General features: G+C 35.6%; 63 protein-coding genes, 1 riboswitch and 2 other annotated features (2 of these 66 cut by a window edge). Of the genes, 32 read left to right on the forward strand and 31 right to left on the reverse strand.

Annotated elements, in window-relative coordinates; genetic code table 11:
- Positions 1-306, reverse strand: partial view of an MGMT family protein gene (locus AN959_RS12045; protein WP_056831037.1) — the 5' portion only. The gene continues 30 nt to the left of window position 1, outside the view; only the first 306 of its 336 coding nucleotides appear in the window; it begins with the start codon at positions 304-306; its stop codon lies beyond the left edge, outside the window.
- A 155-nt stretch (positions 307-461) separates the two neighbouring features.
- On the opposite strand from AN959_RS12045, the gene AN959_RS12050 reads away from it, so the two are divergent.
- The 3 genes from AN959_RS12050 (at position 462) to AN959_RS12060 (ending at position 2,521) form a co-directional block, all read left to right on the forward strand.
- On the forward strand, positions 462-785 hold the full coding sequence (locus AN959_RS12050) for a PadR family transcriptional regulator (protein WP_053591550.1): 324 nt from the start codon (positions 462-464) through the stop codon (positions 783-785).
- Positions 778-1,815, forward strand: a complete 1,038-nt coding sequence (locus AN959_RS12055; protein ID WP_056831040.1) for a DUF4097 family beta strand repeat-containing protein — start codon at positions 778-780, stop codon at positions 1,813-1,815. The genes AN959_RS12050 and AN959_RS12055 overlap by 8 nt, the downstream gene beginning before the upstream one ends.
- A gap of 325 nt (positions 1,816-2,140) precedes the next feature.
- On the forward strand, positions 2,141-2,521 hold the full coding sequence (locus AN959_RS12060) for a YmaF family protein (RefSeq protein ID WP_053591548.1): 381 nt from the start codon (positions 2,141-2,143) through the stop codon (positions 2,519-2,521).
- 152 nt (positions 2,522-2,673) lie between these two features.
- Here AN959_RS12060 and AN959_RS12065 read toward each other — a convergent pair whose 3' ends face one another.
- From AN959_RS12065 to AN959_RS12075, 4 genes are all read right to left on the reverse strand, one after another.
- Positions 2,674-3,291 carry a trimeric intracellular cation channel family protein gene (locus AN959_RS12065; RefSeq protein WP_056831042.1) on the reverse strand — a complete coding sequence of 206 codons (618 nt, stop codon included), beginning with the start codon at positions 3,289-3,291 and terminating at the stop codon, positions 2,674-2,676.
- A gap of 81 nt (positions 3,292-3,372) precedes the next feature.
- Positions 3,373-4,554: an amidohydrolase gene (locus tag AN959_RS12070; RefSeq protein ID WP_056831044.1), complete on the reverse strand. Its 1,182-nt coding sequence runs from the start codon at positions 4,552-4,554 to the stop codon at positions 3,373-3,375.
- 15 nt (positions 4,555-4,569) lie between these two features.
- Positions 4,570-4,704 carry a hypothetical protein gene (locus tag AN959_RS21885; RefSeq protein WP_256363925.1) on the reverse strand — a complete coding sequence of 45 codons (135 nt, stop codon included), beginning with the start codon at positions 4,702-4,704 and terminating at the stop codon, positions 4,570-4,572.
- Between the two features lie 337 nt (positions 4,705-5,041).
- Positions 5,042-5,524 (reverse strand): hypothetical protein, encoded by a 483-nt coding sequence (locus tag AN959_RS12075; RefSeq protein WP_056831046.1) that lies wholly within the window; start codon positions 5,522-5,524, stop codon positions 5,042-5,044.
- Between the two features lie 195 nt (positions 5,525-5,719).
- Here AN959_RS12075 and AN959_RS12080 point away from each other — a divergent pair, with 195 nt between their 5' ends.
- The 4 genes from AN959_RS12080 (at position 5,720) to AN959_RS12095 (ending at position 7,966) form a co-directional block, all read left to right on the forward strand.
- Positions 5,720-5,980: a hypothetical protein gene (locus AN959_RS12080; RefSeq protein ID WP_156350782.1), complete on the forward strand. Its 261-nt coding sequence runs from the start codon at positions 5,720-5,722 to the stop codon at positions 5,978-5,980.
- 64 nt (positions 5,981-6,044) lie between these two features.
- A complete protein-coding gene (locus AN959_RS12085; protein ID WP_056831050.1) occupies positions 6,045-6,833 on the forward strand; it encodes a GNAT family N-acetyltransferase in 789 nt (262 codons plus the stop codon).
- 114 nt (positions 6,834-6,947) lie between these two features.
- Complete coding sequence (locus AN959_RS12090) at positions 6,948-7,511, forward strand: GNAT family N-acetyltransferase (RefSeq protein ID WP_053591543.1); 564 nt, start codon at positions 6,948-6,950, stop codon at positions 7,509-7,511.
- A gap of 2 nt (positions 7,512-7,513) precedes the next feature.
- The gene (locus AN959_RS12095) at positions 7,514-7,966 is read left to right on the forward strand and encodes a MarR family winged helix-turn-helix transcriptional regulator (protein ID WP_056831053.1); all 453 of its coding nucleotides are present in this window, start codon (positions 7,514-7,516) and stop codon (positions 7,964-7,966) included.
- A gap of 264 nt (positions 7,967-8,230) precedes the next feature.
- Here AN959_RS12095 and dnaN read toward each other — a convergent pair whose 3' ends face one another.
- The 4 genes from dnaN to AN959_RS12115 all read right to left on the reverse strand — a co-directional run bounded on the left by dnaN (position 8,231) and on the right by AN959_RS12115 (position 11,913).
- Positions 8,231-9,367, reverse strand: a complete 1,137-nt coding sequence (dnaN, locus tag AN959_RS12100; protein ID WP_056831155.1) for a DNA polymerase III subunit beta — start codon at positions 9,365-9,367, stop codon at positions 8,231-8,233.
- A gap of 135 nt (positions 9,368-9,502) precedes the next feature.
- Positions 9,503-9,979 carry a DinB family protein gene (locus AN959_RS12105; protein ID WP_056831055.1) on the reverse strand — a complete coding sequence of 159 codons (477 nt, stop codon included), beginning with the start codon at positions 9,977-9,979 and terminating at the stop codon, positions 9,503-9,505.
- A 40-nt stretch (positions 9,980-10,019) separates the two neighbouring features.
- The gene (locus AN959_RS12110) at positions 10,020-11,039 is read right to left on the reverse strand and encodes an STAS domain-containing protein (protein ID WP_056831057.1); all 1,020 of its coding nucleotides are present in this window, start codon (positions 11,037-11,039) and stop codon (positions 10,020-10,022) included.
- A gap of 25 nt (positions 11,040-11,064) precedes the next feature.
- Entirely contained in the window at positions 11,065-11,913 is an 849-nt protein-coding gene (locus tag AN959_RS12115) for a GNAT family N-acetyltransferase (protein WP_056831058.1), read from the reverse strand.
- 67 nt (positions 11,914-11,980) lie between these two features.
- On the opposite strand from AN959_RS12115, the gene aroD reads away from it, so the two are divergent.
- Complete coding sequence (aroD, locus tag AN959_RS12120; RefSeq protein ID WP_056831060.1) at positions 11,981-12,733, forward strand: type I 3-dehydroquinate dehydratase; 753 nt, start codon at positions 11,981-11,983, stop codon at positions 12,731-12,733.
- A gap of 32 nt (positions 12,734-12,765) precedes the next feature.
- Here aroD and AN959_RS12125 read toward each other — a convergent pair whose 3' ends face one another.
- Genes AN959_RS12125 through AN959_RS12135 form a run of 3 tightly spaced genes read right to left on the reverse strand, consistent with a single transcriptional unit; the run spans position 12,766 to position 14,263 of the window.
- Positions 12,766-13,212, reverse strand: coding sequence for an N-acetyltransferase (locus AN959_RS12125; RefSeq protein ID WP_056831062.1), 447 nt, complete (start codon positions 13,210-13,212; stop codon positions 12,766-12,768).
- On the reverse strand, positions 13,213-13,719 hold the full coding sequence (locus tag AN959_RS12130) for a methylated-DNA--[protein]-cysteine S-methyltransferase (protein ID WP_056831064.1): 507 nt from the start codon (positions 13,717-13,719) through the stop codon (positions 13,213-13,215). It abuts the gene before it with no gap.
- Positions 13,712-14,263 (reverse strand): bifunctional transcriptional activator/DNA repair enzyme AdaA, encoded by a 552-nt coding sequence (locus AN959_RS12135; RefSeq protein ID WP_056831066.1) that lies wholly within the window; start codon positions 14,261-14,263, stop codon positions 13,712-13,714. The genes AN959_RS12130 and AN959_RS12135 overlap by 8 nt, the downstream gene beginning before the upstream one ends.
- 124 nt (positions 14,264-14,387) lie before the next feature.
- On the opposite strand from AN959_RS12135, the gene AN959_RS12140 reads away from it, so the two are divergent.
- Entirely contained in the window at positions 14,388-15,302 is a 915-nt protein-coding gene (locus tag AN959_RS12140) for a DNA-3-methyladenine glycosylase (protein ID WP_056831068.1), read from the forward strand.
- A gap of 22 nt (positions 15,303-15,324) precedes the next feature.
- Here AN959_RS12140 and AN959_RS12145 read toward each other — a convergent pair whose 3' ends face one another.
- A complete protein-coding gene (locus AN959_RS12145) occupies positions 15,325-16,242 on the reverse strand; it encodes a stalk domain-containing protein (RefSeq protein ID WP_056831070.1) in 918 nt (305 codons plus the stop codon).
- 135 nt (positions 16,243-16,377) lie between these two features.
- Here AN959_RS12145 and AN959_RS12150 point away from each other — a divergent pair, with 135 nt between their 5' ends.
- From AN959_RS12150 to asnB, 3 genes are all read left to right on the forward strand, one after another.
- Positions 16,378-17,277 carry an ABC transporter ATP-binding protein gene (locus AN959_RS12150; protein ID WP_056831072.1) on the forward strand — a complete coding sequence of 300 codons (900 nt, stop codon included), beginning with the start codon at positions 16,378-16,380 and terminating at the stop codon, positions 17,275-17,277.
- Positions 17,270-18,505, forward strand: coding sequence for an ABC transporter permease (locus AN959_RS12155; protein WP_056831074.1), 1,236 nt, complete (start codon positions 17,270-17,272; stop codon positions 18,503-18,505). Before AN959_RS12150 ends, AN959_RS12155 begins: the two co-directional genes overlap by 8 nt.
- Positions 18,506-18,610: 105 nt before the next feature.
- Positions 18,611-20,455 (forward strand): asparagine synthase (glutamine-hydrolyzing), encoded by a 1,845-nt coding sequence (asnB, locus tag AN959_RS12160; protein ID WP_056831076.1) that lies wholly within the window; start codon positions 18,611-18,613, stop codon positions 20,453-20,455.
- A gap of 69 nt (positions 20,456-20,524) precedes the next feature.
- Here the strand turns inward: asnB and AN959_RS12165 are convergent, their stop codons facing one another.
- From AN959_RS12165 to dapD, 3 genes are all read right to left on the reverse strand, one after another.
- Positions 20,525-20,947, reverse strand: a complete 423-nt coding sequence (locus AN959_RS12165; protein WP_056831079.1) for a hypothetical protein — start codon at positions 20,945-20,947, stop codon at positions 20,525-20,527.
- A gap of 379 nt (positions 20,948-21,326) precedes the next feature.
- Positions 21,327-22,451, reverse strand: a complete 1,125-nt coding sequence (locus tag AN959_RS12170; protein ID WP_056831081.1) for an N-acetyldiaminopimelate deacetylase — start codon at positions 22,449-22,451, stop codon at positions 21,327-21,329.
- 11 nt (positions 22,452-22,462) lie between these two features.
- Positions 22,463-23,176 carry a 2,3,4,5-tetrahydropyridine-2,6-dicarboxylate N-acetyltransferase gene (gene dapD, locus AN959_RS12175; protein ID WP_056831083.1) on the reverse strand — a complete coding sequence of 238 codons (714 nt, stop codon included), beginning with the start codon at positions 23,174-23,176 and terminating at the stop codon, positions 22,463-22,465.
- A gap of 229 nt (positions 23,177-23,405) precedes the next feature.
- Between dapD and AN959_RS12180 the strand changes: the two genes are divergently transcribed.
- The 4 genes from AN959_RS12180 to AN959_RS12195 all read left to right on the forward strand — a co-directional run bounded on the left by AN959_RS12180 (position 23,406) and on the right by AN959_RS12195 (position 27,471).
- Complete coding sequence (locus AN959_RS12180; RefSeq protein ID WP_156350783.1) at positions 23,406-24,218, forward strand: ATP-binding cassette domain-containing protein; 813 nt, start codon at positions 23,406-23,408, stop codon at positions 24,216-24,218.
- Positions 24,219-24,220: 2 nt separating this feature from the next.
- Positions 24,221-24,922: a hypothetical protein gene (locus tag AN959_RS12185; RefSeq protein WP_056831087.1), complete on the forward strand. Its 702-nt coding sequence runs from the start codon at positions 24,221-24,223 to the stop codon at positions 24,920-24,922.
- 312 nt (positions 24,923-25,234) lie between these two features.
- Positions 25,235-26,890, forward strand: coding sequence for a ribosomal protection-like ABC-F family protein (gene abc-f, locus AN959_RS12190; protein ID WP_056831089.1), 1,656 nt, complete (start codon positions 25,235-25,237; stop codon positions 26,888-26,890).
- Between the two features lie 158 nt (positions 26,891-27,048).
- Positions 27,049-27,471, forward strand: a complete 423-nt coding sequence (locus AN959_RS12195; RefSeq protein WP_056831091.1) for a DUF4395 domain-containing protein — start codon at positions 27,049-27,051, stop codon at positions 27,469-27,471.
- 36 nt (positions 27,472-27,507) lie between these two features.
- Here AN959_RS12195 and AN959_RS12200 read toward each other — a convergent pair whose 3' ends face one another.
- The 7 genes from AN959_RS12200 to AN959_RS12225 form a co-directional block, all read right to left on the reverse strand.
- Positions 27,508-28,230, reverse strand: coding sequence for a hypothetical protein (locus AN959_RS12200; protein WP_056831093.1), 723 nt, complete (start codon positions 28,228-28,230; stop codon positions 27,508-27,510).
- Between the two features lie 21 nt (positions 28,231-28,251).
- Positions 28,252-28,716: an NUDIX hydrolase gene (locus AN959_RS12205; protein ID WP_056831095.1), complete on the reverse strand. Its 465-nt coding sequence runs from the start codon at positions 28,714-28,716 to the stop codon at positions 28,252-28,254.
- 180 nt (positions 28,717-28,896) lie between these two features.
- Entirely contained in the window at positions 28,897-29,043 is a 147-nt protein-coding gene (locus AN959_RS21055; RefSeq protein ID WP_156350784.1) for a hypothetical protein, read from the reverse strand.
- A gap of 248 nt (positions 29,044-29,291) precedes the next feature.
- The gene (locus AN959_RS12210; RefSeq protein ID WP_053591518.1) at positions 29,292-30,011 is read right to left on the reverse strand and encodes a YebC/PmpR family DNA-binding transcriptional regulator; all 720 of its coding nucleotides are present in this window, start codon (positions 30,009-30,011) and stop codon (positions 29,292-29,294) included.
- Positions 30,012-30,109: 98 nt separating this feature from the next.
- Entirely contained in the window at positions 30,110-30,538 is a 429-nt protein-coding gene (locus AN959_RS12215) for a DUF1801 domain-containing protein (RefSeq protein ID WP_056831097.1), read from the reverse strand.
- 173 nt (positions 30,539-30,711) lie between these two features.
- Positions 30,712-31,230 (reverse strand): DUF2179 domain-containing protein, encoded by a 519-nt coding sequence (locus AN959_RS12220; protein WP_156350785.1) that lies wholly within the window; start codon positions 31,228-31,230, stop codon positions 30,712-30,714.
- Positions 31,231-31,544: 314 nt separating this feature from the next.
- On the reverse strand, positions 31,545-33,257 hold the full coding sequence (locus AN959_RS12225; RefSeq protein ID WP_056831098.1) for a methyl-accepting chemotaxis protein: 1,713 nt from the start codon (positions 33,255-33,257) through the stop codon (positions 31,545-31,547).
- Positions 33,258-33,517: 260 nt separating this feature from the next.
- Between AN959_RS12225 and AN959_RS12230 the strand changes: the two genes are divergently transcribed.
- The 3 genes from AN959_RS12230 to AN959_RS12240 all read left to right on the forward strand — a co-directional run bounded on the left by AN959_RS12230 (position 33,518) and on the right by AN959_RS12240 (position 35,524).
- Positions 33,518-33,898: an NUDIX domain-containing protein gene (locus AN959_RS12230; protein ID WP_056831100.1), complete on the forward strand. Its 381-nt coding sequence runs from the start codon at positions 33,518-33,520 to the stop codon at positions 33,896-33,898.
- Between the two features lie 84 nt (positions 33,899-33,982).
- Positions 33,983-34,846, forward strand: coding sequence for an AraC family transcriptional regulator (locus AN959_RS12235; RefSeq protein ID WP_056831102.1), 864 nt, complete (start codon positions 33,983-33,985; stop codon positions 34,844-34,846).
- A gap of 207 nt (positions 34,847-35,053) precedes the next feature.
- Positions 35,054-35,524, forward strand: a complete 471-nt coding sequence (locus AN959_RS12240) for a VanZ family protein (protein ID WP_056831104.1) — start codon at positions 35,054-35,056, stop codon at positions 35,522-35,524.
- 112 nt (positions 35,525-35,636) lie between these two features.
- On the opposite strand, the gene AN959_RS12245 is transcribed toward AN959_RS12240, so the two are convergent.
- From AN959_RS12245 to metG, 5 genes are all read right to left on the reverse strand, one after another.
- Positions 35,637-36,164: a GNAT family N-acetyltransferase gene (locus AN959_RS12245; protein WP_056831106.1), complete on the reverse strand. Its 528-nt coding sequence runs from the start codon at positions 36,162-36,164 to the stop codon at positions 35,637-35,639.
- Positions 36,165-36,167: 3 nt separating this feature from the next.
- Positions 36,168-36,974, reverse strand: a complete 807-nt coding sequence (locus AN959_RS12250; protein ID WP_172794365.1) for a nucleotidyltransferase domain-containing protein — start codon at positions 36,972-36,974, stop codon at positions 36,168-36,170.
- Between the two features lie 74 nt (positions 36,975-37,048).
- Positions 37,049-38,242: a threonine--tRNA ligase gene (thrS, locus tag AN959_RS12255; protein WP_056831110.1), complete on the reverse strand. Its 1,194-nt coding sequence runs from the start codon at positions 38,240-38,242 to the stop codon at positions 37,049-37,051.
- A 140-nt stretch (positions 38,243-38,382) separates the two neighbouring features.
- Positions 38,383-38,596 (reverse strand) — a binding site (T-box leader).
- Between the two features lie 337 nt (positions 38,597-38,933).
- A complete protein-coding gene (locus tag AN959_RS12265; RefSeq protein WP_056831114.1) occupies positions 38,934-40,268 on the reverse strand; it encodes a CoA-disulfide reductase in 1,335 nt (444 codons plus the stop codon).
- 693 nt (positions 40,269-40,961) lie between these two features.
- Entirely contained in the window at positions 40,962-42,614 is a 1,653-nt protein-coding gene (gene metG, locus AN959_RS12270; protein ID WP_056831115.1) for a methionine--tRNA ligase, read from the reverse strand.
- Between the two features lie 48 nt (positions 42,615-42,662).
- Positions 42,663-42,923 (reverse strand) — a binding site (T-box leader).
- Between the two features lie 105 nt (positions 42,924-43,028).
- On the opposite strand from metG, the gene AN959_RS12275 reads away from it, so the two are divergent.
- Positions 43,029-43,568, forward strand: coding sequence for a hypothetical protein (locus AN959_RS12275; RefSeq protein WP_056831118.1), 540 nt, complete (start codon positions 43,029-43,031; stop codon positions 43,566-43,568).
- Between the two features lie 91 nt (positions 43,569-43,659).
- On the opposite strand, the gene AN959_RS12280 is transcribed toward AN959_RS12275, so the two are convergent.
- Positions 43,660-45,696, reverse strand: a complete 2,037-nt coding sequence (locus AN959_RS12280) for a catalase (protein WP_056831119.1) — start codon at positions 45,694-45,696, stop codon at positions 43,660-43,662.
- A 181-nt stretch (positions 45,697-45,877) separates the two neighbouring features.
- Positions 45,878-45,979: riboswitch (SAM riboswitch) on the forward strand.
- A 109-nt stretch (positions 45,980-46,088) separates the two neighbouring features.
- On the opposite strand from AN959_RS12280, the gene AN959_RS12285 reads away from it, so the two are divergent.
- From AN959_RS12285 to AN959_RS12305, 5 genes are all read left to right on the forward strand, one after another.
- Positions 46,089-47,255, forward strand: coding sequence for an acyl-CoA dehydrogenase family protein (locus AN959_RS12285; RefSeq protein ID WP_056831121.1), 1,167 nt, complete (start codon positions 46,089-46,091; stop codon positions 47,253-47,255).
- A 22-nt stretch (positions 47,256-47,277) separates the two neighbouring features.
- The gene (locus AN959_RS12290; RefSeq protein WP_056831123.1) at positions 47,278-48,147 is read left to right on the forward strand and encodes a transporter substrate-binding domain-containing protein; all 870 of its coding nucleotides are present in this window, start codon (positions 47,278-47,280) and stop codon (positions 48,145-48,147) included.
- A gap of 81 nt (positions 48,148-48,228) precedes the next feature.
- On the forward strand, positions 48,229-48,936 hold the full coding sequence (locus AN959_RS12295) for an amino acid ABC transporter permease (protein ID WP_056831125.1): 708 nt from the start codon (positions 48,229-48,231) through the stop codon (positions 48,934-48,936).
- A gap of 12 nt (positions 48,937-48,948) precedes the next feature.
- A complete protein-coding gene (locus tag AN959_RS12300; protein ID WP_056831126.1) occupies positions 48,949-49,662 on the forward strand; it encodes an amino acid ABC transporter permease in 714 nt (237 codons plus the stop codon).
- 15 nt (positions 49,663-49,677) lie between these two features.
- Complete coding sequence (locus tag AN959_RS12305) at positions 49,678-50,433, forward strand: amino acid ABC transporter ATP-binding protein (protein ID WP_053591494.1); 756 nt, start codon at positions 49,678-49,680, stop codon at positions 50,431-50,433.
- 113 nt (positions 50,434-50,546) lie between these two features.
- On the opposite strand, the gene AN959_RS12310 is transcribed toward AN959_RS12305, so the two are convergent.
- Together AN959_RS12310 and fabI are read right to left on the reverse strand one after the other, a co-directional pair.
- Positions 50,547-50,750, reverse strand: coding sequence for a DNA-directed RNA polymerase subunit alpha C-terminal domain-containing protein (locus AN959_RS12310; protein ID WP_056831128.1), 204 nt, complete (start codon positions 50,748-50,750; stop codon positions 50,547-50,549).
- Between the two features lie 24 nt (positions 50,751-50,774).
- A complete protein-coding gene (gene fabI / locus AN959_RS12315) occupies positions 50,775-51,554 on the reverse strand; it encodes an enoyl-ACP reductase FabI (RefSeq protein ID WP_053591492.1) in 780 nt (259 codons plus the stop codon).
- Positions 51,555-51,912: 358 nt separating this feature from the next.
- Here fabI and AN959_RS12320 point away from each other — a divergent pair, with 358 nt between their 5' ends.
- The 7 genes from AN959_RS12320 to rbsK form a co-directional block, all read left to right on the forward strand.
- Entirely contained in the window at positions 51,913-52,917 is a 1,005-nt protein-coding gene (locus AN959_RS12320; protein ID WP_056831129.1) for a LacI family DNA-binding transcriptional regulator, read from the forward strand.
- 11 nt (positions 52,918-52,928) lie between these two features.
- On the forward strand, positions 52,929-53,885 hold the full coding sequence (locus tag AN959_RS12325; protein WP_056831131.1) for a nucleoside hydrolase: 957 nt from the start codon (positions 52,929-52,931) through the stop codon (positions 53,883-53,885).
- 27 nt (positions 53,886-53,912) lie between these two features.
- The gene (locus AN959_RS12330; RefSeq protein ID WP_053591489.1) at positions 53,913-54,515 is read left to right on the forward strand and encodes an ECF transporter S component; all 603 of its coding nucleotides are present in this window, start codon (positions 53,913-53,915) and stop codon (positions 54,513-54,515) included.
- 78 nt (positions 54,516-54,593) lie between these two features.
- Positions 54,594-55,337 carry an energy-coupling factor transporter transmembrane component T gene (locus tag AN959_RS12335; protein WP_253278915.1) on the forward strand — a complete coding sequence of 248 codons (744 nt, stop codon included), beginning with the start codon at positions 54,594-54,596 and terminating at the stop codon, positions 55,335-55,337.
- Positions 55,334-56,209, forward strand: coding sequence for an energy-coupling factor ABC transporter ATP-binding protein (locus AN959_RS12340; protein WP_156350787.1), 876 nt, complete (start codon positions 55,334-55,336; stop codon positions 56,207-56,209). The genes AN959_RS12335 and AN959_RS12340 overlap by 4 nt, the downstream gene beginning before the upstream one ends.
- Positions 56,187-56,993, forward strand: a complete 807-nt coding sequence (locus AN959_RS12345) for an energy-coupling factor ABC transporter ATP-binding protein (protein WP_056831133.1) — start codon at positions 56,187-56,189, stop codon at positions 56,991-56,993. Before AN959_RS12340 ends, AN959_RS12345 begins: the two co-directional genes overlap by 23 nt.
- Positions 56,994-57,012: 19 nt before the next feature.
- Positions 57,013-57,402: the 5' end (the start) of a ribokinase gene (gene rbsK / locus AN959_RS12350; RefSeq protein ID WP_056831135.1), read on the forward strand. It continues 507 nt past the right edge of the window; the window shows 390 of its 897 coding nt (coding positions 1-390); the start codon lies at positions 57,013-57,015; the stop codon falls past the right edge of the window.

Here is a 57,402-nt window from a genome sequence, read left to right on the forward strand (position 1 = left end):
CTCAGATGCAAATCTGGACTTTTCTAAATCCACAAGACCATTTTGTCGAAAGCAAACTCCCTCATCTTCTAACATAGTCCTTTGTGAATAAGCAGACTCTTCATCCGGAATGGCAATTTCTCCTTTTGCATTAACCACACGGTGCCAAGGTAAACTGTGCTTGGCACTCATTGAATGCAGAATGCGCACTACTTGTCTTGCTCCCCTAGGACTCCCTGCAATCTTAGCAATTTGCCCATATGTCATGACCTTCCCTGCGGGAATCGACTTTATTATTTTAATAACTCTTTCGGTAAAAGGGTTCATCACGTATCAATCCTTTCATTAATTCCGATTATAACTGATTCCTAACAAATATTTTATACTATTTTACTTAGTACCTTGCATAGAATAATACTAAATGATATATTACTATCAAAGGTACTGTTTATTGAATAGTAGTGAAGGGAGTGAAAGAAAAAATGAATATCCAGTTTAAAAAAGGCGTATTGAACCTTTGTGTGCTAGTTCTATTAGATAAACAAGATCGTTATGGATATGAGCTTGTCCAAAAAATATCAGATCAAATCTCTATATCGGAGGGCTCTGTTTATCCATTACTACGTCGATTGACAAAGGAAGGTTACTTCACAACTTATTTACAAGAATCCACAGAAGGTCCACCACGAAAGTATTACAAGCTGACAGAGTTAGGAAGAACTTATTTACATGAACAGTTAAATGAATGGAAAACCTTTACAAATGGTGTAAACAATCTAATCGAAGAAGGTGTAAAAAATGACTGAACAACAATTTCTAAGGGAACTGGAGCTTGCTTTAACGAAACTACCTACGGAAGAACGAAATGATATTCTATCAGACATAAAAGAATATTTTAGAAACGGTCGTGAAGATGGAAAAACGGAAAGCGACATCGCCGTTTCTCTAGGCTCTCCAAAAGAAATAGCACAGGAGATCCTAGAAAGCCATGTACCAGAAAAAATAGAAACAACCAATAAAATGATACACGTTCCTCACTCTAATTTTTCTAACGTGATGATGGATATAGATTATGGCTCTCTTAATGTATTTCCTTCTGAAACAGATGAAACGTTTATTGAATTAATAGGTGAAAATGAAAAATTAGAACTAACAGCGGATGTAGTAAATGATACATTGTCGATTCAATTAAAAACAAAGAAATTCAATTTTTTTAGCTTTTTGTTCCTGATTAAAGAAATGAAAGTGAACGTAGCACTGCCGAAGAAACTATATTCGTCCATCGTCATGAAAACGGATAACGGTCGTATTCGAGCAGAAAAAATTCTTGGGAAAACAATAAAGGTTACTTCTGACAACGGAAGTATTGGTTTAAAAGAATTTGCCTCTACTGTTTTAGATGTAGAAACAGACAATGGTCGAATTGATTTGGAAAAAATTCAAGTCGATAAGCTTTCTACTCAAACGGATAATGGACGTATTGAACTCCGAAATATAGATGCTATACAAATTCGAGCAAAAACGGATAACGGACGAATTATGATGGAATATGTAAACGGTAATATCACTGGGAAAACAGATAACGGCAGAATCTCCCTGCTGACTACTACCTTGAATCGTATGATTGATCTTGAGACAGATAACGGTAGTATTCTTGTAGAAGCTGAAAATGAACCTACAAATGTAACGATTCAGGCCAAGACAGATTTTGGAGGAATTAATATTTTGGGTGAAAAAAACTCACGTACAGTGATTGGTCTAGGAACAAATAAAGTTAAGCTTTCTTCTGATAATGGTAAAATTACAGTAATTACGAAAAGTCGAGCAATGAATTAATTATAAAAGAGCGTTTGTATAAGCCCAATTATACGACGCTCTTTATTAGTTTTAATAACGAAAGAAAGTGTAACCTTTGAAAAAAGATTGATTAAATTCATACAGAATCATCAAAATCTAAGTATAAACAAACCTCGTAATTCAACTTTTATAAAACATTTCATTGTTCAACAAAAAACCGTCACTCCTTCTTGAATCAACGCCATCGTACTTGTGATCATATCCTAAAAGGAGATTGTACTACTAAATCATTTCTAATACAGTTTGTATCCTTATTTATCTCAATTACATAAGTTATTGAAAATAGCAAAAAGGAGTTGTACATTTGGAAATCCCTGTTTCTGGATTCATGTACCATTCAGACGATTCGGATCCTCAGCATTCCCACCAACTTTTTATCACTTCATGGGATGGCAGACCCGTCCCTGCCCATGTCCACGAATTTAGAGGAGTTACTTCTTTTGATGCGGGACATAATCACAGATACGCTGGAATTACTGAACCAGCACCAAGTGGAGTCCAACACACTCATCGATACTTTACCTTTACATCTGTGGACGATCAACATCAACACGAAATTCGTGGAGTTACTGGTCCAGCTATTCCTCTTCCTAATGGCGGTCATTATCATGAGTTTAGTGGGGTTACTACTATAGACGGAATGAATCCTCATAGGCACAATTATAGCGGGAGAACTAGTTTATAAGCATTTGGGGTTTATACAAGTATGGGCAAAAACAATACAACTTAAAGATACGAATAGTTTTTGAAATTTTCTTGGTTGATGTTATAAAAAGTTTTAATATTACGCCAACCTTCCCAAAGTATTGTTTTGAAGGACAGCAATATCTTGTTTTTTTATTTGCCCATACTTCTTTTATTTTCAATGTTGCGTGGTAAATTCCAGTTAAAATAGACGGATAATAGCCTTAATATAACAATTACGATTAAGAGGGAATATGTGGCATAGGGCCCGCGTATCCAATTTAAACCAATGGCAAGACCTGCTAATACTGCCCATAAGGCATAAATTTCTGAACGAAAAATCATCGGTTTTCGACCTGCAAACACATCTCTTATAATCCCACCACCTGCTCCTGTCATGGAAGCAGCTATAATTACTGCAATTAATGGAGCATCAATAGATACAGCATAATTTGCACCTTGAATGGCGAATGCTGCTAAACCAATGGCATCAAAAAACACTACCCAATTTTTCCAATTACTTATCCTTTCATTCGGCAGTATATAAACTATAGTAATAGTCACAAATGCTATTTCAAATAAATAACCTTGTAACCATATATTCTCAATTGGTATTCCAATTAATAAATTTCTAACAAGACCGCCTCCGAATGCGGTTGTAAATCCTAAAAAGTAAATACCTAATATATCATAATCCTCTTCTATTGCGACAAGGACACCACTTATCGCAAAAGCAATGGTACCAATGATGTTAAGAATATCCCAAGTCAAAGCGTCGATTCCTCCTTTCTATATGTCCCGGTTTAATCGCAAAAGAGTCGTTCAAAATGAAATTTGAACGACACTACTTTTTTATTCTTGCATACTACAAACAACTTGTCCGACCGCTTTTGCTGCAACTAAAAGAGAATCTTCGTCGATATCAAATTTGGGATTATGGTTGAAATATGGCTTATCAACGCCTTTTGGTGTACACCCGATATAAAAGAAACAAGCAGGGAACTTTTCTGCATAGTAAGCAAAATCTTCGGAAGGTGCCATTGGCGGAACTTCTTTTACTTCTGTGATTTCTTTTATATTCGCATTTTTAAGTGCTACTGCCACTTTTTCTGTAAGTTCAGGATTATTGTACAATGGCGGGTAGTCTGGCGTATACGTAAGTTTACAACTTACACCGAACTCTTCCTCCAGCCCTTTGACAAGTCGTTTCACTTCACGTTCAATCGTTTCTTTCGTTTCAACAGTCATGTAACGGATATCACCTTCAAGCTCTACGCTATCTTTAATCACATTAAAGGTACCAGCTCCATCAAACGATCCAATTGTAATTACTCCTATGTCAAATGGACTTAATCGGCGACTTATGATGGTTTGAACTGCGATTACAAAATGAGCACCCGCAACAATTGCATCATTTGCTAAATGTGGCGAAGAACCATGCCCACCTTGGCCTTGTATTTTCAATTTCATGTAGGCCCTTCCATTAAAAGCATAGCCCTTATTGTAACCAACCATTCCAACAGGAGCAATTGGAAGTAAGTGAATTCCATACACTTCATCTAAATCATCCAACAATCCAGATTCTACTATACTTTTCGCTCCACCTGGTGGAACCTCTTCAGCATGCTGATGAATTATTTTAATAGTTCCGGATAGTTCTGATTTCAATTGAATTAAACAATCTGCTAGAACTAACAAGTAAGCTGTATGACCATCATGTCCGCATGCATGCATGACACCCTCATTTTTCGACTTGAAAGGAACGGGCGTTTCTTCTACAATTGGAAGCGCATCAAAATCTGCCCGTAATCCAATTGTTTTTCCTGGTTTTCCTCCTACTATTGTTACAATAATTCCGTAACCATTTCCGACGTTTGTTTGAATATCGACGTTTTTTCCTTTGTAAAAGTCCACAATATATTGAGCCGTTTTTTCTTCTTTAAATGATAATTCAGGATGTTCATGTAAAAAACGGCGAATTTGAATCATTTCATCTTTACGTTCATCCAACATTTTCATTAATTTTTCTCTCATATCTGACAAACTCCTTTATGAAGCTTCATTTTTGCCTGCATTATTTGGAACCTTGAAGATAATTGTTAACAATGCGGTGACTGCGAAAATTACATTTGCAATACTTCCTCCAGTTGCAACTGCATCTACTCCACTTTTGTCTGCAATCATAACATAAACTGTCGCTGAGATCGCAAATCCAAAGCTGAACCAAGGAAGCTCGCCATTTTAGTATTTCCCTTATTATATCTCTTATAATTGCAATCCAGGGGTATACATCGAAATAACATAGGGAACTCAAAGCTAGAAACGAGCATTAATTAGGGGAATTTAAAGTTTGATCACTTGTATAAACCCCGATCAAAACACATCTTGAATCAGTACTTTACGATAAATACAAAGAATGGATTCTTAATCCAAATTCTGCGTTTCTGCCTTTCAAATCTTTTTTCATATTTCTTCTTTAACTATCCTGCCTTGTTAGTTGAAGAACATATACGAATATTAGTCACAAGGAAAAAATGAAGTCACCTAAATTATTTGGTTTATTTTTCGTAATTCTTGCTTCTATTAAAGGTCCCGTTTTTATAAAAAGATAAGAATCTTCAAATTCAAATACAAGTGTGGTTAAGACTTCGATATTCTCATCTTTATATCCGTATCCGCTTACTTTATTAATCAAATTATCTTTAAAATAAAATAGTGAGCCAATTATGATATGTTGATGTGGCGAAATGTCTGGTTCTTCCACATAGTCTAACGGTTCAGGGGTTTCCTGTTCGTTCATGATGAGGTGATCATCACCATCCTCGTCTTCAAACCAATTTATATTCCAATACCAAAATTCTAAAGTATCTGGGTTATTAATCTTTAAAACATATTCTGAAGAAAAAAGAACCAAATCATCTCCTCTAACATGAAGTTGAGTTGCATATATACCTTTCAATAAACATCCCTGCACCTGCTTAAGACTTTGCCATTCTATTTTCATTTTTTCATCCTCTTTTCCTTACTGTGTACTTCAACTAAACTGATGGGTTAATAACAAAAATTATGAAAAACGAAACATTCCAATATATGGTACGTATTATAAATGAGATAGTGATTTCAGTATAAAAAACATTGGCAAATGAGGTGTACCTTGCTTGATACTAATTTTAGTAAGCAGAATGGAGAGGAAAATAATATGATAAGACCAAATAGTAAATACGCAGCATATTCACTAATGTTAAGTATTATAGCTTTTGTTTTAATGCTTTCTCATTTCTTTTCGTCTTCTATTAAAGATTTACCATTCATTTTTGATATTGCTTTTATTTTATTAGGAATATCGTTTCTTCTATCTTCTAATACCGAAATAAATAGCAGGAAATCTTTTTATATCTACTTGATATGTGGAACTGTAATTATTGTTATTTCTTTACTTAATATTTATAAACAACTTTAATTTAAAATTGTTTGGCTTTTCNTATAAATAGTTTATACACATAAAGTATTTAAGGAGTTTATTTATGAGCGTTTCTTATACGGAGGAGAAAGACTATAAAAATAACAAAAAATTAAGAGAAAGCTTCAATGATTTAGCCAGTTCTATATTCGGTATCCATTTTGAATCTTGGTTTGAACATGGCTATTGGTCGCACAAATATATACCTTATTCTTTTACTAATGAAAATAAGGTGATAGCAAATGCTTCGGTTAATCTTATCGACGTAGTAATTGAAAATGAAATCAAGAAAGCAGTACAAATCGGAACTGTTATGACTGATCCTACTTATCGTAAACAAGGTCTTGCCAGAAAGCTGATGGAGATAATTTTAGAAGATTATAAGGATGTCGATTTCTTCTATTTGTTTGCTAATTCTAACGTTCTAGATTTTTATCCAAAATTCGGTTTTGACGTGTATGAGGAGACACAATATTCCATGAAATTTAATGGAAGTAGCAACTATAATAATGGCTTAAAAAAATTATCTGGACATGACAAAGAAGATTTAACGTTCATCTTTGACCACTCTTCAAAAGGTAAATTTGTATCTGACTTTTTCGCAACAAGGAATACGAATGAACTCTTAATGTTTTATTGTATGTACGTATTTCCAGAGAATATCTTTTATATTCCACAAGAAGATGTGATTGTCCTATGTAAAAATGAAGGTAACACTTTACATATTTTTGATGTGTTATGCGAGCATTCATATAATATAACTGAGTTAGCTAAGTATTTAGCTAATGAAGATACGAGCGACATTTTGCTTCATTTTACTCCCATAGGCGACACAACCATGTTTACAACTTAACCTTTTAAAGACAGTAAAACATTGTTTGTAAAATATAATCATCCACACACAAGATTACCTAAACATTTTAAACACCCTATTACATCACAGGCTTAAGAAAGGAAGATGTTACTTATGATTAACGATACATTTCCAATAATTGAAACAGAGCGTTTAATACTTACAGAAATAAAAAAAGAACATGCAGAAGATATGTTCCAATACTTATCAGATCCAGAAGTTATGAAATATTATGGGATAAGCCCTTTTACTACGATTCAGGATGCTTTGGACGAAATGGATTGGTACAATCAAATTCGTCTAGCGAAGAAAGGGATTCGATGGGGAGTATCTCTGAAAGAAAGTCATCAAATTATCGGAAGCTGCGGTTTCCTAAATTGGGAGCAAAAACATTTCCGCGCAGATATCGGGGCAGAATTGTCTAGAGAGCATTGGGGAAAAGGCATCATGTCGGAGGTTTTCCAGGCTATACTTAGTTACGGATTTCAAAGGATGAATTTAGAACGCATTCAGGCAATTATTGAACCTTTAAACATTGCATCACAAAAGCTAGCAGAAAAAAATGGATTTGTTAATGAAGGATTACTTAGAAAGTATGAATATGGAGATGGGAAATTCGATGATTTATTTATGTATTCTATCTTACGGGAAGAGTTCCAGATAAAGAAGGGCTTATAGAAATGGAAGACATAAAAGAAATCAGTGTGTATGTGAAGGAAGCTTTTGCTTTATTAGAAAAAGTAAATTCACAAGTTGCAAAAGAATTTGCCGCATTATTAGAGAACGAATTAACGCCAAAGCAACTCCTTATCCTACGTACTGTTCGGGATGAGGAAAGCATAACAGCAAATGAATTATCGGAGAGGTTATCATTATCACCCAGCTCTGTCAGTCAACTATTAAATAGATTGGAAGCAGGAAAATACCTCAAAAGAGAAATCAATGTAAACAATCGCCGAGAAGTTATCGTGATATTGGGTGACGAAGGTAAGTCGCTTTTTAAAGAATATGAAAAAATCGATGAATCCATTATTGAAAAATATTATTCGGAGTTTACAATTGATGAGGTCAAGACTTTCAGAAATCTTGTGCTAAAATTATATAACACCATTGAGTCGAAGAAGAGGTCGTAAATAATATCGGAACATTTTTCTCTAAGGTAATTAAAAATTATAATACTATATCCAGTTAAAGAAGAGCCCGTATTGTTAGATAACGGGACTCTTCTTTTATTTTAAAAACAGCTATTTGGTTTCAGACATTGCCCCCTTCCAAGAGGAAAAACAGATGGGCTCGGTCTGAATATAATCATTATTATTATCTGGACAGGAAAGTTTTTATCTGGTCACATTTCTGTTTATTCGGTCAGAAATTTATTTATCCGTTCATATCTAATATCAATATGTACGAACTGGGACAATTAATTGTAATAGAGTATCATCTTGAGCTGAGTTAATAATAAATGGACGCATGGCACCAGTTAGTTGGATGACTATATCTTGTCCATCAAAAGCTTTTAAAGCATCCATCATGTATTTTGCACTAAATGAAATTTTTATTCCTTCCCCTTCCATTGTTGATAATTCAATTTCCTCTTCGACGTTTCCAATCTCTGGAGAACTAGAGGATACTTCTACTTTTTTTCCTTCCAATGAAGATAAGCGAACAATGTTATTCCGTTCTTCACGTGCCAATAAAGATGCTCGGTCTATCGATTGATATAAAGCCTTGCTATTTAAGGTAAGAATCGTTTTGTACTCTATCGGAATTAATCGAGAGGTATCTGGATAGTTTCCTTCTAGTAAACGGGAGTAGAATAAAACATCTTTCGTTTTAAATAATACTTGTTGGCTCGTCATTACGATATAAACAGGTTGAGCGGAGTCTCCAATAATTTTGCTTAACTCATTTAGGCTTTTCCCCGGAATTACTACATTAAATTCTCCTTCTGGCGGCTGCTCTAAAATGAGTTTACGGCGAGCTAGACGATGACTATCTGTAGCTACACAAGTAAGTTCTCCATCTTTAATTTGCCAGTGGACCCCTGTTAATACAGGACGACTTTCAGATGCGGATACTGCAAATACCGTTTCACGCACAAGAGATTTTAATAAATCAGATCCAATTTCAAACTGTGAATCATCCTGAATCTCTGGGAGCAATGGATAGTCAGATGGGTCTAATCCAATTATATGAAACTCGGACTTACCAGAACTGATATACGTATGATTATTTTCTTTCACTTCTATTTCTACATCACTAGTTGGTAGCTTCCTTACAATTTCATTGAACATTCGTGCTTGCAAAACAATGGAACCTTCTTCTATAACGCGAATTACTTGGTCCCCATCTTCTTCCGACTTTATAAAGGTTTGAATTGTAACATCTGAATCACTACCTGTTAGGTGTAATCCTTCTTCGGTGAGTTCCAATTTTATCCCCGTTAAAATTGGAATGGTTGTTTTAGAACTAACGGCTTTCATTACATCATTCAATCCATCTAATAAACGGTGTCTCATCATTTCAAATTTCATCATTTTACCCCACTTTGTTTTTTCGATTCTTACAAACTATTCAATTAAAATGTAACATTATGAAAATTTATTTGCATCCGTTTTTATAAATATAAAAAGCCCTATCACAAAAATTGTGATAGGACATTAAATTTTCTATTTAGAAGCAAGACCTTTACCGATCAAATTAGCTGAAATAGGCTTTTTCCCAATTTCTCGAGCCCACACAGATAATTGTCCAATATGATGAATTTCATGAGCGATTATATGTCGCATGACTTCGCCCCATGTATCCGTCTCAACCCTACCATCAGGCATTGTATCGTAAAAAAGCTGATTTTCCATATTTTCATTCCACGCAAGAACAAATGGCTCTACCTCTGATTTGAATAATGCATCTAACTCTTTCACTTTTTCCAACGTATTGTAATCATCAAATCTCTCTTGAAAGTCTGGTTTTCCTTGCAGTATACGAATCCAGCTCCACTCGACATCCACAATGTGAAAAAGCGTATGCAATATCCCCCCTACTCCGCCCGTTCTCACTAAGAGAAGTTCTTCATCGCTAACTTCTTTACACCATCGATACCACTCTTCCCTAACCATCCAATTGTAACGAAACATCATTTGCAAGAAAATCTCCCCCGATTCCCATACTGTAACTAATAATTACTTAAATAATTCTTCTTCCCATTTGTCCTAAAGCATAGTGAATGCCATGTTGAAGGGTTTGAAAGCAATCGTATTTCGATAGATGTACATCTGATTGTGTAATGACCATACTTAATGCAGGAGAAATGCCTACTAAGACAGTCTTAACTCCAATCAAAGAAGTAGCGGATGCAATATTTTCAATTAACCGAGCTGTGTACTTGCTAATATTTTCATCTAAACCAGTTAAATCAAGTATTAAGTAGTTTGCTTTATAGTTCGGTATATTATTTAATGTTTTTTCGACTAACTCCAATGAACGCTCTTCATCATATTTACCAATAAGCGGTACAACAACGATACCTTCCAACACGGGTATAATTGGCGAAGATAGCTCTTTTACAAGTTCAGAAAGGTCTCTTGTTTTATCTTCTACAAGTGCTTCTAATTGCATAATTTGTTCCATTTGTGTTCTTTTAGCTAATTCACTTATATTATTATTTACTGTTATATCTGAAGGGAAATACTTTACTTCGGTATGCTCGTAACCTTCTAATTGATAATGAACAACCTCGTACCAAATATTAATTCCTAATATTCCAGTCAATATTCCGGCATAGTGAGCTGGAATATATTTTCCACCTACAGACCTTCCTTGTGCTTCATTTATTTTATGTTCCCAACTATTTTTAAATTTGGCTTTAAAGGTATTAGCTTCTAAATCTAATTCTTCAATAACCGTAAGTCCCCAACCTGCAGAAGCATAAGTGGCCGTAATTAGCTTTGCAGCTTCTTCAACACCAACAGACTTCATGTTTTGAAAGTATTCTCCTACAACGAGCCCTTGTCTAAATCCTGTTGTTTCGAAGACCAATTGAGAAGCTTCCTCTCCTGTGATTTCCTCAATTGTTTCTAAGAATGATCGCATAGCTGAAGAAATCCAAAAAAGCATGGCATCTTGTTGTTCAAACATGAGTTTCCCTGTTTCCAAGTCCCAACTAAAATCGATACCATTTACTTTTATATTTGCTTGTTTCTCCATCTTTTATAATCTCCTTTTCTTGCTATTACCTTATAAATTTTAAATGAACTGAATCCATTAGCTTTTGATAACCAATTTCCTGATAGATTTTATTAGAAGTAGGATTTAGCATATCTGTGTAAAGTACACAAAACTGAAATTCCTTCAAAAGCTCTTTACTTCCCGCAGCTACCATTGTGCGTGCATATCCTTTTTTGCGCTGCTCTTTTGGTGTAAATACTAGTGAAACAGTCACACCATTCTCAGTAGGTCTTGCTTTTTTCATCATAGATACTATCTTTCCTTCATTTTCCCATAAAAATACTTCATTTGCATCTAACATCACTTTTACTTTCTTTTTTATTTCTTGCGGCCCCGTTTTTGGAAGTCCTGTATCCCCTTCAAAAAGGCTATACCATTTTTCTATAAGAGGTGCATCTTCTAAAGTTGCATAGCGCCATGTACCAGGACTCATTTCCAACGATTCAACCACCTGATCTAAACGATACACCCCTTGATCCATTGCGATTGAATAGCCTTGTCCTGTTTTCTCCCGCCATTTTTCTGCAAATTTGTATGCCCATTCTTTTACACTAATGATAGATTCTATTTTGATTGATTGTGCCATTAACTCTTGGATACACAAATCGATATAGGCTTCCATTCGAATTTCATCCACAAAAATAATATTAAATGGATGTGGAGGTGTCATTTGAAAAAGTGCTAACAACTCTCCATTTTCTTCAATCGTCGCCATGTAAGGATTATCATATTTCCCCTCTTTTATTCCTTGTAGTACGCCTAAAAACAAGCTAAACCTATCCTCATTTTTAAGTAAGAAAGGTGTAGCCATTTGAGCAAACTCCTCCGCATTTTCATACTGTCTAAAAATCATATTAACATCCCCCTTTGTATCTTTGTATGTTACTATAACTTAAAATACTGCTAGAGGGGAGTAAATGATGAAAGTTATTTCAATACGCAATATACATATTGGAGAAGGTATGCCTAAGATTATCGTTCCACTCATGGGGAAAAACTTAGAGCAGCTTCTTGTGGAGATTAAAACAATACAACAAGCCAGTCCAGATATTGTTGAATGGCGTGCGGATGCACTCGATGAAGTTGAAAGCTTAGAAGTGGTGTTAAAGACACTTTCTACAATTCGTGAAGCATTGTACCCTACTCCCTTACTGTTTACATTTAGAAGTCACCGTGAGGGTGGAAATAAAAAAATTGAGGACATTTATTACAAGCAATTACTTTGTAAAGTAGTGCAATCAAGACAAATTGATTTGATAGATGTAGAGTTATTTGATCCAAATGTAAGTGAAATAGTGGAAGTTGCTAAAATCAATAACGTCTACGTTGTCATGTCCAATCATGACTTTGAAAAAACTCCTGTGAAAGAAGAAATTATATTTAGGTTACAAAGAATGCAGGAATTAGGCGCAGATATCCCCAAAATAGCTGTAATGCCTAAACTTCCAACGGATGTTCTAACGCTTTTGGATGCTACCTATACGATGAATTCACTCTATGCAGATCGGCCAATTATAACAATGTCTATGGCTTCTACTGGCGCTATTAGTCGGATAGCTGGACAAGTTTTTGGGTCAGCAGCAACATTTGGTGCTGGAATAGAAGCCTCTGCTCCTGGTCAAATACCAGCAATTAAACTTCGAAGAATATTAGAAGTCCTACATACAAATTAGAAAAAGAAGCTGTCCTATTAGGACAGCTTCTTTTATAGTTGCTTAGCTAGACGAATCATATCTACACAAGCAATTCCATTTTCAATAATCTCCTCTTCATAATGAAGAATGAAAAAGTCTTTATCTACACCTGTTATACGAAATCCACATTTTTGATAGAGAGCTAGCTGCCCAATACTGGAGTTTCCAGTCCCAATTTCCATTATTTTATACCCTTGTTGCTTTGCTCTCTCTATTGCATCTAGGACAAGTAACTTTCCAATACCCCTTCCCTGTTGCTGCTCCGCTACTGCTACATTCACAAGCTCTACTGTTTCAGGTCTTGTTGGAAGCAATACATATACCCCTATTGTATTCCCATTTTGCTCCGTTATATAGCATTCTCCACGTTCCACATACTGTTTCACCAATTTTTCAGATGGATCTGCAAGTAATAGTAAATCTATTGGATATGCTTCTTTTATTCGCTTTGTTTGCATTTATGCTTCACCGGTTTCTAGTTTTAATAGTTTTTCTTTCATTTCTAATCCACCTCTGTAGCCCGTTAATGTCCCATTCTTTCCTATTACTCGGTGGCAAGGAATAGTAATAAGGACTGGATTAGCACCAATTGCTGTACCAACTGCTCGAATAGCGGTAGGATTATTGATCAATTCAGCGATTTGTGAATACGATTTCTTTTCTCCATAAGGAATTTTTCTTAAAGCATCCCAAGTAGCTAGTTGAAATGTAGTACCCTTTAGATCCGTTGGGAATGTAAATTCACGTCTTAGTCCATCTAAATACTCTTTAATTTCATTCGTATATGAGGTTAAAGCCTCATCACTCTCTACAAATTCATATTTTGGGAAGCGCTTCTTCACCCAAACTTCCATTTCTTCATATGACTTGTCTGGTGAACCTACATAACATAACCCTGATTCTGTTGCAGCAATATAAAATTTCCATTCGTTATGGATGAAATACATCCAATATAGTTTACTCATCTGAGCAGTTCCCCTTTTTTCTAAATTGAATTGGTGTATATCCTGTGACTCTCTTAAATAGTGTAATGAAATAGGGAATATTGGACATCCCTATCTCGTCGCCTATTTTACTAAGTGATTTATTAGTAGTCGTTAGCAATTTTTTTGCTTTCGCAATTCTAACTTGTTGCAAATATTCTAAAGGGGATATTCCCAATACTTTCTTAAATGTTTTTTGTAAATGAAAGGGACTTCCATGACCTATATCTGCAAGAAGAGCCAACGTGACCCGTTCATGAAAGTGTTGATCTATATATCCCGTAATTTGTTCAATCCATTCCTCATCAGGCAGTCGCAAACCAGTTGGCTTACAACGTTTACACGGGCGATAACCATCCTCAATTGCTTCATTAGCTTCTGTATAGATTCGTACATTTTCTTTTTTCGGAATTCGAGATTTGCAAGATGGTCTACAAAATATCCCTGTCGATTTGACTGCGTATAAGAAAACATCATCATATGCTGAATTATTTTGAGTAATTGCCTCCCAATGCTCGTCAATCATGAAATCACCTCTACTTTTAGTATACTTTTATTTTCTTAAAAAAGCTGATTGTTACGTCGTAATAGCAAGATAACGAAACTTTTTACGTATATAATAAAATAAAAGTCAGGGAGGTGGTAATCATATGTTTTGGAATGAAGAAGATGAGCAAATCATTATAAATACACCATCAAATTTTTCTTTTAAGCAGAACCTTCACTATTTATCTAGGTCTACGAATGAGTGCTTGTTTCTTATTAAAGAGGATAAGGTTAGAAAAGCTATTACTTTAGGTGAATATACAACTCTAATAGAAATTAAAGAACGAGATGACCACTCACTAGTTGTAGATTTTTTAGGAGATACAAGACCTCTAAGTATTAAAGCTCGTGAACAAGTAGCAGCATATATTATCGAATGGTTTGATTTGAAAACAGATATGAGTACCTTTTATGAGCTCTCTATTAAGGACCCCATTCTTCAAAAAGCTGTTACTAAATTTAATGGGCTACGTATTATGGGGATTCCAGATTTATTTGAAGCAATGGTTTGGGGTATATTAGGCCAACAAATCAATTTAACCTATGCTTATACATTAAAGAGACGATTAGTCGAACAGTATGGTCGATCAGTTATGTTCGAAGGTAAACAGTATTGGGTGTTCCCTTCGCCTCGGGACATATCGCAACTTTCAATTAAAGATTTAGCAGACTTAAAAATGACGGTAAAAAAATGTGAATACTTAATAGATGTAGCAAATCTAATAGATTTGGGATTACTTTCAAAAGAAATGCTTTTAGAAACAAAAGAGATAAAAAAAGCAGAAAAATTACTTACTAGCATACGTGGTATTGGTCCATGGACTGCTAACTATGTTCTAATGCGCTGCCTGCGATTCCCTTCTGCATTTCCTATTGACGATGTGGGGCTTCATAATGCTCTCAAACATATAACAGGTTCTCAGCAGAAACCTTCAAAAGATGAGATTTTACAGCTTGCACAAGCTTGGAAGGGCTGGGAAGCTTATGCAACCTTCTATTTATGGAGATTTTTATACTAGAATATAAAAAAGCCCATCCTCCTCATTTAGAGTTGGATGGGTTGTCGAGAATAAGTATTTCCAATATGTCTTCAGAAACGTATGTTTCATTGTCTTTAACAACTGACTTTTCTTTAAATTTTCGAAGACTTCGATTGTAGCCATACATCTCTTCTCCACGCTTAATAGTAATTGAACTGTTTCCTAATTTTAAATAAACGATATTACGCTTTGGATGGTAATTCACTTTGTATCCTAGCTGCTCCGCTACTTTTCGAAGAGGAATCATTTTCGTGCCATTTTGCATAAAATGATCTTTCTCTATGATTTTTTGAACTTCTTTCATTTCAGGAGACTGATAGTTGATCGCTACTATTTTACTAGGTACAGTTTGTGCTGGAATACTTTTGGTTTCTATCGTATAAAATACGATGAGTTCTTTTCCTCTTAAATCCTTTTGCGTTACTTTTTCTCCACGTTCATTTACTAAAACTGTTTCTTTGTCTATCTTAAGTTTCAATTTTTTATCTAAACTTAAGAATTGCTCATCAAACTTCCCAACTTTTACTGAGCTTGAATTTTTAGCGTCATGCACGATTACTAGCTCTGGAGAAATTTGAGCTGGATATATCATAAGCATCGGCTTATTTTTGTCATAATACGCGTCTATTCGTTGCCCTTTTTGGAAAAATTCCTTTTTCACTTCTTTTGTTGTTCCGCTATTAAACAAAAGAGTGTCATTCGAAACTTTAAAATTGGTAATAATAGGTTCTTTGTCTTCACTTTCAACAGTAAGGGTCACTAAGTCATCCGTTTTTACGATATCTTTTATTACTCCAGATGATTTTATAAAGTTCGTTGTATCCTGGTTGACTTCTTCCATGTCTGCATTAACGACCGGGTAATTAAATAAAAAGGTGGTTAATAGGATTACTCCAGCAAATATGCTTAGTTTTTTCATTAAATCTCTCCTTTTACTCCATATTATAGAATTTGACGTAGCTTTTACAAAAACGTTACAAAAAAATTGAAACATTATCCAAATGTAGTACGTATACATGAAAGGATACAAAAAATTAGAGAATGGAGTCTGTATATGACACTATCTATCAATCAAGTAACGAAAAGATATCAAGACTTTGTGGCCGTTGATAATCTCTCTTTTGAAATTGAAAAAGGAGAGATATTTGGATTAATTGGCCAAAATGGTGCAGGTAAAACAACTACGTTTCGTATGATTTTAGACCTTCAAGAAACAACCGAAGGCTCTATTACTTGGGATGGAAAAAATATTAATGCCATCGATCGAAATGTTCTAGGATATTTGCCTGAAGAACGTGGTATATTCCCTACTATGAAAGTAGAAGAACAACTGTATTTCTTCGGTGAATTAAGAGGGAAACATCGAAAAGACCTACATAAAGAGGTAGATTACTGGATCAAGCGTTTTGAACTAGAAGATAAAAGAAAAGCAAAAGCAGAGACTTTGTCCAAAGGGAATCAACAGAAGGTCCAACTGATTGCAAGCTTTATCCATCAACCAGAATTTCTTATTTTGGATGAACCGTTTAGTGGTCTAGACCCTGTTAATAAGGATTTATTGAAAGGTGCCATTTTGGAATTAAAGGACAAAGGGACAACGATTTTGTTCTCTAGCCACCAGATGGAAAATGTGGAGGAGCTTTGTGATCATCTTTGTCTATTAAAACGTGGTGTCTCTTTGTTTGCTGGTAGTTTGTTAGATTTGAAAAAACAATACGGAAAGACAAAGCTGATGGTTCGGTCTGATATTCCAAAAGAAGCACTGGCTAATTTGAATGGTGTTAAAGATGTTCAAGTTGGAAAAGAGCAGTATACCCTTACTTTAGAAGACGAATCGTATGCTCAATCCATTTTTGACTTTGTTTCAAATGGGAAGTATATAGAGAAGTTCAGTTTAGATTATTTATCCTTAGATGAAATTTTCAAAGATAAGGTTGGTGGAACACATGTCTAAGTTTTGGCTTCTCGTCAAGCAGTTATATACACAAAAAATCAAAGCAAAATCATTTATCATCTCAATTATTATATATGTCGGTGTTATTAGTGTGTTCATGTTTTGGTCTGATATTAAGGAAGCATTTTTCCAAGATGAGCCGTTGCAAGTTGCTTTATTGAATGAAACCGAAGCGGACATCGAGGCTCTATTCCAATCAAGTAATGATATTGAATTTACTTTCCCTACCGAAGAGATAGAAGAAGTAGAAAAACAAGTAGTGGACGGTGATTTTGATGCAGCTATTTTTATAAAAGATCAAGATCAATCATTAGCTGCAGAAATCGCAACTTTCGAGCCTCTCACATTTAACGACCAGCAAAGCATATCTGCTCAACTACAGTACGCAGGGAAGCTTTATGAAGTTCAACAGCTTAACTTAACAGCGGAGCAAGCGGAAAAAATTCTTCAGTCGGAAACGGTTATTTCGATGAAAAGTTTAGATGAATCTGCAACAGGAAAAAGTGAAGATGAAAAAGCAGCTGGTATTGGTGCTTCCATGCTTGTTGGATTTATAATTTATTCCTTTGTTATGAGCTTTTTATCGATGATCACAACGGATGTTGCATCAGAAAAAGGATCACGTGTACTAGAAGTATTACTTGCAAGCGTTAAGCCATCCACACACTTTATGGCGAAGCTAACGGGGACATTTTTATTGGCACTCACACAAATTGGCGCACTCTTACTTGTCCAGGGTCTTTTGTTTATGGTCATTGATGGGGGTTCAAAATGGGATACCGTTATAGAGATTGTTAATGAATTATCGTATTCATTTATCGGGTATGCGGTTCTGTTTTTATTGTTAACGATATTGTTATTTTTAATCATTGGAGCTTTGCTTGGTTCACTCGTATCGAAGGTAGAAGAATCTAGCCAAGCGATGATGCCAGCAATGATGCTTGGAGTTATCGGATTTTATGTACTGCTATCCGGAATGTATAGCCCGGATACATTGATCATTAAAATATTCTCTTATATCCCCTTTACTGCGGGGATGGTAATGCCACTTCGAATAGGAGCTACAGATATATCCTCATTCGAGCCAATGCTCTCTATGCTTATTTTAATAGGTACAGTTATTTTGATGTTCTTACTTAGCCTGTCCTTCTACAAGCGAAGTGTGCTAACATATAGCTCTGGTGGAATCATTCAAAAAATTAAAACAGTACTTAAAGTCACAACTTGACATTTCCTCAATAATCGTAAAAGTTTTTACTTTTACGATTATTTTTTTTGGCTCAATTGAGCAATTGCTGCATAAAATAATTCATGAAAGAAGGGATGCGAATAAATGTGTGGAATCACTGGTTGGATTCATTTTAATAAAGACTTACGAAACGAGCTGCCTATTGTAAAAAAAATGACGGAAACTCTAAGTAGACGAGGACCAGATGACAATAATATATGGTTTGGTCCCCATACGTTACTAGGTCATCGGCGATTAACTGTAGTCGATCCTGTTGGAGGAAAACAACCCATGGTCAAAACGTATGAACATAACCAATATACACTTACGTACAATGGAGAATTGTATAATACAGAAGACCTTCGAAAGGAACTGTTGAAACGTGGCCATACTTTTTCTGGTCATTCAGATACGGAGGTTTTATTGACTTCTTATATTGAATGGAAAGAAAAATGTGTTGATTATTTTAATGGTATTTTTGCTTTTGCAATATGGGATGAAACAGAACAAAAGGCTTTTATCGCAAGAGATCGACTTGGAGTTAAGCCACTATTTTACGCAGAAAGAAATGGCGGATTACTATTCGCCTCCGAATTAAAAGCACTTCTTGCCCATCCAGATATTCCAACGAAAATCACTCGAGTTGGCATGGCAGAAATAATTGGTTTAGGACCATCACGTACTCCTGGATCAGGTGTATATGATGGAATTAATGAATTACGTCCCGCACATGCCATGACCTTTTCAAAAAATGGACATCGTATTTGGCGCTATTGGAATGTAGAAAGCAAAGAACATACGGATTCCTTAGATGAAACGATAGAAAATGTGCGTTTCCTCGTAACTGATGCCGTAGAGCGACAACTAGTATCAGATGTACCTCTTTGTACGTTTCTTTCAGGTGGCATAGACTCTAGTATTATTACTGCAATTGCAGCCAATGCATATAAACATGATAACAAGGCCCCTCTCCACACCTACTCAATTGATTATGAAAACAATCAACAACACTTCCAAGGAAATGCATTTCAACCAAGCGACGACCGGCCATGGATCCAAAAAGTCTCCAATAGTCTCGGTTCACTTCACCACTACTCCATCATTAGTCAAAACCAACTCGTTGAATATTTGACAGACGCTGTACACGTTCGAGATCTTCCAGGAATGGCGGATATTGATTCTTCTTTACTCTGGTTTTGTAAAGAAATTAAACAAAATTTTACAGTTGGTCTATCTGGCGAATGTGCGGACGAAATCTTTGGTGGGTATCCTTGGTTTCATCAAGTAGCCAATTCCGATAGTGTCTTCCCTTGGATACGTTCAAAAAATGAACGGAATTCTCTACTTAATGATAGCTGGCACAAAAAACTAAATATAGATGACTATGTAGAAAATGCATATAATACGACACTCATAGAAACTCCATTATTGGATGGTGAAACAGAAATTGAAGCTAAACGAAGACAATTATTCTATCTGAATATGACTTGGTTTATGACGACTTTACTTGACCGAAAAGATCGAATGAGCATGGGCGCAAGCTTGGAGGTACGTGTTCCTTTTGCGGATCATCGTTTAGTGGAATATGCATGGAATATTCCATGGGATTATAAAATGGTAGGTAATCAAGAAAAAGGAATTCTAAGAAAAGCATTTCAAGGTATTCTTCCTACCGAAGTACTTTACAGAAAGAAGAGCCCTTATCCGAAAACCCATAATCCTGTTTACTCGGAGAAAGTTCAAAGCTTACTAAAGGAACAGTTATTAGATAAAAACTCCATACTGCATGAACTTTTTCATGCACATCGACTAAGTGATTTAATAAATTCGAATGGAGATGCCTTTAAAGTCCCTTGGTTCGGCCAGTTAATGTCTGGTCCGCAATTATTAGCTTATTTGGCTCAATTGCATATTTGGTTTAGGGATTATAATGTAGAACTTGTGGATTAATACCGAGAACAAATGAATTTAAAACAAAACGGTTTCCATAAGGACCGTTTTGTTTTCTTGTTGAATTATTTAACGTTTTTTACTACTAAACGCAATGAAAAACACAACTATTATTAATAGTAGCAAAAGAAATGGTAAAACTTTTTCCAGCCAGTAAGAAGGCTTTTTGTGTATAAACTCTGCTTTTACCCATTGTTTTTCTCCTGCTTCAACTGCAATTGCTTTATCTGATTGTATTCCCTTTATCTCATAATATTTTGTTCCTATTGGATAGTAGTTAGATGCATTACCAACGTGTTTGCCAGTTCTATTATTAGCTTTGGTTTCTACGTATCCTATAGCCTTGCCTATTTCACTTTCACCTACTTCTTCCTCTTTCACTTCGTAAACATTTCCATCCCATACAACAAAAAAATAAGCCCACTCTAAAGCATGAACAGTTGGAGTAATAGAAAATAGAATTAATATAAAAAACATTGCTACTCTTTTCATTAATATCCACACCCCACATTAATCATTTTTTTTTTGGCTCTGTTATCATTTCCTTATGTACTCATTGTTACCAGGAAGTTTTTTAATCTCATTCCAAGCAGCGATCTCATCTTTTCTCTTTTTCCCTTTGTTCTTAGGATCTGCAAAGTAACACGTGAAAATTGATTACATTCAAATGTTGTTAAGTATGATGAGTCCTTCTTTTTTTCCTCTAACCAGTAGAAATTCCTAAAATCATTTTCATTTAAATCTTTAGATACAAACTGGTCGCATCGCTGTCGCCGCTATGTCTATTGATACGTTCTTTATGTAAATCGGTTTCATAACCTATTCAAAGAAAAAGGAGCGACCCATTAAGTTGGGTAGCTCCTTATTTTTATTAGCATGAAATTTTACGAATATAGGCATCTACAAATGGAACAAGATAATCAATGACCGCTTCATTTGGATTTAATTTTGCATGGTGCAATCCAAAAGAAGAATCTACCCCTGCCCAGAATAACATACCAGGAATTTCTTGTAGGAAGTACCCGAAATCCTCTCCAGTCATTGCAGCATCACATAAGATAGCGGTAGTTTTTTTGTCTTGCTCAGCAAACGCTAAAAACTCATTAGTTATAGCTACTTCATTTTTAACTTGATAATAAGAAGAACCATAATCGATATGAATATCACAATCAAACGCCATTTCAGTTGCTCGACAAAACGACTCAATTTTTTCTTTTATTGTCGACATTGTTTGGGCATCCATTGTTCTAATAGTGCCTTCTAAACGTGCTTGACCAGAAATTATGTTTTGAACTGTCCCGGAAGTCATTTTTCCTATTGTAACAACCGCTGGATCCATAGGGTTTATTGATCTACTAACAATTGTTTGCAGTTGTAGTAAGAGAGTCGCTGCTGCAATTGACATATCTCTTGCCTGATGTGGAAATGCAGCATGGCCTTCCTTCCCTACTAAATCAATAAATAGTTCGGATGTGTTTGCAAACAGCAGTCCTGGTCTAGTTGCAACAGTTCCTACTGGATACTCAGGTGCAATATGAAAGGCAAATATTTGATCAGGTACAAGCTCCGGCTGCTCCAATTTCAACCATTCTCTCATTGGTAATGCTCCACCAGGACCTTCTTCTGCAGGCTGAAATAGAATAACGACATGATCATTAACAGGATTCTCCACAAGGGACTTTAACAGCCCAAGCGCTACCGTCATATGCAAATCGTGTCCACAAGCATGCATCTTATCTGCATGCTCGGATTTGAATGGAAGATCCGTAGCTTCAGAAATAGGCAAACCATCAATATCCGTACGCCAACCTATCGTTTTTGTCGCATTTGTGCCCTCTACTCTAACTACTATTCCTGTTTTCCATGTAACAATTTTCAATCTTTCCTGGGGAAGCGAATGAATCTGCTCCAATAAATAAGCATTTGTTTTTACCTCTTGGAAGCCCAGTTCAGGAATACGGTGCAAATCCCGTCGAATTTCAAGTAAAGACTTCATAGGACACCTTCTTATAATTGACGTAGTTCTTGCATGATTTCCGTTTTAGATCTTGTTTTATCATCAATTTCTTTAATGACTTTAGCAGGTGTTCCAGCAACTACTGTATACGGTGGAACATCCTTCGTCACAACAGCTCCAGCAGCAACTACTGCACCTTTTCCTATTCTACATCCCTCTAACACAACTGCATTTGCACCGATTAGTACATCATCTTCCACAATAACCGGAGTTGCACTAGGCGGCTCAATTACTCCAGCAAGCACTGCTCCTGCGCCAATATGACAGTTATTACCTACCGTTGCACGCCCACCAAGAATTGCTCCCATATCGATCATTGTACCTTCACCAATAACGGCACCAATATTAATAACAGCACCTAACATAATAATAGCGTTATCGCCAATGCTCACTTGGTCACGTATAATCGCACCTGGCTCGATACGCGCATTAATTCCCTTTAAATCTAAAAGTGGAATAGCAGAATTTCTACTTTCATTTTCTACAACTACATCTTCAATTTGATCTTTGTTTTCATTTAAAACTGGCTCAATTTCAGACCATTCTCCAAATAGCACAAGAGAATTACCTTCTCCAAATACTTTTGTTTGTTCACCAAAAGAAATTTGATTGATGTCCTTCCCTTTTATGTATACCTTTACCTGTGTTGATTTTTTTGCATGTTGAATATAAGAAATAATTTCATACGCGTCTAGTTGCTTCATCCTCTGTTACCTCCTAAAATTATGTGTCAATTGTACAGGAATTTTTATAAAAAATCACGAATTTAAATACATTTCTCGAAATTTAATTGAAAATAAAGTTTTTTTGCATTTTATTACAAGTAGATTACTGGTGCCAGGCACCAGTAATCTACTTGTAATAGTGGTTTGGATAAATTTTCAAAATGGATTGTTATATGCTAGAATAATAGAAAAACGGGCAGTGGTGCTGATGAAGAAGATAATTTTTGAGGCCTCAAATGTAATGAAAGAAATAAATGGACATGTAGTCTTACAAAATGTTTCCTTTAAGCTTCATGAAAATGAATCTGTTGCTATACGTGGTCAAAATGGGTCAGGCAAAAGTACTTTATTAAAACTTTTAGCCGGAATTTATGAGCCCTCTAGCGGAAAAATCTTAAGAAATGGAAACAGAATTGGGTATGTACCGGAGCATTTCCCTGAAAACCTACGATTTAAGCTAAAGGAATATTTACTATTAACAGCATCCTTTCATGGCATATCATCGACTCAAGCGGAAAAAGAGTTGTTAGAGTATGTCCATCTGTTTGAAATAGAGTCTTTTATGGACGTTCCTCTTAAGCGATGTTCAAAAGGTACGAAACAAAAAGTAGGTATCCTTCAAGCAATTCTAACTAAACCAGACATCCTTCTTTTGGATGAACCATTAACTGGATTGGATGCTACCTCTCAACAAAGTCTAATTGCAATTCTTGAAAAACTAAAAAAACAAATGACGATTATTTTTACCACTCACGAGGACCTGTTAGTAGACACTTTAGCCAATCAAATTGTATATGTTAAAGATGGTAGTACCTTAGTTCAAAAAGAAACTACTAGTATACACAGAAAGGTAAAAGTAAAATTCCCTAACAAGGCAATTTTTAATGAACTTGATATGATCGAAATTCACTTTGAAGAAGATACGGCATTAATAACGGTGGAGCTAGAAAAAAGTGATTTACTTTTATTGTATTTGTTAAATAAAAATTGTTCAGTACTTGAGGTCAAGGAAAGGAAGTAACTGTGCCAGGATTTATTAGATACCAATTGATAAGTTATATACGCTCATTCAAAATTATCCCTCCAGCAGCATCCTTTTTAATATGGGTTTTTATTTTATATAGTTACAGCGGCGTGGAAATATTAAGTAGTTACGCAGTAACAAGCATCGCCATCTATATAGTCATGACCTGGGTATCGATGAGTATTTTTTCTATTGAAGAGGAAGCTGAGAAAAATATATTATTTGTCCACCTTAGCAAAAAGAACTATCTATGGGGGAAATGGATAATCTGTATCTTGATCTCCATTATTTTTATTTTGTTTGCAATTTTCTATCCCATACTAATGAACAGTTTCAAAGAAGCAATGACAACAAATCATTTTGGCCTCTCTATTTTTATACATTTATTGTTGGCCATATTTGGTATTTTTGTTGGATCGCTTTCTTCTATTTCATCATTTGTACCAAAGAAATATACATGGCTTTTTGCAGTTTTCGTCATCGTTTTAACAATTTCTTATGAAGGAATTGTAGAGAAACTGTCTTTATTAAAATGGCTATTTATCATATTTCCTCCAGTTGTAAATGTTATTAATTTTTTTGAGCCTGACAGTTTAGATCAGTTTGGAAAAGAATTTTGGACGGTTTCAGCTTTTGCGATTATGTATGCCATTATTGGTTTTATCGTTTTAACTAAATTATTTTTAAAAGAGGAAAGTTGAGTTTAAAACGAAAGTATGAATATGATATAATGAAGACATCAAATTTTGAAGGGACGATGGGTGGCCGATGAAGTTTTAATCTTATTTCTCAGTAGAAGTTTTTCTGCGATATATTTGCGCAGTAACAAAATAAAACTTTACGAAACCGGAAATAGGATTAGTCTGCCCATTTTTCAAAATTACTGCAAATAATTCTCTACAATACGCTAACGCTTTGTAGTGGTTTTTTGCATATTCATTTAATGGTCAGTATGTAATCCTACCGTTTAATATCGGAGGGATTTTTTTATTCCTCCAAAAGGAGAGGATTTTATGACACTACATGGCAAATTAAACGATATAGGTATTATTTTTGGCGATAAGATAGTTTTACAAAATGTGAAGGCGGATATTATTTCCGGGTCTGTGATTGGTATTGTAGGTGGAAATGGAGAAGGTAAGTCTTCTCTACTCTCTTTACTTTCAAAAGAGTCTGCCCCAACAAAAGGACAAATCGAGTGGTTTGGAGCCCCACCAACTATCAGTTACTTTAAACAGGAAGATGAACAATTTAACAAAAAGGATTACGCTGATGATGAATGGATATACTTCAGTAAATGGTCTGTTCCTAAAGGTCGTAGTTACACCCATTTGAGTGGTGGAGAAAAAATGAAGAGAAGATTAGCACGCGTATTTGCTGAGAAGTCTCAAGTCCTATTACTAGATGAACCTACTAATCATTTAGATCAAGATAGCTTGTCTTTCCTGAAAAAGCAGATAAACGCTTACCAAGGAACAATTATTTTTGTATCGCACGACCGATACTTTTTGGATGAGGTAGCTGATTGTATTTGGGAAGTTGAAAATAAAAAATTGACGGTCTATACAGGGAACTACTCTTCTTATCGACAAAAGAAGGAAGAAAACAGATTAACCCAACAAAGACTTTATGATGCTCAGCAATCTAAAATACAGCAAGTAGAGAAACAAATATCAGAGTTAAAAAACTGGTCTTCCAAAGCACATGAAGAATCAACAAAACATGAATTTAATAAAGAATATTACCGTGTCAAAGCTAAGAAAATGGATGTTCAAATTCGTTCTAAAAAGAAACGGTTAGAACTAGAACTTTCTAAAAACACTATAGATAAACCAGAAGAAGAGAAAGAAGTGCTCTTCTCTATTGAAGGGAACAAGAAAAAAGGGAAACGTGTTGTAGAAGCCAAAAATATAACAAAGAGTTTCGAGGACAATCTTTTATTTCAAAATGCTTCTTTTACTATACAATCTCAAGAGCGGATTGGTATTCTTGGTCCTAACGGAAGTGGAAAATCGACATTTTTCCGCATGTTACTGGGGGAAGAATTGAGTGAAGGAGAACTATGGAAATCAGAAGCGATGAATATAGGCTATTTACGTCAAACCGTATTTGATCTACCAGAGGAAAAAACACCTTTCGAATTTTTTGGTCCTACAGATTATGAGATTAGAGGTAAAATACAAACACTTATGATGAACCTCGGATTTTCAAAGGATCACTGGTCTCGCCCTATTTCAACAATGAGTATGGGTGAGCGAGTAAAATTAAAACTCATGGAATTCATACTAAACCAAAAGGATGTTTTACTATTAGATGAGCCAACCAACCATTTAGATCTTCCATCTAGAGAGCAATTAGAAAAAACGCTTTCCACCTATCCCGGTACCATTTTATTAGTTACACACGATCGTTATTTTTTAGATAAACTATCAAACAAACTGCTTATTTTTGAAAATAAAACAATAAAAAAAATAGACATGAGTTACAATGAATGGATAAATAAAAACAATGAATCCAATCTTGAAAAAGAATTATTAAAACTTGAAACAGAACGGCAGGCAGTGTTGGGAGCACTTAGTTATATACAAAAAAGCGATCCAAAATACAACGAGTTAGACCAAAAGTTTTTAGAACTAACAAAGCAAATTAACGAATTAAAAGGAAAATAAATTTCAGAGGCTATTCCTTAAAAGGATTGCCTCTTTTTTTGTTGAAGCCACTCAAGATTTGTCAATTTCCCGGGAAATATGTAAGAATTAAATTATTTACAATTTCATCAAATCATCTTATAATAAATATAAATCCAATAAGAAAAGTAGGTTTTAAAATGAAAACAATCCCAAAACCTCTTGTCATGGCAAATCAATGGACAATTGTTGTGTCTGTTATTATAGCTCTTATTACACAATCTGCGTGGATTTTATTTATTCCACTAATCGCAAATCTTTCTAGCTTATTAACTGGTTTTCATCCAATATTGGTCATAGTTAAACGTTTTTTATCGAAGCCTGCAAATCAATATATTCAAGAGGATTATGCTCAGTTAAGATTTAACCAATGGCTAGCAGTCGGCTTCTTATTCGTTGCAAGTATAAGTTTTCTATTAAATTGGGTAGTATTATTTAATATTACGACAATAATGGTTGGTCTCGCTGCTTTAATAGCAATCCTCGGATTTTGTATTGGGTGTTTCGTTCGTTTCCAATACCAACAATGGCAATATCGCAGAAAAAATTCAGCAGCTCACTAAAACCACAGCCTTTCCAGAAACGGGGGAGGCTGTTTTCTATTTACCAACCTTCATTGCTGTTTCACTTATAATATATCCAAGCCTTAAACGACTAAACCATTTTTCTGAATCACTAATCGTTCTATTTAAACCATTAATCTCTTCCTCAAATTCCAAACCTTCAACTGCTCGGTAATCAACTTGTCGTTTGACGATCCTATGTACAATCATCGCCCATTCCGCATCTGTCATCTTTTCTTTCGAATACGTAGTAATGTATTCAGCACTTTCTCTAGAAAATCCACAAGATCCCGCGGTTATATCTACTTCTTTTCCAAGTTCCAGTGAAACTATATGATTGGTGATTTTTTCTGTTTCTATCCATTCAATAGGATGTGTCTTCATTGCTCGTTCTATCCTGCCAAGTATTAAATAATCATGATTTGGTATGTCTCCAACCAGTACTTTTAATTCGTTTAAATGGTTTTTACCCCACGTTAAAACTCTATCAAAGTCACAGTAATGAAAGTGTCGCCCCTTCCCTGTCAGTGCATGCTTCAATGCTTCCCTTCTGGCATTTGCCGCTCCTGTCTTGGGGATAATTTTAAAGTTAAAACTGCTATTTTCAATCGTTTTTATTAATTCCGATGAAGATTCTTCACTAATGGTAATAAAAAGTTCTCCATATATTTCTTCCAAGCTTAGTTGCAATCTTTTAAAGTTTTCTATGTTCTTTCCTTCCGGGTCATGCGTTACAGTGACTAATGATGTTTGCAGCAAAATATAACTAGCCTCCCTTCTCTATTCCAATCTACCGAGCATATTGTAAGAATCTACATCCCATGTTTCATAAGGAATGAAATGAACAGCTCTCATTGCGTCTAATGTTCTAGATCTCATATGCGGTCGTGTAATATAGTCGGCAATATTATCTTCCGTTAGCCTAATAAACTGTGCTTCTTTTATTTCTTCCGGTTGGATTTTCATTTCCCCACTAATATAAGCTGCTTTAAAAACGACGGACAGTATATGCTTTGTTATATTGTAATAGACTCCAGTTACGCCTAATGGACGCACTATAATACCAGTCTCTTCAAAGATTTCTCTACTCAGTGCAACATCTAATGGTTCTCCCACTTCTACCTGCCCTCCAGGAGCTTCCCAAGTATCTGAACGCAAATGTGTTTTAACTAATAATGCTTCTCCTTTTTCATTTGTAACATACGCAGACACTGCAATAATATGCTTCGGATATTCGTTAGCCAATTTATTTTCTCCTTTTACTAATATAAATACCAAGAATAGTAATTATAACAAGTCATTTTTATCACCTGCGTACTCACCATCCCTTGTTACTATTATATAGCTTCCATTATTTTTAACGGCAAAAGCTTCATCGGTGCTTACCCCAACAATTGAATAATAATTAGTACCTTTTGGATAGGTTTATGAAAAGTTCCCAGAATAAGTTCCCTCCATGTCTGAATACTTCTCAAACGAGTTGGTCCAATCTGCTTGTGATTTACTTGGGAAAAAAATCGACATAACTAGCGTAAGAATGATTGCTGAAGAGAATAAATACTTCTTGCTCATCCTATGCCCCCCTTAACAGTATTGGACGTATTATATTATTTTCCGTTTCGTCCATTTTTGCACTGAGAATTAAATTCCAACTAAAACACTTATAATTCCAACTAAGTGCTTCATTTTTACAGCTAAACTTACTTAGTTTCCAACTAAAGCATCATTTTTTCAAACTAAACATCTTCAGAAGCAAAAATAAATAAAAAAAGCTGCCTCCACGTAGTTAAACTACGTATGAGACAACCTTTTAAACTATATTATTCTCCTAAGTCTACGTTATGGTAAACTTGCTGCACGTCTTCTAGATCTTCCAAAGCATCAATCATTTTTTCGAATTGAGCTTGTGCATCAGCATCTAAGGAGATGTCGTTTTGAGCAAGCATTGTTAACTCCGCTACCGTAAATTCCGATACGCCAGCTTCTCTTAATGCTTCTTGTACAGCATGGAATTGATCTGGTTCTGCATAAACAATGACAGAATCCTCTTCTTCGATAATGTCGCGGGCATCTACGTCCGCTTCCATTAATAATTCTAGTACTTCATCAGCTGTTTTTCCTTCTAAACCGATAACTGCAGTTGCATCAAACATATAAGCAACCGAACCACTCACACCCATATTACCGCCATTTTTCCCAAATGCAGCACGTACATCAGATGCAGTACGATTCACGTTATTTGTTAGAGCGTCAACGATAACCATTGAACCACTTGGACCAAAGCCTTCATAACGAAGCTCGTCATAGCTCTCTTCAGATCCACCTTTTGCTTTTTCAATTGCTTTATCAATAATATGCTTAGGCACACTGTATGTTTTTGCACGTTCTAAAACTACTTTTAATGCTTGGTTAGAAGTAGGATCTGGTTCACCTTGTCTTGCAGCTACATATATTTCACGACCAAATTTAGCATAAATACGACTAGTATTAGCATCTTTGGAAGCTTTCTTTTCTTTAATATTGTTCCACTTACGACCCATAAAGTCCCACTCTCTTTCGCTTCATTAAATTTATACTGTAACATTATACATGAAATTCGCACTAAGTAGCAAAATAAATACATTAACTTCCATTAATATTAATTGTTCGGATACAAATTTTGTAAAAACTTAATAGATTGAGTAATCATCTCTTTTAAAACATCTACCTCAATATCTTCTACTTTATTAATGTACACACAGGATTTTCCTGCAGTATACTTTCCAAACCGCTTTAATGTTTCCTCACGTTCTGTGTCACCCGTAGCAAAATACAAACTAATTTTCGCCTTTCTCGGAGAGAAACCGACAAGCGGAGCATCTCCCTCATGTCCAGAAGAATACTTATAGTGATAGGACCCAAAGCCAATAATACTTGGACCCCACATTTTAGCCTCATAGCCGGAAGTTTCCTCAAAAATCTCTAAAAGTTTATATGCGTCCTCTCTTTTCTTCGGACTATCTACCTTTTCGATAAATTCCACCACATCATGTTCTGTTTCTTTTGTCTTTTGCTCATATTTAGACATTTATATATCTCCTTTATTAACTATTTTAAATCACTACTATTAACTTTCTAACAAAATAACATAATTCCCTTTATTTTAATCACTAATAGATGCATCTTTTTAAGGTATCCCAAGAACATCATATAAAAAGAAAAAGAGCCTATTCACCTATTGGAATAAAGACTCTTTCTCACTTATTCTGTTAACTTAACTAAGAACCCACCATTGAATCTAGTGGGTTCATATGAAATGATAAATGCCTTTGGAGATAAAGACACAATATAGTTTTTTAGCTTCTGCTCGTTTTTACGCTTCGCTAGGACTTTCATACATAGTCGTTTTCCATCTTTTCCATCCGCAACCCAGGATGTGACGCCATATCCTTTTGTACGAATTTGAGCTGGCAATTCGATTTCTAACGAATCAACAATTACTTCAAAAACGATATACCCAAGTGCTAATCGATTTTCAATAATACTACCTAAATAAACCCCGAGTCCCCATCCAATACAATACGCTAATATATTTAAAGGTTTATCTAAATTATCTAATACCATCGTCAAACCCATTAAATACACAAACACTTCAGCCATGGATAAAAATGACGCTACACCTCTGTAGCCTTTAATTACTAAAATTAATCGTAAGGTTGTTAGTGTCATGTAGGTTACATTAATAATAACAATTAGCAATATTATTGAATCCACATCTATTCCAGCTTTCTTTATAAGTAATCTCTATACAAAATCTCGGTCAACCTCAAAAGTTTTCAATTTATCATACACCATTTTTTCGCCTCCAAAAGCTTTCAGATAATTCTGTTATATAAAACTTTGTTTCATCCGATTTCATGGTACTCGTTAGGGTATGTTCTCCAACTTACTAAATAATCGAGCTTCCTATTCTCTTCAAGAAGCACATGAACGTACGATGAAATATGTAAAAAAAATAATTAATATGATGGTAGAGAAATAGAAAAAAGACATTCTGAATCGGAATGCCCTTTTTGCGTGTGTAATACAAGTATTTAAATTTTAAATTTGGTTACTAATTCATTCAGATCTTCAGCCATTTTAGCTAACACTTTAGAAGAACTACTGATTTCTTCCATTGAGGCCAATTGCTGTTCTGTAGAAGCTGCCACTTCTTCAGAGCTTGAAGCATTTTCCTGAGCAAATGCTGCTAGTTCTTCTGCTGTATCAGAAACAGATTGTGTACTTCTTGAAATCTCTTGGACAGTAGACGTCATTTCTTCAATTTGAGGAGTGATATTTCTTGTTTTTTCTAGTATTTGCATAAACTTCTCTGCTGTTTCAGTAGTGATTTGCATTCCTTCTTCAGCATTGTCCATTACTTCTCCCATAAATTGTACGGATTCGTTTGAATTATATTGAATGCTAGTAATAATTTCAGCTATAAGCTTGGTTGATGACATAGATTGTTCAGCAAGCTTTCTTACTTCATCTGCAACAACTGCGAAACCTTTACCATGTTCACCCGCACGTGCAGCTTCAATCGCTGCATTGAGAGCAAGTAAATTAGTCTGAGCTGCAATATCATTTATAACATCAAGAATCTTGCCCACTTCATTTGATTGGTGGGATAAAGAAGATATTACCTCATGTGATTTCTGAACAGAAGATTGAATATTACTCATTTGTTGTAAATTGTTTGCTACAATCATATTTCCTTCTTCTGCTTCTTTCGATGTATCTTTAGCTAGGTCAGAAATTTTATTTGATCCTTCTACTATTACATTAATTCCATTTAATACATCTTGTAATTCACTTGAATTGTGTTCAAGTTTACTAGTTGAGTGTTCAGCACCTGTAGCAATCTCCTCAATAGCATTAGCAACGTGATGTGTAGCAGCTGAAGTCTGCTCTGCACTAGCAGTAAGCTGCTCGGAAGCCGCAGCAACTTGTTGAGAGGTTTCAGCAACAGTCTGAATAATTCCTCTTACCCCACTAATCATTTGATTAAAGGAATTTGTTAATACTCCAAGCTCATCTTTAGATCGATAACTACCATGAACAGTAAAGTCTCCAGCCTCAGCTTTAGAAAGAAGTTCTTTTAGTTCGTTTGTCGGTCTTACAATCATCTTCATAATAATTAGTCCTACAAAAACTGAAATAACCATACTTGCAACTAATATTACACATAACATGATTATCGCTTGTTTGATTTCATTCTGATTTTGTTTATTAATTTCCTCGGCATATTCAAGATTATATTGTTGAAGAGTCAGCAATGTTTGATCGATAGATTCTCTCTTTTCACTTACTTTACTTTTATATATCTCATATGCTTTTGTGTTTTCATTTTTCATTGCAAAATTAATCATTTCATCCCTTGATTCAGTTAAATCTGCTACATCTTGATCATATTGATTTATAGATTCTATTTCTCGTTCTGTTTGAGCAATTTCTTTAAATTTGTTCATTTGTGATATGACGTTTTCAATTGATTTATCCATACTAGCTTTCAACTGAGCATTATCTTTAGGATCATCTGTTAATGTGATGCTCAGTAAATTACTATCAATTCTAGCATTTTCATATCTCACTTCGCCAAGCCATTGAGTAGGTTTTAATAATTGGTTATAAACTTCTTCTGATTTTTGTGCCATCTCTTTAACGTAATTAAATCCTGTTAAGCCAATACACAAAGATGCTAGTGCTCCAATTCCTATTAACACTAATAACTTCTGAGTAACCTTTAAATTCCTTAAAATACCCATCTTTTTTTCTCCCGTTCAATATAAGAATTTTTTTAAATGCGGAATATTGGCTAACGGGACAAAACCTGTGTTATTATCAGTGTTCACACCACATTATCAGTATTCATTCTCATATTAAAACACAGCTTTAGGCTAAAATAAATATATTTTTATTGTAAAAANTAAATGTAAAGATATATTTACATTCATTATTGTCACCTATTTCAATCAATTATTGTTATAATTTTACTACTAAATAAAAAGAAACAAGGGGTATTCACATGAGAAACCGAGGAGCAACTGTCATTATTGAAAATGATCGTGTTGCATTAATTAAAAGGACTAAACCACATATCACTTATTATGTGTTTCCAGGTGGAGGCATTGAAAGCGGTGAAACTCCTGAAGAAGCTGCAATAAGAGAAACGTTCGAAGAATTAGGCGTACACGTTCAAATTAAACGTCCACTAAAAGTATTAGAGCAAAACGGAAGACAATATTATTATTTAGCCGATATTATTGGCGGCACTTTTGGGGCAGGAACTGGTGAAGAATACACACAAACTTCGGTCCAACGTGGAACTTACGAACCGATTTGGGTCAACATAGAGGACCTTCCTACACTAGATGTTCGTCCAAAAGAAATAGTTGAAATACTTTAAGCTAAAAAAACAGTCCAAAGTAAGCACAAAATGACAGGATGGGTTACTAGTTATTGCTTATGATGAATACAAGGAGTGAGTGCAATGGGTTGGGTAGAGTCGATTCAAAAAGCAATTAATTACATGGAGGAAAACTTACTAGAGGAGTTATCAATGGAGAAAATTGCAAAAGAAGCAAATTCCTCCGTGTTTCATTTCCAGCGAACCTTTTCTATTTTAACAGATATGTCTATCTCGGATTATATCAGACGGAGAAGACTAACATTAGCCGCGCAGGAATTAATGAACACGGATAATAAAATTATCGATCTCTCCTACAAATATTGCTACGACACTCCTGAAGCTTTCACAAAAGCCTTTCGTAAGCAACACAACTTGACGCCGAGTGAAGCACGTAAGATGCAAGGAAAATTACAATCATACAATCGCCTGATAATCCAGGTAAGCTTGAAAGGAGCAGAACCAATGAAGTATAAAATCGTGGAGAGAGACAGTTTCCAAGTGGTTGGATTGAAAAGAACGTACAATTGCAAAAATGGTGAGAACACACAAGGTATCCCTTTATTTTGGGATGAAGTGAACGGAGACGGAACGGATGATTTACTATTCCAGTTAAACAATGGTGCAATCGATGGTGTACTAGGGGTTTGCGTTGCAGATGAAAATTTTAAAGATAACAGCTTAATCGATTATTGGATTGCAACGAGCCATGTAGGTGACGTACCAGAAAACCTAGAAGCTATGGAGATTCCTGCTTCGAAATGGGTAGTGTTTGAGGTTCACGGTCCAATGCCAGATGCAATGCAAAATACATGGAAGCAAATTTACTCCGAATGGTTTCCCTCTAACTCTTATGAGCAAGCAGGAACACCTGAGCTAGAAGTCTATTCCAATGAGAATCCATCGAATCCTGATTATTACTCTGAGATTTGGATTCCTATTAAGTAACTTGAAAACCCGATGAGTAATTTCTAGATACTCGTCGGGTTTTTATTATCCGATTATGTGATGTTATTATCCGATTGTTAAGGATTATTATCCGATAATTCCTATTTATTATCCGATTACTACTTATTTGGCTAAATTCAGAGCCAAGAAACTCCAAACTTCTCCTGTAACCACCCAAACTTTCAAATTATATGTTAAGGTTTTATTATGAAAAAAATTATTCCCTTACTAATCTTACTTATTATTGTATTCATTTCATCTGGACAAACAGCGGAACAGCAATCCCTTGAATCCACTCTTAAAACGTGGCTTCCGAATAAACCACTAGAATCCATTCTGTCCTATTTACAAATTCCCTATTGGGGCATTTTAGTTTCTATTGAAGAACGTGGATATTATGCTTTTGTTGAATTTTTAATTCGAAAAGCCACTCATTTCTTTTATTTTGGATTTATTGCACTTGCTATTTATGCTGCTTTGCCTAATATTAAATACCGAACACTTTCTGCAGTTATTTTGACATTCCTTTACGCTGTTGCAGATGAATTCCGCCAGTCATTAACAAGTGGACGCACAGCAACCGCTCAGGATGTAATGCTTGATACCGCAGGTGCCATAACAGCTCTATTAATGTGGAAATGGATAAGAAGATGGAAACAAAAAAAAACCGCTATCTAGCGGTTTTCAGAATGTAGACATACTCTATTTTAGGTGTATAGAGTTGAGTAATAAATTCGGCAAGGACCACCACGCTTTCCGTGGGCTCGGTTTTTCATTGTTGATTTTCTTTTCAGTCTCTACATTGTTCTTCCTTATCTATAATAAGTGCCATATGATTTTCGTCAAAATATGTATCATTCATTTTCAATGCCTTTTCCTCTACTCCGAATACGGTAAATCCTAATTGTGAGTACAAGTTTTTTGCTGCTTCATTCGTTGAAACAACTGAAAGGTTAATTTTTTCAATTTCCTTGATGGCTTTCGCCTTGTTTATGGCTTCAACTAGTAAGGCTTTTCCAACACTTCGCCCTCGAACTTGGGGACTTACGTACATTGCATAAATATTTGCACGGTGCCTTAACTTTAATCCCCCTTCTTGAACTAATGTCACCATACCTACAAGTTTCTCGTGGTAATATGCTCCAAATGTATAATTTCCTTCTGTTTGAAGATTCTTTTCCACAAGTTCAATAGGATTCGTTCTTTGTATTGCTTCCTCATAGCTAGTCCCAAAAGCTTCAGGATTTAACTGTAAAGCTTCTAATCTCAATTCCCAGTAGGCACTTGCATCTTCTGGTGATAGCATTTTTATTTCCATTCCTTACACCTCCACAAAAAATTTTTCATTGCACAACTGATGTGCAAATAAAATAAAATCTCGACATTCTTCTGCTCTTATCCTATTACTGACGAACAGTGATTTCGTAATGCTTTCCGTTCTTATTCGGGCTCCCTCTTTTAACAAGACATACCATCTTTCCGGAAGGATATTTAGACATTCATTAACTGCTGCATCTTTCGAAAAAATATCCTTTTTCTCTAGAGAGCATATAATTCTACAAATCGTAGTAGTCGTGAACTCTATCATATCGTCGGACAAAAAGTTATCGACTTCTTTCGTCTTATTAAACCAATAATGATTGATATTATAATTTAATGTTTTCATAACGTCTTCCCAGTTTGTAGGAATTTCTAAATCTTCAATTGGTTTACCTTGCAATGTAATGCCGTGTTTTTTTAAGACCCACCATGTAATATGATTAACATCCCAATGTCCTACATCTATTATTCCTTCCTCACAATAAGGATAAAAAGGTTGTTCTTCGTTTATTTTACCTACTAAATTTGCTTGGAGGTAAACACCGTCCATTCTATTTCCAAAGTGATTAGTATTCATTTTTGAATGAAGCTCTTTAATAGAGGGCAATTCTTGCTCACTAGCAGGTCGTTTTAATAAAACAATAAAATCAATATCGCTCTTATACTCATTAAATGCTCCTAATGCAATAGAACCATATAAATAGACACCTTCTATTAAATCCCCATTTAAAGTATTGTTAAGTTCGTTTGTATACAATTGAGTAAATTCCTGCAAATTTCTCGATAGACGATTATTTAAACTTTTCATGATATCCCCCTCTCCTATTCCATTCGTTAACATCATGAAAATTTCCTCTGTCTGAGGGGGAATCATGTTAATTTTCATTTCTCCTTTAAATGATCAATTAATTCATCAAGGTCCATTTCACCAATAGTACCAACCTTATGTTTTCTCACAGAGACTTTGTTGTTCACCATTTCCTGCTCTCCGACAATAAGCAAATAAGGATGTTTTTGCAAAGCAGCATCTCGAATTTTCAATCCTATTTTTTCCACGCGGTCATCTATTTCTATACGGTAGCCTTCTTGTTCAAGCTGCTCTTTCACTTTTTCTGCATAGGAAACATGTGCATCTGCTATCGGTAAAATTTTGATTTGAACAGGTGCTAACCAAAGTGGAAAACTCCCTTGGAAATGTTCGATAAGTATTGCTATGAAGCGCTCAATAGAGCCATAAATTGCACGGTGAATCATTATCGGCTGGTGTAATTCATTGTTTTCATCAATATACTGACAATTAAATTTTTCAGGCATTTGAAAATCGAGTTGAACAGTTCCACATTGCCAGCTACGTCCGAGTGAATCAAGTATATGAAAGTCAATTTTGGGTCCGTAAAAGGCTCCATCCCCTTCGTTAATTTGATACTCTAGATTCTTATTCTTTAAAACCGACTCTAAAGCATGCTCTGCTTGTTCCCAAACTTCTACCGCTCCCATAAAATCTTGTGGGCGAGTGGAAAGTTCTATTTTGTAACTAAAGCCAAAAGCGGAATAAAATTCATCCACCAAATCAAGCACTTTATCAATTTCACTTTCTATCTGATCTTCACGGACGAAGAGATGCGCATCATCTTGTGTAAAGGCTCTAACGCGTAAAAGTCCATTTAAAGAACCCGATAACTCATGTCTGTGGACTAAACCTAGTTCTGCGTAACGTATAGGAAGCTCACGATAACTTCTTCTTTTACTGTTGAAGATGAGCACTGCACCTGGGCAATTCATCGGTTTTATTGCATATTTTTGATCATCTACTTGGGAGAAGTACATATTTTCGTGGTAATGTTCCCAATGACCAGATTTCTCCCATAGTTCTTGCTTCATCATGATCGGTGTTTTTATTTCTTGATACCCTGCTTTTCGATGCTTTTCTCTCCAAAAACCTTCTAGTTCATTACGTAACACCATCCCATTTGGCAAATAAAATGGCATTCCTGGTGCTTCATCACTTGACATAAATAACTCTAATTGCTGACCTAACTTTTGGTGACTAATTCGTTCTTCTGCTTTAATCGACATTAATAACTCCTCCTATTTGATAAAATTCACATTGCATCCGGTTTTAAAAATCTGTGACATTTGCCAGTGGCTTTAAATTGATTCAGTTGGGTTTAAACGTCCAACTAAATAGATATAAAAAAAGACCACACCCATCCCGGTAAAGGGACGAGTGTGGTCGTGGTTCCACCCTAATTTTGCAACACAAAAAGTATTGCGCTCATAGAAGATAACGGTTTCCCGATTATGGTTTTACTTTCTCCATAATAGCTCCAAGGTGGTAAATCATTCTTCTTTCTTCAGGGTTCTCAGCCAATGACCCTGTTCTCTGATAAGAAATGAAAGAATAATTCATGTCCTCTTCTTCGCTTAAAACATATTTAATTTATAGGCTCTGATATTTATCAGTGTTGATGATTAGGTATAAATAAAAAAGACCACACCCATCCCGGTAAAGGGACGAGTGTGGTCGTGGTTCCACCCTAATTTTGCAACACCAAAAATATTGCGCTCATAAAAGATAACGGTTTCCCGACTATGGTTTTGATTCCCCATAATAGCTCCAAGGTGGTAAAACATTCTTTTTCCTTCAGGGCTCTCAGCCAATGACCCTGTTCTCTAAAAAAGAAAAAATAAATGAATCAAGTCCTTTTCTTCGCTTATGTTAAATTATTTTGTTTAGTATATGCAACAATGAAAAAATCGTCAAGTCTTATTTTTTACGTACTCGCTTCGCCAATTGTTGCAATGGATCCCAGACTCCGTTAAAAGGTGGGGAATAAGCAAGATCTAGATCTAATAAATCAGAAATGCTCATTTGATGAAAAAGAGCTGTTGCAAGCACATCAATTCGTTTATCTACTCCATTTCCCCCAACAATTTGACCTCCAAGAAGTAATTGATTATCTTTCCGATAAATCAATTTAATCTGCATTCCTTCCTTTCCAGGGTAATAGCCAGCGATGTCGTTTACTTGTTGCAAATGGGTTTCGTAGGAGATACCAAGTTGTTCCGCTTCTTTTTCAGAAAGCCCTGTTTTACCAAGGGATAAATCAAAAAATTTCATTATGGAAGTACCAACAATTCCTTTAAACTCTCTTTTTTGTCCCATCATATTAAATCCGGCTAGCCTGCCTTGTTTATTTGCTGTGGTACCAAGTGGAACATAATCGTTCTTTTGTTTAACCCGATTATAATGAGTAGCACAATCTCCAGCTGCATAAATATCGGGAATACTTGTTTCCAAATGACGATTTACAATTATTGCTCCATTAGGTATTGTTTGTATTCCTGTATCTTTTAGAAAATCTGTCGTCGGTTTAACACCAGCTGCTATTAAAACTAAGTCCGTATGATAGCTTTTTTTATCTGTTATAACAGTGTTTACACGATGGTTCCCAGAAAAAGATTGTACTTCTTCATTCAAAATAACTTCAACCTGCTGCTTTATTGCCTCTTCATAAATAAAACCAGACATATCTTCATCAAAAATATTCGCTAATTGGTTACTACGTTGAATTATTCGTACCTTTTTCCCAATGCCTACAAAATTCTCAGCCATCTCGAGACCAATATAACCTCCACCGATAATTGTCACATGGTTTACTTGTTCTAGATCTGCAATTATTGCTTCCGTATTTGGAATGGTTTTGATTGTATGAATACCTGCTAAATCTTTTCCTTCCCAGTCAGGTATAACTGGACTTGCCCCGGTGGCGATAAGGAGTCTATCATATTTTAAGGAAAATATATCTCTCGTTTGAAGAATATTTCCGGATATTGTTTTAGTTAGTGGATCAACATTTGTTACTTCATATCCTGTTTTGGCATCTATTCCGTATTTGCTCCGAAACATCTCTACACTTCTTGCAATCACATCGGTTGATGATGGGACATGTTTCCCTACTACATAAGGTAGACCACATTGACCATATGAATATATATGACCTTTTTCTAGCGTTGTAATTTTAGCAGTTGAATCTTGACGAACAATTTCCATTGCAGCACTCATACCGGCTGCATCTCCACCAATAATTACATAATGCATCCAAGTTCCTCCTATAATTCTCTTGTTTTTATTAATATAACCTATTATTCGTCATTTGAACTTCCTAAAATGTTTTTGCTTCAAAGAAGAGAACAAAACAGAATGAAATAACCACGTTCTTCGGTCTCATCGCGGTTAGTTTAATTGTATTTACAGTTAACTCACTCCAAGAAAATTGACTATTTAAAACTTTCCGTCTATATACATTGTACAAATAGTGTGTTAAGTTAAGAGTATGGCAAATAGTATGGGACTACTAGACTTTCCTTAGTCATATCCCCTTTATAGAGAGGAGACTATTGTTATATGTCATTGTGTCACACCAGAATAATGCTTGATACGTTGCAAAAGTTTAGTAATAGTAACGTCACTTTAACTCTTAAGAACCCAGACCAAACGCCACTTCTATCTGTATGTTATCATAAAAATCATTTTGTAATAACGTATATAGATAGCCTCATAACTGAAACCCACGATTGTATAGAAAGTACATTTTCCGCTCTTGAAAGAGCTTATAATACCTTACTTCGAACCTCTAGCTGAATAGGGGTTTTTTTTTGAGTGTTTTTATGAAGAAAAGAACTCAGATGTGCGCTTGCCGCACGCTACGCGAACCTCCGCAGAATGAGTCGCTTCTTGCGCGCTCTTGCTGCGTGCAAGGCACACCCTTGACATAGCTCTCATAAGCAAATTTCATGACGGATGAATATCTATATGAACCTGACTATTTAAATAGTTTAATTCTTCCTCTATTAACTTAATGTCTAAGCGTTCAAATAGTGGCTTTACAAATTTCAATGTGTAACTTTTTCTTTGAATAACGTTCCAATTAAAATCGCCTAGATTCAACATTTCTTTTACGGTCGTACTAGAGAACGGTAAGAAAGGCTCTAGTAGTTGAGCAAGATTCGAGATGATGAAAACACTAGTGACTAATGTATTATCACAAGAATCTTTGTCTTCATTCAATTGCTTCCATGGCTGCTCCATATCAAAATATTTATTCGCAAATCTTATAAACTCAAAGACCTCTTCGATCGCTTTTTTAAAATGTCCACCTTCAATTAAATCTCCAATAATAACATACAAATTTTCTACCTTTTTTAGTACATCTCTATTTATACTTCCCGTTGAAATAGTTCCAACATAAGATTTTTCAATAAATTTTAATGTACGATTGACAAAGTTACCGTATGCACCCAATAACTCGGAATTGTGACTAAATATAAATTCCCTCCAAGAAAAGTCCGTATCTCTATTTTCTGGAGCGTTAATTGTTAGAAAATATCTTATTGAATCTGGGTCATACCTCTCTAAAATATACGGAACCCATACAGCCCAGTTTTTACTTGTTGATAGCTTCTTTTTCTCTAATGTTAAATACTCATTGGAGATGATATGTGTCGGTAGCGCGTTATTGTTAATCCCAAGTAGAATGGAAGGCCAGATGATTGTGTGAAATGGAATATTATCTTTCCCATGGACGTAGTAGGATTTTGTATATTCATTCCAAAATTGTTCATCATTTTTTCCATGAAGAGATGCCCACTCCTTTGAGGCAGAATAGTAACCTGATACTGCTTCTATCCAAACGTAGACCTTCTTATTTTCGTATCCTTCCACAGGAATGCTAACGCCATTCGGTAAATCCCTTGATGCTGCTCTATCTATAAGACCTTCATGCAGATATCTCTCCGATAAATTTAATGCATTTTCTCTCCATTTTCTTTCTGTTTTAGCATTATTCACATATGACTGTATTTCCTTTTGAAATTGGCTAAGAGCAAAGTAAAAATGTTCAGTGGATTTCACGATTGGTTCATTTCCACATATTTTACACTTTGAATCAATTAAATCTAAAGGATCTAATATCGTTGAACAATTATCACACTGATCCCCTCTTGAAGGATAAAAACAATTCGGGCATATTCCCTCCACATATCGATCCGGAAGAAACTGTTGATCATACTCACAATACATTTGATCAATCTCTTTCTTATAGACATAACCGTTCTCGAGCAATTGTAAAAATATTTTTTGGACAATCTGATGGTGGAATTCTCCGTCTGTCCGAGTGTATAAATCATAAGAAAAACCTAACTTTGCAAAACATTCTTCAAACTCTTTATGAAAGCGATCTGCGATTTCTTTTATTGTCACCCCTTCCTGATTTGCTCTAATGGAAATAGGTGTTCCATTGCAATCACTCCCTGATACATAAAGGACTTTTTCTCGTTTTAAACGAAAATACCGTGCCAATACATCTCCTGGTAATAACGCAGCAATATGTCCTAAATGCAACGATCCATTTGCATAAGGCCAAGCTCCACCAATAAAAATACTCATTTTGACATCCCCTTTTTTAATTTAAATAAAAACAAAAAACCCCGTCCTAAAAAGGACGAGGTTAAACTCGTGGTACCACCTAAATTTATAAACAACTCCCGTTGTCTACCTTAGTGAGTATCAAAAACTAATACTCCAGCATTTATAACAAGTGCTGATTCTTGTCGTAGCTTACTAGTATACTAAGTAATACGTTCAGTACGAAGCTCTGAGACCATTTTCAAATAAGTGTTTTTTGCTTTTTTTCAGCAAACAAAGCTCTCTTTAAAAAAAACAACATTATTTTACTCTTCTCTTCATAGCATATGTGGATATTTGTTTATCAGAATATAACAAAAACGTATGAATAAGTAAAGCCATTTCGGTCTGGTTCATCTATAATGAAACTAGAAATATTTTGAAAGAGGTGTTGACTTGAATTTCATTGCATGGACGATTATTGCTTGTGAAGTAGGATTTTGGGTCGTTATTTTACTTGGACTAATAACTAGATATATATTAAAACGTGAACGACTTGGACTTTTCTTTCTTGCTCTTACCCCATTAATTGATTTGATTCTTCTTGTCATTACAGCTACTGATTTATACAATGGGGCAACTGCAACGATGGCGCATGCTATTGCAGCGATTTATCTAGGAACATCAATTGCCTTTGGAAAAAGTATGATTCGATGGGCGGATGAGAAGTTTCTGTATTATATAAAAAGGCAAGGGACCAAACCAGTTCGTAAAACGGGGTTAGAATACGCGAAGCATTCGATGTTAGGTACTCTTCAACATCTCCTCGCCTATATTATTGGCGGAGGATTGCTCCTTGTTTTAATTTATTTAATCGATGATCCTTCAAGATCTGAGGCTTTGTCAGGTACATTAAAGGTTTGGAGTATCGTGCTTGGCATTGATTTTGTCATTTCCATCTCTTATTACATTTGGCCTCGCACGGCTAAGCGATAAACCAATCTATTTTCGTTTTGTCGCATTCCGTTTTCTTAAACTATGGTAAACTGGAAAGGCAAGTCCCATTGATGGACTTGCCTTTTCTTATTTATACTGCTCGATCCCAGTAACGGTGTTTAGCTATTAAATTTACGAAACTTTCAACAAAGCTGTTTCCGGTTTCTTTTGTGAGCACACCTAGTTGTCCTGTCAGTCTAAGCTCATCTAACAACTGATCACCATCAAATGTTGCTCCGATTGGTTTATAGTGAGTATATGCTTCTTTGATGAAATAAGCCGCTTCTTTATTAAACATGGCCGTCTTACCTTGCGAACTTACCACATAAACAGCATCAAATAAAACCGAATCGGCAGTTAGGAAAGTATGATCTACAGGTAACAGGGAACCATCTGCTCCTGCAACTGCTCCTCCATGATCACTTACAACCTCGGGCTGCGTTCCGCTTGCTTTTAAACTATCTAAAATAGCTGCAAGATTTGCGTCAAATCCATCTCCTACTAACACTGCGATTTTACGTGTGTCGGGTTTCATCATTGTATTCAGCTGACTTAATGCTGGAGATGATTTGCTGTTCTTTGTAAGATCGCTCCCTTGCACGACTAAGCCTAGGTTTTCTCCTACTTTCGTAGCCAATTCCAAGTCAACGTTTGCCAACATCTCTAATACTTGTTGACGTACTGATATTTCTAGACATTTTCCGAGCTCAAAGCTAAATGCATTTATTATATGAATTCTTTCGGGATTACTCATACTATTCCAAAACAGAGTAGCTTGAGAAAAATGATCTTTAAAGCTTTCACTTCGGGCACGTACCTTGCGTGCATCAATTTTCTCCTGATAGTGTGCATATCCACCATCCGCTTCACTTACAGGAGCTGGAGTATTTCCTGCTAACGAGTTCTTATGATAGCTTACTCTTCCTACATTAATTGTTTGTCTACCATATCCATCTCGTTGGTTATTATGGAATGGGCAGACTGGACGGTTAATCGGTAGCTCATGAAAGTTAGGGCCACCAAGTCTTATCAATTGTGTATCCGTATATGAGAACAACCGCCCCTGTAGAAGTGGATCGTTTGTAAAGTCGATCCCCGGAACTACATTACCAGGATGGAAGGCAACTTGCTCCGTCTCTGCAAATACATTATCTACATTGCGATTCAACGTCATTTTACCAATAATTTTTACTGGTACTTCTTCCTCTGGCCATATCTTTGTCGGATCTAGAATATCAAAATCAAAATTAAATTCGTCTTCCTCCGCAATTAACTGTACGCCAAATTCGTACTCTGGATAGTTTCCATTTTCAATTGACTCATATAAATCACGACGATGGAAGTCAGGATCTTTCCCATTTATCTTTTGCGCTTCGTCCCATACGACTGAATGTACACCTAGTACTGGCTTCCAGTGGAATTTTACAAAATGGGACTTTCCTTCTTCATTTACAAATCGGAATGTATTTACGCCAAACCCTTCCATCATTCGGAAACTGCGAGGAATGGCTCTATCCGACATCGCCCACATAATCATATGAGCTGACTCTTGATTGTTTGCGATGAAGTCCCAAAAAGTATCATGTGCAGTTGCAGCTTGTGGAATCTCGTTATGCGGTTCTGGTTTTAACGCATGTATTAAATCAGGAAACTTAATGGCATCTTGGATAAAAAATACAGGAATATTGTTTCCTACTAAATCGTAATTTCCCTCTTCTGTATAAAACTTAGTAGCAAAACCACGTGCATCACGAGCAAGCTCACCCGATCCACGAGATCCAGCTACGGTCGAAAACCTTACAAAAACCGGTGTTTTCTCACCAGGTGTTTGCAAGAATTTCGCTTTTGTATAAGGTTGTAAGGATTCATATAATTCAAATACTCCATGTGCAGCATAGCCACGAGCATGAACTATTCGCTCTGGAATCCGTTCATGATCAAAATGGGTCATTTTTTCACGAAAATGAAAATCCTCTAAGAGAGTAGGACCACGTTCGCCTGCTTTTAAAGAAAATTCATCCTCTGAAACTTTTAATCCATGGTTCGTAGTAAGAGACTTATCTTTATCATCTACACGAAACTGTTCTAATTGTTCATTTTTACTGTTCTCATTTACTTTTTTATCCAAGCTTATTCCTCCTCTATTAAATTCATCACATACATACAGTTCCCCATAAAATGATGAAGAAACATCTTTTGTTTAAGTTGAATAAAATATTCACAAAATATATTAATTCCTATCTGTTTTGTATAATTTAGCATTGACTTCACTCAATTAACGTAGTAAACTCATTTCAACAACTCCATATTACTTATCAAGAGAAGCAGAGGGACTGGCCCTATGATGCTTCAGCAACCGCTAATTATGGCATGGTGCTACATCCAGCAAGAAACGTCTTGAGAGATAAGTGTACATAATATACATGAAACTCTTTTCGTTTTGAAAAGAGATTTTTTTTCATTTAATTCATACTTTAACAATAAGAATAGTACGTTACTTATTAAAGGAGACGAACACTGTTGAGTAATATATTTATCAAAACTGAAAAACAAAAAAAATGGCTTGATCAATTGCATCAATTTGAGGAGAAATTTAAAAGTAAGTCCGCAGAAATTGATGAACTTTCCATTTTCCCTTTAGAAAATGTAAAGGACTTAGTGGGGATTGGTTATGCAAGCCTTACATTACCTTTAGAGTTAGGCGGAGAAGGATTCTCTGTTTATGACATGGTTCTTTTGCAAGAAACACTTGCAAGCTATGATGCTAACACTGCCTTGTCTATGGGTTGGAGTTTAGGGGTTGTCGGTGAGTTGTACGAGAAAAGCCTTTGGAAAAAGGATAAATTAGACTTTTTTGCAAATGAGGTTATTAACGGTGCACTAATAAATCGTTCTGCAAGTGAGACGCAAACAGGCAGCCCCACCCGTGGAGGACGCCCAGGTACAACAGCTGTAAAAAATGGAGACACGTGGGTAATAAATGGTCGAAAAATTTTCACAACGGCTTCTCCAGTGCTTTCCTATTTTTTAACTTCTGCTTGGATTGAAGAAAAAGAAAGAGTTGGCTTCTTCCTTATCAATAGAAATTTAGATGGGGTATCCATCGAAGAAACATGGGATGTCGTATCGATGCGTGGAACGAGCAGCAACGATTTACTATTAAATAATGTAGTTGTCCATGAATCTGATCTAGTTGAACTTCCAGAGTTTGCGAGCGGTGGGAAAATAAATGGCTGGTTACTCCATATTCCAGCTACTTATCTTGGAGTTGCACAAGCTGCTCGCGATTACGCAGTTCACTTTGCTAATACGCATTCTCCAAATAGTTTGAATGGTCCTATTGCACAGTTACCAAATGTTCAACAGCTCATAGGGGAAATAGATTTAGAGCTTACGAAAGCACGATTTGTCATTTATGGAGCAGCTTCTTCCTATGACAACGAAGCTACAAGACATTTACTGACAAATGAAGTAAGTGTTGCAAAGCATATTGTGACAAACTCTGCTATAACAATCGTTGATAAAGCGATGCGGTTAGTTGGAGCGAAAAGTCTGCAAAGAACCAATCCATTACAACGCTACTATCGTGATGTTCGAGCCGGACTACATAACCCTCCGATGGATGATATGACGATTAAAAAACTAGCACTAACTGCATTGGAAGAAGAAAAAATCAAAAATAATTAGTTAAATAAGGGGAATGGTGAAAATGAAATTTAAAAAGTATTTAAAATTAGCAGCAGTCGGATTGGCATCCGTAACGATTTTATCAGCATGTGGATCAAATGATGATACAAGCGCAAGTACCAGTACTGAAAGTAACGGAGATGTACGTAAAGTAAAAGTAGCATACGACCAAGCTTCTAAACCAATTTCATGGCAAGACGAAAAAGGAAATGCGACAGGTTATGATGTAGAAGTGATGAAGTTAGTAGATGAGCTTCTACCTGAATATGAATTTGAATACGTGGGAACAACAAGCGATGATTTATTGATTGGAGTGGAACAAGGGAAATACCAAGTAGGTGTTAAAAATGCATTTTGGACGGAAGAACGTACTGCAAAATTTATCTTCCCTCAAGAATTCCTTGGTTTAAGTAGTACAGGTCTAGTCCTGAAAAAAGAAAATGAACAGATTAAATCATTAGAAGATTTTGCTTCAGCAGAACTTTCACTAGCTCCAATCGCAGCAAATAATGCACAATACACAATCATTGATGAGTACAACAAAGAAAATCCAGACAATCCGGTTAAACTCGAAGCTGGAGATGCGTTTACAGTAGACGTAGTTCAATGGGTGAATGAAGGACGCGTGGATGGTGGTATTACATTGGAAGGTGTCTTTGAAAAACAAGTACTCGCAGAAGATGGTCCATACTACAACTTAAAAGATGAAGTTGTTTATAACGAGTTCGCAGTAATTAAAACTTGGCCATTATTCAACAAAAAAGAACAAGAATTTGCTGATGCATACGACAAAGCTATCAAACAATTAAAAGAACAAAAGAAAACTAGCGATCTTAGCACAGAATTCTACGGTCGAGACCTATTTGAAGTATTGGATAGCGTAAAACGATAATTACAATATTACAATGAAGGCTGTTGCGCGTAGCATACGTCAACAGCCTTTACCATTTGCATAGGGGGAAGATTTAGCAAAATGGAAAAATATTTTGATGTTTCTTATATATGGAGTTCCCTTCCAGCATTGCTTCCGTTTTTGAAAGTTACTTTTCTAGTAGCTGGATTATCTATTATTTTTGGAACCTTCTTTGGTTTTATCCTTGCAGCAATGAAACTAGGGAAGAATAAAGTAGGGAAAAAACTAGCTAATTTATATACAACTATTTTAAGGTGTACACCTTCTATTGTTCTTTTGTTTTTAGTGTATTATGGTGTACCTTCATTAGCTGAAAACTTTGGGATTTATTTGCAGGACCTTCATACAGGAGTATTTGTAGTTATTACATTTACTTTGCAGTTTGCCGCAATTATGTCGGAAGTTATTCGCTCTGCATATGAGTCTATTGAAAAAGGTCAATATGAAGCTGCTGTTAGCGTTGGTTTAAGTCCCTTTCAAGCATATCGCCGTATTATTTTCCCTCAAGCTCTTGTTGTAGCATTACCTAACTTTGGGAACGGGATGATCGCGCTCCTTCAAGAAGGTTCATTAGCTTATACAATTGGATTAATAGATATAGTCGGCAAAGCAAATTTAATTATTGCCGCCAACTATAATTCTCATGCTTTAGAAATATTTATTGCACTAGCTTTAATCTACTGGATATTATCTATCCTAATAGAGAAACTCTTTGCACAACTAGAAAAAATGTTTAGTAAGGGCAAGCAAACAATTAAAACGACGTAAGGAGTGTTCGAAATGTCGGAAGGTTTAAATTATGAATTTTTAATAGATACGTTTTTTGTTGCATTATCCGGTGTGCCAGTCACTCTACTCGTTACAGTTGTAGCATTGCTCATTGCACTCCCTGCAGGTTTTTTGTTGGCATTAACAAGAATCAATCAAGTACCTGTATTAAATAGAATTTCACAAGTATATGTATCTTTTGTTCGAGGAACCCCCATCATAATTCAAATTTTTATTGTTTATGCTAGCGTTCCGCTAATTCTAACTTCTCTGTTCGAAAAGTATCAAATTAACATAAAAGTATATGAAATTAATCCAATTTGGTACGCGTTTATCGTTTTTTCTTTTAGCACAACAGCAATTTTAATAGAGGTTTTCCGTTCTGCATTAATCACTGTAAATAAAGGTCAATTGGAAGCAGCGCAATCTGTTGGTTTAACAAATTTTCAGGCCTATAGACGAATAGTTATTCCGCAAGCATTAGTAGCTGCCTTACCTAACATTTGTACTGCAACTGTAAACTTAATCAAAGCTACTTCTCTCGGCTATGCCATGTCCCTACAAGAGATTACATTAAAGGCAAAAGTGGAAGCGAATGTTGGTTACAACTATGTGGAAGCATATATCGATATCTTTATCGTCTATATCATCCTTTGTAGCCTAGTAGAATATGGGTTCAAGTTATATGAAAAACGATTACGTAAGTATAAATACGCAAGTGCTTGATAAGGAGGCGTTCTAATGTTAGAAATTAAAGATATTCACAAGTCTTTTGGTAATAACGAGATATTAAAAGGGGTCGATTTGAAGATCGATAAAGGGGACGTAGTTGTCATTTTAGGACCGAGTGGTTCTGGAAAAACGACATTACTTCGCTGTATAAATTTTTTAGAAAAAGCAGATAGCGGCAAAGCAGCTTTTGGAGATTTACATGTCGATCTACATTCTGCCTCTAAGAAAGATATTCAAATAATTCGGCAAAAAACAGCTTTTGTTTTCCAAAATTATAATCTATTTAATAATAAAACTGCTTTAGAAAATGTAACAGAAGGATTAATCATTGGACGCAAAGTGCCAAAGGTTGAAGCTGTAGAGATAGGAAAGAAAGCACTAGATAAAGTTGGGTTATCGGATAAATACGATTCCTATCCAAGCCAACTGTCAGGTGGACAACAACAGCGTGTAGGGATAGCACGTGCAGTTGCATTAAACCCGGATATTATTTTATTCGATGAACCTACTTCAGCCCTTGACCCTGAGCTTGTTGGTGAAGTGTTAACTGTTATGAAAAACATTGCTAATGAAGGAACCACTATGCTCGTAGTAACACATGAAATGTCCTTTGCAAAAGACGTTGCTAAACGAGTTATCTTCATGGATGGAGGCGTCGTAGTTGAGGAAGGTACACCTCATGAAATATTCGTAAGTCCAAAAGAAGAGCGTACAAAAAAATTTCTAAAGCGTGTGTTACCAGAGGATTATACTTTTTATATTTAAATCTACATGTGAAAAATCAGCACCCTTGTCAACGGTGGGCCAATGTTCCGAAACTATCGTCCACTAAAATAAATAGAGTGGGATGAAGAAACCCCCTCTTCATCCCACTCTATTTATTTTTTAAGTGCAAAAGACAATCCATTATCAGAAAGTGCCTCTTGAAGCTTTTTAAAAGCATTCTGACCAATACCGTGCAACTCCATAATTTCTGCTTCAGAGTACTTCGATAATTGTTCCAAGGTTTCAATATTTGCCCCTGCAAGCGCTCGTTGCGCTGGCTTTGCTAGGATTTTTTGAAAATCACTATGGTTCGTCATTTCACTCTCTCCTCTTTGTGGAGGTTAACCCATAATATTGTATCCGGAATCCACGTAAACAACTTCTCCCGTTACGCCTCTTGATAGATTACTTAGAAGTGCAACCGTCATATCCCCTACTTCTTCCTGTGTTACATTTCGTTTTAAAGGAGCTGTTTCTTCTATTTTATGCAAAATTGTATTAAAAGAAGAAATACCTTTTGCCGCTAGTGTTCTAACTGCTCCCGCAGAAACTGCATTCACACGAATATTATTTTTTCCTAAATCCAACGCCAAATACTTAACAGAAGCCTCTAATGACGCTTTTGCAATGCCCATCACATTGTATCCTTCCAATACACGCTCTGCTCCTAAGTATGTCATCGTTACGATAGAGCCACCTTCTGTCATGAAAGGTGCAGCTTCTCTTGCTGCAGCAATAAGAGAGTATGCACTTGTATCCTGAGCAAATGCATAACCATCTCTAGATGTATTAATAAAATCACCTTTTAAATCTTCTCCATTAGCAAAAGCAACTGAGTGGACAACTCCATGTATTACTCCCACTTCTTTTCCAATCTGTTCAAAGGCTGCTTTCATACTATCGTCACTATTCACATCACATGCGACAACAAGTTTCGCTTCTAAATTATTATCTACTAATAACTTTTCAATTTTCCCTAAAGAACGTTCTTTACGATAAGTAAAAATGACGTTTGCTCCTACCTCATACAGTGACTTTGCAACTCCCCACGCAAGGCTTCGTTCATTCGCAACACCCATAACAACAATATTCTTATCTTTTAATTGAATTAAATCTCTCATATTTACCTCCAAATTATTATCCGAATATACTATACCTAATATTAGTACCTGTTACTAATTTAATCTTACCATATCTCACCCAGTTGTACTATCCTCTCTCTTATTTTCATTTCATTTTTGATGTTGTATTATTTCGCCTATTCATAGAAATCGGTGAAAAAAGTTTAGGATTGAATAAGATTTCTAAAAAAACAAAAATATCTTAGTTGCGATTTTCATATAATCTCGATAGCAAGTTTTTTCACAAAATATTCATAATTTAATTGACAAATGCAAACGCTTACAATATTCTGTATTATAATTAGAGAAAACGTTTTCGTAAAACGTTTTCCTAACTGTAGGAACAGGTGATAAATGTATGGAGAAATTAACGATTAAAGATATTGCGAGAGAGGCAGGTGTTTCGATAACAACAGTTTCACGTGTCTTGAATAATAAAGAAGAAGGAATGTCAAAAGAAACTCGAGAGAAAGTTCTGGCAGTAATGCAAGAAGCAAATTTCCAGCCAAATAAGTTAGCACGGGGATTAGTGACCAAACGCTCTAGTATGCTCGGTTTAATTGTGCCAAATATATCTAACCCCTTTTTCCCAGAACTTTGCAGAGGTGCTGAAGATGAGGCGAACAAAAGAAACTATAGTCTTATCATCTGTAATTCAGATGATCAATTGCAAAAAGAGGAAAATTATTTACGTTTGTTAAAGGAACAACAGGTAGATGGGATTCTTCTATCGAGTAAGAATAGATTATCACAAACTAGCAAAGTTCTATTACAAAGTGGCAAAGTTCCATACGTATTATTCGATCGTGGCGAAGAGGCAAACAAACAATCTGGTGTCTTTTTAGACAATGAAAGAGGTGGATATTTAGCAGGTAAGCATTTAACAGATCTAGGCCATACTCAAATCGCATGTATGACAGGCCCTTCCGAAATTCTTAACTCCCAACAAAGATTATCTGGATTTCAAAGAGCTTTAATGGAAGCTTCCATAGAGATTCCACCTTCGCTCATTTTAGTTGGTGGATTTCAGATGGATAAAGCATATCAAGTTGCAAAAGAATTTTTAAATAACAACACTGTAACAGCAATTTTTGCTGCAAATGATTTGATGGCTTGTGGTATTTATCAGGCAGCTCATGAAATAGGAATTCAAATTCCTGAACAACTATCTATAGTTGGCTTTGATGACATTTCATTAGTAAGTGCTTTAATCCCAAAACTAACGACAGTTAGACAAGACACATACGGAATGGGAAGAAAAGCAATCGAACTATTAATAAATGAGATAGAAAAAAAAGAATCTGAGGCTATAGTCTTTGAGCCTACATTAATCGTGAGAGAAAGTACGAAACAAATAAAATGAGGTGTAAATAAATGACCATACCTGTAATTATTGACTGTGATCCTGGGATAGATGACGTTATGGCACTAACTTTAGCCTTCGCACATCCGGAATTGGATATCAAATTAATCACGACAGAGCCCGGAAACCAAACGCAAGAAAAAACAATTAACAACGCACTTGCCTTTACCAGTTACATGAAAAGAGATATTGAGATTGCTAGAGGTTTAAATAATCCATTTTTTCGTAAACTCGAAATTGCTGATGACGTCCACGGCGAGAACGGACTTGGGGATGTCTTTTTCCCAGAACCGACTATTCGCTTAAGCAATCGAAATGCAATTGAAGCAATGAAAGAAACATTATTAGCTAGTGATGAAAAAATAGTTCTAATAGCTACTGGTCCCCTGACAAATGTGGGTGCCCTCTTAATAGCACATCCTGAAGTAAAATCAAAAATAAAATATATTTCCTATATGGGAGGAGCTGCTGTTGGGGGAAATATGACACCAACTACGGAATTCAATGTCTACGTTGATCCCCATGCAGCTGAAATTGTTTTTCAATCCGGAATTCCAATTGTGATGAGTGGACTAGATGTTACACATAAAGCTTTTGTCACATTAGAAGAGTTAAAGACTATCGAGGAAATTGGATCTGATTTTGCACATAAGGTAGTCAAGATGCTTCGTTTTTATGTAAATGCAGCAAAACAAACAGCTTTTCATGGACCAGATTTTGAAAAACGGATTCGTTTACATGATTTGTGTGCAGTATCTTATGTTCTGACACCTGAATTATTTGATGGGGATAATTGTTACGTTGCTGTTGAATTAGAAGGAAGACTTACAGCAGGAACAACGGTTGTAGACTATTCACAACGAACTGGGCTTCCGCATAATGTGAAAGTATTACATACGGTTCACAGAGAGAAGTTCGTAGAACAATTTCTGAACGCCGTTAAAATAATGAGCCGTCAAATCGGTTAAATATAACATAACAAAGGGGAGAAATGTATGAAACGTAGTTTTAAAGATGATTTTAATATGATGGCAATGTTACTAATTCCTATTGCTGTAGCTATTAATCTAGTAGGTTTCCAGTTAGCCAATGTACTTCGGTTACCTATTTTCTTAGACACTATTGGAACGATACTAGTGGGTGTAATTGCAGGTCCTTGGGTTGCACTACTAGCAGGACTTATAACAAACCTAATTAATGCTATTTTCAATCCGGTATATTTACCCTATGCATTAACATCTATGGCGATTGGTATCGGAGCAGGTTACCTTTCTAAATACGGATTCTTCAAAAACGTACCTAAAACCATTGTTTCCGGTATCATTATTACTTTTATAGCCGTAATTGTCTCTGCACCAATAACAGTTCTAGTATTTGGAGGAGCAACAGGAAATACCTCTTCCCTAATTACCGCTACTTTCTTAGCATCTGGGCAACAATTATGGACAGCAGTTTTTTCTTCCAGCTTTATCACTGAAGTAGCGGATAAGGTTGTTTCTGTATTAGTCGTTTACTTTATCGTTAAAGGTATGTCAGATCGCTATTTATCTAAAATGAATTATGGAGATTTATATATGAAGCGTAATAACAAGAAATGATTTCAACTCTTCTCGTTCAACTTGTTGATTAAACAATTTAACGGGAAGAGATTATTTTTACAAGGGGGCGTATTTTATTTGAAACAGAATCTTTTACTTCAACTTCATCCAATGACAAAATTCTATTTCTCTCTCTTTATTTTAGGAATAGTACTTATTATGCCTGGATATATTTTTGCCTTTACTATCTTCCCTGTTTTAGTACTAATTGCAATGCTTGCAGGTGTAACGAAAGAATTTCTTAATATTGTTTTAAAGGCATTATTAAGTGTATTAATCATCGTATTCATTATGCAAATGTTGTTCTACCCTGGTGAAAATGTACTTTGGGAATGGGGAATTTTTAAAATCAAACAAGAGGGATTGAATTATGGGCTATTATTGACATCTCGCATTCTCGCTATAGGATCTGCATTTATATTATTTTTCCGCATAACTGAGGTACGAGATTTTGTTAAGTCTTTAGAAGATAAGGGTCTTCCACCAATGGGAGCCTATGTGGTGTTATCAACACTTCAAATTATTCCCGAAATGCGTCGTCAAGCTAACACAATTATGGAAGCACAAAAAACTCGCGGTGTAGAAACAGAAGGCTCTTTACTTGTTCGCGCTAAAGCTTTTATACCAACACTAACGCCCCTTATTTTATCCTCAATAGCAGGAACCGAAGAACGAGCAATAACGCTTGAATCGCGTGCATTTTCAGCACCAGTAAAAAAGACAAGCCTACACCAATTAACTAAAAATACTGCAGACCGTGTTTTACCACTAATCTATTTACTAATCTTAATAGGTCTACTTGTATGGAGGTTTTTCTTATGACAGTAATGATTGATTTAAAAAATGTGTCTTATCGCTATCCAGTAAGCGATGATTTTGTATTAAAAAATGTGTCATTTTCAATAGAAAAAGGAAAATTTACAGCAATTATCGGTAATAATGGTTCTGGTAAAACAACACTTTGCAATACAATTCGCGGGTTCATTCCACATTTTTACAAAGGGGATTTAGAAGGAGAAGTTATCGTAGACAAAAAAAGAATGTCTGATTATCAATTAGGCCAACTTGGAGAAAAAGTAGGATACGTATTTCAAAATCCATTTATCCAAGTTTCTGGAGTAAAAGATAATGTATTCGAGGAAGTTGCATATGGCTTAGAAAACCTAGGCGTTCCTGTGGAAGAGATAAAAAAACGGGTCGAAGAAGTACTAACACTAGTTAAGATTGAGCATTTACGTGACAAAAATCCCTTCGATCTCTCAGGTGGACAAAGACAACGTGTTGCTCTTGCATCCATAATCGTTATGGATCCAGATATATTAGTCATTGATGAACCGACTTCCCAACTTGACCCTATTGGTACGGAACAAATTTTTGATATTATCCGATTAATGAAAGAGCGTGGCAAAACCATTGTTTTAGTCGAACATAAAATGGATTTAATCGCTGAATACGCTGATAATTTGCTTGTTATGCACGAAGGTGAGTTAGTAATGAATGGGCCTGTTCGTGAAGTATTTGCAAATCCAGCGTTTAGAAAGTATGAAATCCAATACCCACATGTGACGGAAATTGCACTACAACTACAAAACTTAGGGATGCCACTTTCTTTCCTCCCTGTACGTGATATAGAACTAGCTGAAGCACTAAATATGACTGGAGTGAATGAATATGACCGAACTTCACTTAAATAATGTAAGCTTTTCATATCCAGACGGAACAAAGGCACTTGAAAACCTTACTCTATCCATTGAAACTGGGGAGCGTTTAGCAATTGTAGGTCAAAATGGTGCAGGAAAAACAACTGCAGTAAAGCTTATGAATGGTTTGTTAAAACCTACGGAAGGTAACGTATTAGTTGGGGACTGGGATACGAAAGATCATACTACAGCGCAAGTTTCGAGGAAGGTAGGATATGTATTCCAAAACCCAGACGATCAAATATTCCATAATGATGTTGAATCCGAGGTCCGTTTTGGACCCAAAAATATGGGATTTGAACCCAACCGTGTAGATGAATTAACAGCTTGGGCGATGAAATTATGTGGCATTTCCGAATTTGCAGAAGAAAACCCATATAACTTACCTTATTCCGTTAGAAAGTTTGTAACAATTGCGTCTGTATTAGCAATGGATTCTGATATTATCATTTTAGATGAGCCAACTGCAGGTCAAGACAAGATTGGTTTGCAAATACTTGGTAATTTACTTCAAGCATTAGAAGAAAAGCAGAAGTCTGTAATCACCATTACCCATGACATGGAATTTGTAACGGACTATTTTACACGTATCGTTGTAATGGCGAACCGAAAATTAGTAGCAGATGACAATGCACAAATGGTTTTTTATAATGCAGACATTTTAGAAAAAAGCATGTTAAAACCTCCCGCTGTAGCTCAAATTGCGAAACTACTTAAATTTCCACCTGGAATTCTATCAAAGAGTCAATTAGTGGAAGTAATTTTAAAAACTCGTTAAGGAAGGAGTATAACAATTCATGAATATAACAGTTGTAGGGAGCACTAATATGGATCTTGTATACCTAGTTCCGCATATTGTAAAAGCAGGCGAAACGTTACACAGTACAAAACATGAGTTGTTTTTTGGAGGAAAAGGAGCAAATCAAGCTGTTACTGCTAGTCAGTTAGGAGCTAAAGTATATTTTATAGGTAATGTAGGTGCAGATAACTTCGGGGAACAAGTTAAGCAAAACTTACAAGCTAAAGGGGTAAATACTGATTCTGTCCAAAAAGTTGGGTTGACTGGGCAAGCAATAATTCAAGTAGCTGACTCTGGAGAAAACTCAATCGTACTATTTCCCGGAGCAAACTTTCTAGTTACAGCTGACCAAATCCATACAGATAGAAAGTTAATTGAAGCTAGTGAC

Origin of the sequence: Psychrobacillus sp. FJAT-21963 (assembly GCF_001420585.1) — a bacterium.
In the GTDB taxonomy this organism is placed as follows: domain Bacteria; phylum Bacillota; class Bacilli; order Bacillales_A; family Planococcaceae; genus Psychrobacillus.

Excerpts from the sequence above, each read along its gene's own strand:
- AN959_RS12050 (WP_053591550.1), top strand. The coding sequence starts at position 462 with ATGAATATCCAGTTTAAAAAAGGCGTATTGAACCTTTGTGTGCTAGTT.
- AN959_RS12055 (WP_056831040.1), top strand. The coding sequence starts at position 778 with ATGACTGAACAACAATTTCTAAGGGAACTGGAGCTTGCTTTAACGAAA.
- AN959_RS12070 (WP_056831044.1), bottom strand. The coding sequence starts at position 4,554 with ATGAGAGAAAAATTAATGAAAATGTTGGATGAACGTAAAGATGAAATG.
- AN959_RS21885 (WP_256363925.1), bottom strand. The coding sequence starts at position 4,704 with ATGATTGCAGACAAAAGTGGAGTAGATGCAGTTGCAACTGGAGGAAGT.
- AN959_RS12075 (WP_056831046.1), bottom strand. The coding sequence starts at position 5,524 with ATGAAAATAGAATGGCAAAGTCTTAAGCAGGTGCAGGGATGTTTATTG.
- AN959_RS12080 (WP_156350782.1), top strand. The coding sequence starts at position 5,720 with ATGATAAGACCAAATAGTAAATACGCAGCATATTCACTAATGTTAAGT.
- AN959_RS12085 (WP_056831050.1), top strand. The coding sequence starts at position 6,045 with ATGAGCGTTTCTTATACGGAGGAGAAAGACTATAAAAATAACAAAAAA.
- AN959_RS12090 (WP_053591543.1), top strand. The coding sequence starts at position 6,948 with ATGATTAACGATACATTTCCAATAATTGAAACAGAGCGTTTAATACTT.
- AN959_RS12095 (WP_056831053.1), top strand. The coding sequence starts at position 7,514 with ATGGAAGACATAAAAGAAATCAGTGTGTATGTGAAGGAAGCTTTTGCT.
- dnaN (WP_056831155.1), bottom strand. The coding sequence starts at position 9,367 with ATGAAATTTGAAATGATGAGACACCGTTTATTAGATGGATTGAATGAT.
- AN959_RS12110 (WP_056831057.1), bottom strand. The coding sequence starts at position 11,039 with ATGGAGAAACAAGCAAATATAAAAGTAAATGGTATCGATTTTAGTTGG.
- AN959_RS12115 (WP_056831058.1), bottom strand. The coding sequence starts at position 11,913 with ATGATTTTTAGACAGTATGAAAATGCGGAGGAGTTTGCTCAAATGGCT.
- aroD (WP_056831060.1), top strand. The coding sequence starts at position 11,981 with ATGAAAGTTATTTCAATACGCAATATACATATTGGAGAAGGTATGCCT.
- AN959_RS12125 (WP_056831062.1), bottom strand. The coding sequence starts at position 13,212 with ATGCAAACAAAGCGAATAAAAGAAGCATATCCAATAGATTTACTATTA.
- AN959_RS12130 (WP_056831064.1), bottom strand. The coding sequence starts at position 13,719 with ATGAGTAAACTATATTGGATGTATTTCATCCATAACGAATGGAAATTT.
- AN959_RS12135 (WP_056831066.1), bottom strand. The coding sequence starts at position 14,263 with ATGATTGACGAGCATTGGGAGGCAATTACTCAAAATAATTCAGCATAT.
- AN959_RS12140 (WP_056831068.1), top strand. The coding sequence starts at position 14,388 with ATGTTTTGGAATGAAGAAGATGAGCAAATCATTATAAATACACCATCA.
- AN959_RS12145 (WP_056831070.1), bottom strand. The coding sequence starts at position 16,242 with ATGAAAAAACTAAGCATATTTGCTGGAGTAATCCTATTAACCACCTTT.
- AN959_RS12150 (WP_056831072.1), top strand. The coding sequence starts at position 16,378 with ATGACACTATCTATCAATCAAGTAACGAAAAGATATCAAGACTTTGTG.
- AN959_RS12155 (WP_056831074.1), top strand. The coding sequence starts at position 17,270 with ATGTCTAAGTTTTGGCTTCTCGTCAAGCAGTTATATACACAAAAAATC.
- asnB (WP_056831076.1), top strand. The coding sequence starts at position 18,611 with ATGTGTGGAATCACTGGTTGGATTCATTTTAATAAAGACTTACGAAAC.
- AN959_RS12165 (WP_056831079.1), bottom strand. The coding sequence starts at position 20,947 with ATGAAAAGAGTAGCAATGTTTTTTATATTAATTCTATTTTCTATTACT.
- AN959_RS12170 (WP_056831081.1), bottom strand. The coding sequence starts at position 22,451 with ATGAAGTCTTTACTTGAAATTCGACGGGATTTGCACCGTATTCCTGAA.
- dapD (WP_056831083.1), bottom strand. The coding sequence starts at position 23,176 with ATGAAGCAACTAGACGCGTATGAAATTATTTCTTATATTCAACATGCA.
- AN959_RS12180 (WP_156350783.1), top strand. The coding sequence starts at position 23,406 with ATGAAGAAGATAATTTTTGAGGCCTCAAATGTAATGAAAGAAATAAAT.
- abc-f (WP_056831089.1), top strand. The coding sequence starts at position 25,235 with ATGACACTACATGGCAAATTAAACGATATAGGTATTATTTTTGGCGAT.
- AN959_RS12195 (WP_056831091.1), top strand. The coding sequence starts at position 27,049 with ATGAAAACAATCCCAAAACCTCTTGTCATGGCAAATCAATGGACAATT.
- AN959_RS21055 (WP_156350784.1), bottom strand. The coding sequence starts at position 29,043 with ATGAGCAAGAAGTATTTATTCTCTTCAGCAATCATTCTTACGCTAGTT.
- AN959_RS12210 (WP_053591518.1), bottom strand. The coding sequence starts at position 30,011 with ATGGGTCGTAAGTGGAACAATATTAAAGAAAAGAAAGCTTCCAAAGAT.
- AN959_RS12215 (WP_056831097.1), bottom strand. The coding sequence starts at position 30,538 with ATGTCTAAATATGAGCAAAAGACAAAAGAAACAGAACATGATGTGGTG.
- AN959_RS12225 (WP_056831098.1), bottom strand. The coding sequence starts at position 33,257 with ATGGGTATTTTAAGGAATTTAAAGGTTACTCAGAAGTTATTAGTGTTA.
- AN959_RS12230 (WP_056831100.1), top strand. The coding sequence starts at position 33,518 with ATGAGAAACCGAGGAGCAACTGTCATTATTGAAAATGATCGTGTTGCA.
- AN959_RS12235 (WP_056831102.1), top strand. The coding sequence starts at position 33,983 with ATGGGTTGGGTAGAGTCGATTCAAAAAGCAATTAATTACATGGAGGAA.
- AN959_RS12240 (WP_056831104.1), top strand. The coding sequence starts at position 35,054 with ATGAAAAAAATTATTCCCTTACTAATCTTACTTATTATTGTATTCATT.
- AN959_RS12245 (WP_056831106.1), bottom strand. The coding sequence starts at position 36,164 with ATGGAAATAAAAATGCTATCACCAGAAGATGCAAGTGCCTACTGGGAA.
- AN959_RS12250 (WP_172794365.1), bottom strand. The coding sequence starts at position 36,974 with ATGAAAAGTTTAAATAATCGTCTATCGAGAAATTTGCAGGAATTTACT.
- thrS (WP_056831110.1), bottom strand. The coding sequence starts at position 38,242 with ATGTCGATTAAAGCAGAAGAACGAATTAGTCACCAAAAGTTAGGTCAG.
- AN959_RS12265 (WP_056831114.1), bottom strand. The coding sequence starts at position 40,268 with ATGCATTATGTAATTATTGGTGGAGATGCAGCCGGTATGAGTGCTGCA.
- metG (WP_056831115.1), bottom strand. The coding sequence starts at position 42,614 with ATGAGTATTTTTATTGGTGGAGCTTGGCCTTATGCAAATGGATCGTTG.
- AN959_RS12290 (WP_056831123.1), top strand. The coding sequence starts at position 47,278 with ATGAAATTTAAAAAGTATTTAAAATTAGCAGCAGTCGGATTGGCATCC.
- AN959_RS12295 (WP_056831125.1), top strand. The coding sequence starts at position 48,229 with ATGGAAAAATATTTTGATGTTTCTTATATATGGAGTTCCCTTCCAGCA.
- AN959_RS12300 (WP_056831126.1), top strand. The coding sequence starts at position 48,949 with ATGTCGGAAGGTTTAAATTATGAATTTTTAATAGATACGTTTTTTGTT.
- AN959_RS12305 (WP_053591494.1), top strand. The coding sequence starts at position 49,678 with ATGTTAGAAATTAAAGATATTCACAAGTCTTTTGGTAATAACGAGATA.
- AN959_RS12310 (WP_056831128.1), bottom strand. The coding sequence starts at position 50,750 with ATGACGAACCATAGTGATTTTCAAAAAATCCTAGCAAAGCCAGCGCAA.
- fabI (WP_053591492.1), bottom strand. The coding sequence starts at position 51,554 with ATGAGAGATTTAATTCAATTAAAAGATAAGAATATTGTTGTTATGGGT.
- AN959_RS12320 (WP_056831129.1), top strand. The coding sequence starts at position 51,913 with ATGGAGAAATTAACGATTAAAGATATTGCGAGAGAGGCAGGTGTTTCG.
- AN959_RS12325 (WP_056831131.1), top strand. The coding sequence starts at position 52,929 with ATGACCATACCTGTAATTATTGACTGTGATCCTGGGATAGATGACGTT.
- AN959_RS12330 (WP_053591489.1), top strand. The coding sequence starts at position 53,913 with ATGAAACGTAGTTTTAAAGATGATTTTAATATGATGGCAATGTTACTA.
- AN959_RS12340 (WP_156350787.1), top strand. The coding sequence starts at position 55,334 with ATGACAGTAATGATTGATTTAAAAAATGTGTCTTATCGCTATCCAGTA.
- AN959_RS12345 (WP_056831133.1), top strand. The coding sequence starts at position 56,187 with ATGACCGAACTTCACTTAAATAATGTAAGCTTTTCATATCCAGACGGA.